This is a genomic window from Lacisediminihabitans sp. (assembly GCF_036404185.1).
GTDB lineage: Bacteria > Actinomycetota > Actinomycetes > Actinomycetales > Microbacteriaceae > Lacisediminihabitans.
In genome coordinates this window covers 1-56309 of the sequence record NZ_DASWPB010000207.1, presented here as the reverse complement: position 1 = coordinate 56309, position 56309 = coordinate 1, and the positions used below count along the sequence as shown (strand labels likewise).

The window sequence follows — 56309 nt, the reverse complement described above, 5'->3', positions numbered from 1 at the left end:
GTAGGAGGTCGCGGCGAGCGCGACGCCGAGCGCCAGCAGGTATCCGCTGACCACCCACTGCACGTTGTCGAGCGTGGCCTTGAGCTCGGTGGCGATGTCGGGCACCGCGACGTTCACGATGCTCGAGTCGATCATGCTGAGCAGGGGGCCGACGAGCAGCCCGTATCGGGCGACGGCGCCGAGTGGACTCGCCTGGACATTAGTGGTCATGGTCTGATGTTCCTGCTTTCTTGGTGAGGTCGCGAATCAGGCCGCGGTCGTGCTCGAGGCGATCGAGCAGTTGCTCCATCGCAAGGCTCCGCCATTCATGGGCCGGCGAGTGGGCGATCTCGGCGAGCAGGGTGCGCACCTGGGCGATCCCCGCGTCGAGGACCGCGGCGCGTGCGGCGAGGATCGCCCGGCGATTGGCCGGGGCGATCTCGTTGAAGAAGCTCAGCCGCACGAGGAATTCCTCGTCGTCGCCGGCGAGGTCGAGCGGGAGGGTGGAGATGAGCTCGGTGAACAGCCGCCTGCCCGCATCGGTGATCGCGTAGACCTTGCGGGCCGGCTTGCCCTCCTGCTGCTCGACGGTCTGGGTGACCGCCCCGGCCTGCTCGAATCGGCGCAGATGCGGGTAGAGCGAGTTGTTGCTGAGCGGCGTGAGGGTCGGCCGTTGCACCCGTCGCTTGAGCTCGTATCCGTGAGCGGGCGCGGCACGCAGCACGCTGAGGATGATGATGTCGAGTGCCACACCGTCCATCATGACATAGGTTACTGTGACCTATGCCGGGATCGCCCAATCGATCGGCGCGGCGCCCTGCTCGGCGAGCAGTGCGTTCACCCGGCTGAATGGCCGGGAACCGAAGAATCCGCCCGACGCGGAGAGCGGGCTCGGATGGACCGACTTCACCACGGGGACGGCGCCGAGCATCGGCTCGAGCGAGATCGCATCCCGTCCCCAGAGCAGGGCGACGAGCGGTCCGCCGCGCGCGACCAGTGCCCGGATCGCCGCCTCCGTCACCGCCTCCCAGCCCTTGCCCCGGTGGGAGCCGGAGGCACCCGGACGCACCGTGAGCACCCTGTTGAGCAGCAGGACCCCCTGATCGGACCACGGGCTGAGGTCGCCGTGCGGCGGAATCGGCAGCCCGAGGTCGTCGTGCAGCTCCTTGTAGATGTTCTGCAGGCTCCGCGGCACCGGACGCACATGACGCTCGACGGCGAAGGAGAGACCGATCGGATGCCCGGGGGTCGGATACGGATCCTGTCCCACGACGAGCACCCGCACCTTCTCGAGGGGCCGGGTGAAGGCCCGGAGCACGTTCCTGCCCTCCGGGAGGTATCCCCGACCGGCCGCCACCTCCGCGCGGAGGAAATCGCCCATGGCGGCGACCTGGCCGGCCACGGGCGCGAGCGCGTCCGCCCAGCCGGGATCGATGAGCTCGGAGAGCGGCTTCGGTGTCACCGGACCAGCCTAGGCAGTGACGGGAGGCAGCGACGACCAGGGGAAGGCGATCCACTTCGACGTCTTGCGCCAGACGTAGTCGGGCTCGAGGATGGTCGCCGGCTTGGAGTACAGGCAGGCGGTGCGCACCTCGGCACCCGTCCGGCCGAGCAGCCGGACCACCAGCGCGAGCGTGCGGCCGGAATCGGAGACGTCGTCGACGAGCAGCACGCGCTTGCCGGCGATGGCCGGCTCGTCGAGCATGGGCGGCAGGAGGATCGGCTCGTCCAGCCTCTCGTCGATGCCCGTGTAGAACTCGACGTTGAGGGCGCCGCAGCTCTTCACGTTGAGCGCGTAGGCGATCGCTCCGGCGAGCAGCAGTCCGCCCCTCGCGATGGCGACGACCACGTCGGGGGCGAAACCGCTCCCGTGTACGTTCGCCGCCAGCTCCCGCGCCGCCAATCCGAACTCGTCCCAGCCCAGAACCTCGCGTTTGTCGATGACCATGGACCAACGCTACCGACAAGACGGGGGACACTAGACACATGGACCTGCGTGCGCTGGCCGAGGAGGCCGCCGACTACCTCGAACCGCTGAGATCGATCCGCCGAGACATCCATCGCCGGCCGGAGACGGGACTCCGGCTGCCGAACACCCTTGCCAGGGTGCTCGCCTCCCTCGACGGCCTCGGACTCGAGACCCGCCTCTCGGAGAACATCTCCTCCGCCGTGGTCCGGATCCCCGGCGCGAGGCCGGGACCGACGGTCGTGCTGCGCGCCGACCTCGACGCCCTCGCCCTGCGGGAGGACTCCGGCGAGGAGTTCGCCTCGGAGATCGACGGACGGATGCACGCCTGCGGTCACGATCTGCACGCCGCGATCGGGGTCGGGGCGATCCACCTGCTGGCCACCCACAGCGACCGACTGGCCGGCGAGGTCCTCTTCCTCTTCCAGCCGGGAGAGGAGGGGGACAACGGCGCAGACGCCATGCTGGCCGAGGGAGCCCTCGGGCTCGCGAGGGGCGAGCTGGCTGGCGCATACGGCGTCCATGTCAAGACGGACTATCCCGTGGGTGTCTTCGCCACCCGCCCCGGCGCGCTCATGGCGGGCTCGGCGACCCTCGATGTGACGCTGAGGGGCGCGGGCGGCCACGGCTCGGCCCCGCAGCTGGCGCTCGACCCGAATCAGGCCCTTGCGGAGATCGTCACGGGCCTGCAGACGATGGTGACCCGCCGATTCGATGTCTTCGACCCGGTCATCGTCACCGTGGGCTGGATCCGCGGCGGGGAGCGCGGCACCAACAACGTCATCCCCGACACGGCGTCCTTCGGCGCGACCGTGCGCACCTTCTCCCCGCGCAGCCTCGACCTGGTGGAGCGCTACAGCCGGGAGCTCGTGCAGGGCATCGCGACCGCGCACGGACTCCGCGCGGACATCGACTTCCTCTCCGTGACCGATCCCGTCCTCAACGATCGGCACCACGCGGACCTGGCCGAACGGGTGGCGATCGAGATGTTCGGCGCCGAGCGGTACTCCCCCATGCAGTCCCCGATCGGCGGCGCGGAGGACTTCGCCGCGATCCTGCACGAGGTCCCCGGCGCGTTTGTGTTCGTCGGCGCCTGCCCGCCGGAGCTGGATCCTCAGACCGCGCCGTACAACCACTCGAACCTCGCCAGATTCGACGACAGCGTGCTGCCGGATGCCGCGGCCTACCTCGCCGCGCTGGCCTTCTCCCGGCTGGACGAGCTCGCCGGCTGAGCGCCGCCGCGCCGCACGGGGGTCATTCGGTCCGTCGCGGCACCAGTTCCCCACGCGCGACCTTGTGGGTGGCCGCCTGAGCGATCGGCTTGATCGTGATGAGGTCGAGGTTGACGTGACCGGGCAGTTCGATCGCGTGCACGATCGCCTCGGCGACGTCCTCGGCGGAGAGGGGGTCGACAACACCCTCGTAGACCGCATCGGCCTTCGACCGGTCCCCGGCGAACCGCACGAGGGAGAACTCCTCGGTCTTGACCATCCCGGGGGCGACCTCGAGAACGCGGATCGGCTCGCCGGCGAGCTCCAGGCGCAGCACGGAGACCACGGCATGCGCGGCGAACTTGGCGGCGTTGTATCCGCCGCCTCCCTCGTAGGCGACGTGGCCGGCGGTCGAGGTGACGGTGAGGATGTCGGCGACCCCGGCCTCCGCCGCCGCCCGCCGCAACAGCGGCAGCAGCGCGCTGGTGACCCGCTTGACCGCGATCACGTTCACCTCGTACATCCGCAGCCAGTCGTCGGCGGAGCCGTCCTCCACGGAGGCGAGGCCGAAGGCTCCCCCGGCGTTGTTGACGAGCGCGTGCACAGGGCCGAGCTCGAGCAGGTGATCGCGCAGGGCGTCCACCTGGGCCTGGTCGGTGAGGTCGGCGGTGAAGACGTCCGCCCCGGTCTCCGCCGCGAGCGCCTCGAGCCGGTCGGTGCGCCTGGCGACGCCGACCACGTCCCATCCGTGTGCCCGGAACAGGCGGACCGTGGCCGCTCCGATCCCCGAACTCGCACCGGTTACCACAACCCGTCGTGTGCCCACAAGGCCTCCCTCTCAACTGTCTGCCTCAACCGTAGCGCGGCTAGGGTTGAGCGATGACGACCGTGCCCGGTGCCGCGAACGCGGGGACGGCCGGCGAACGGAGGCGGCGGGTCCCGCTCTGGGACAACGCCCGGTTCCTGTGTGTCATGCTCGTCGTCATCGGCCACGGCGTGCAGCGCCTCACGGCGGAATCGGACCATGCCCTCATGGTCTACCTGTTCATCTACGGCTTCCACATGCCGGCGTTCGCGATGATCAGCGGCTACTTCTCCAAGGCCAGCCCGCCGACGACGAGGCAGATGAAGAAGGTTCTCACGGACATCCTCCTGCCGTACGCGATCATGCAGATCATCTGGACGGTGGTCCAGTATTTCGCGGAGGGATCGACGAGCCTCAACCCGACGACGCCGCACTGGACGCTGTGGTTCCTGCTCGCCCTCGGCGTGTTCCGGCTGGTGCTGCCGTACCTCGTGCTCGTCCGCTGGCCGCTGGCCTGGGCGGTCCTGTTCTCCGTGGGGGTCGGCTACCTCGACAACGTCGACAGCACCTTCTCGCTGTCGAGGGCGATCGGCATCCTGCCGTTCTTCGTGCTCGGCTGGCAGCTGCGCCAGTGGAAGATCATCGAGAAATGGCATGTCGTCGAGCGGCAGACCTGGGTCATCCGGTCGGCCGCGGTCACGGTGTTCGTCGCCTGGGCGGCCGCCATCGTCCTGTTCATCGGCTTCTGGAAGTCGATCGACGTGCACTGGCTGTTCTACGACGACTCCTACGACGGGCTGGGACAGAGCGCCTGGTGGGCCGGCCTCGTGCGATTGGCCTTCCTCGGGCTGGCCGCGCTCCTCAGCGCGGCGTTCTTCGCGCTCGTCCCCCGGTCGACGACCTGGATCACCGGCTTCGGCCAGGCGACCATGTACATCTACCTGCTGCACAGCTTCATCCTGTATCCGCTGAGGGAGACGGGAGTGCTCAAGGGGCAGCAACCGTCGGACTGGCTCCTCGTGGCGATCGTCCTCGCCGCCATGGCCATCTCGATCGCCCTCGCCAGTCCCCTGGTCCGACGCGTCTTCCGCCCGCTCATCGAGCCGAGGCCGCGCTGGCTGTTCAGGGAGACGGACGACGGGCCGGCCGGCCCCTCCAAGAGGGATCCGACCGGCTCGAGGCGCGGGTCCTGACCGACCGGGAGGTCAGTGCAGGCTGACCCGCTTGGGCAGCGCGAACACCAGAGCGACGGCGGCGAGGGCGAACAGGGCGCTGACCAGCATCGCCATGGTCGCCGCGTCCCCGAAGTGCGTGGCCAGCACGGTCTTCGAGATGGCCTCGGCGGCCGCGGAGGGCGAGTGGTAGCGGCCCTCCCGCATCGCGGCACCCACCCTGTCGGCGATCTCGCGGCTCACGCCCCCCAGGTTCGCGACGCCGAACAGCACGCTCGAGACCACGGCGATGCCGATGGCGCTGCCGATGCGCTGCATGGTGCCGATGACACCACTCGCGGCACCCGCCTCCGCGCGATCCACCGTCGCGACGATGAACCGGGCGTTCGGTGCGATGAAGAACCCGTTGCCGACACCGGCGACGGCCAGCGGCCCGAGCAGGATCCAGTTGTTCAGGTCGGTCGGGGCGATGGTGAGCAGGATGACCCAGAGGGCGATCAGACCGGCGGCGACCATCGCCGTGCCGATCAGGAGGACGCCCCTCCCCAGCCTCTGCGCGAGCCTGTCGCTCTGGGTCGCACCGACGATGTTGCCGATCGCGAACGGGATCGACACCAGGCCGGACTCCAGGGCGGTGTGGCCGAGGCCGGCCTGCCAGAGCAGCGAGATGACGAAGAAGATGCTGGTGAAGGCCGCGAAGTAGATGAGCGCGAGGATGGCGCCGCCGGTGAAGGCGGGGTGGGAGAACAGATGCGGCGGGACGAGCGGGGACGCCCCCCGCGCCGCGACGGCGCGCTCCCACAGGGCGAACAGCACGAGCAGCACAACACCGCCGGCCAGCGACAGATAGGTCCAGAGCGGCCAGCCCTGGTCCTGGCCCTGGATGAGCGGGACGAGGATGGCGACGAGGGCACCCGCGAGCAGGAGCAGCCCGAGATAGTCCATCGCCGCCTTGGCGCCGGCGATCACGGTCGGGAGCACGAAGGCCGCGCCCAGCAGGCCGACGACCCCGATCGGGATGTTCACGAAGAAGATGTAGCGCCATCCGGTCGTCTCGCCGAGGGCCTGGATGAGCAGGCCGCCCACGATCGGTCCGAGCGCCGTCGACACGCCGATGGTCGCCCCCATGATGGCGAACGCCTTACCGCGTTTCATGGGCGGGAAGAGCAGCTGGATGAAGGCGGTCACCGGCGGGAAGAAGATGCCGCCGCCGAGGCCCTGGATGACCCTCGCGACGATGAGCTGGGTCGGGTCTTGCGCGAGGCCTGCCGCCAGGCTGGCCGCGGTGAAGATCGCCAGCCCGGTGAAGAACACCCACTTGTGGCCGAACCGATCTCCGATGCGGCCGGCCGGGATGAGCACGAGCCCGAAGGCGAGCGCATATCCGGAGATGATCCAGGCGAGGGTCGCCTCGTCCGCCTTGATGCTGTCCCGGATGGTCGGGAGCGCGACGTTGACGATGGTCGTGTCGAGGAGCGACATGAACATGCCCACGAGGAGCACGATCAGCGATCCCCAGGCACGACGGCTGGTCACCCCGGCCGGCGCGACCCAGGCTGGCGGCCTGTTTCCCGAGGCCTCGGTCTGTTCGGTCATGAGTTGTCACCCTTCGTGGACTGTCGTCGTTTTTCGTCGGAGATGATGTCGGGGAGCGCGGCGAGAAGCTCTTCGTGCCAGGCGATCTCCGCCCGCAGGCGCGAGAGCTGGTGCCCCATGGACCAGCCCTCCGCCACGGTGAGATAGACCATGATCTGCTGCAGGCGGGACTCGTCGGCGGCCAGTGTCTCCCGCAGCCGCGTCAGGCGCGCCAGGAGGAGATCGCCCAGTTCGTCGAGCCGATCGGGGTCGAGCCGGGCGAGAGCGAGGTCCAGCGGGTCGGGTTTGATGACGATCTCCGTCAGGCCCTGCTCTCGCAGCTCGTGCAGGGCGCGTTCGCCCTCCACGCTGATGCGGTAGACCTGGCGCTCCGGATAGTTGCCGTGCCGCTCGACGTGGTCCTCCACGATCAGCCCCTCCGCGGCGAGACGCTTCATCGCGCCGTAGACCGCGCTCGAGGCGAAGTCGGTCCAGAGGTCGATGTGCTCCTGCTCGGCCAGCTGCAGCAGGGCATGGCCGTGCATGGGCCCCCGCTCGGCAAAGGACCCGAGGATGAACAGACGGATGGAAGACACGCGACTAGTCTCGCATGACTAGTCTTGTGAGTCAACCAGAGATTACGGGATGTGTCGGGGCCATTGCCCGGCGCGTCACGGCTGCCTAGGCTCGCTTCCGAGTGGGCGACCGACCCGCCCAGTCCCGACATTCTGCCAAGGAGACCCCTCATGAGCGACGCCGCCGCATCCTGGAAATTCGAAACCAAACAGATCCACTCGGGGGCCGCCCCCGATCCCGTCACCAACGCCCGCGCGACCCCGATCTACCAGACCACCTCCTACGTCTTCAACAACGCCCAGCACGCCAAGAACCTGTTTGCGCTCGCCGAGTTCGGCAACATCTACACGCGCATCCAGAACCCCACCCAGAACGTCGTCGAGGAGCGGCTCGCCGCGCTCGAGGGCGGCACCGCGGCGCTGCTGCTGTCCTCCGGGCAGGCGGCAGAGACCGTCGCGGTGCTCAACATCGCCCAGGCAGGCGACCACATCGTCTCCTCGTCCTCCATCTACGGCGGAACGTACAACCTGTTCAAGTACACGCTGGCGAAGCTCGGCATCGAGACCACCTTCGTCGAGAACCAGGACGACGCGGAGGAGTGGGCCAGGGCCGTGCGTCCGAACACGAAGCTCTTCTACGCCGAGACCATCGGCAACCCGAAGATCAACATCCTCGACATCAAGCTCGTCTCCGGCATCGCCCACGACAACGGCCTGCCGCTCATCGTCGACAACACGATCGCGACCCCGTACCTCATCCGTCCGTTCGAGCACGGCGCCGACATCATCGTGCACTCCGCCACCAAGTTCCTCGGCGGTCACGGAACGGTCATCGGTGGCATCATCGTCGACGGCGGGAAGTTCGAGTGGAGCAAAAACGCCGAGAAGTTCCCCGGACTGACCACACCGGACCCGTCGTATCACGGCGTCAACTACGTCGAGGCGCTCGGCGACGGCATCGCCTACATCATCAAGGCGCGTGTGCAGCTCCTGCGCGACCTCGGCTCGGCGATCGCCCCTGCGAGCGCCTGGCAGCTCATCCAGGGCATCGAGACGCTGAGCCTGCGGATCGAGCGGCACGTGCAGAACGCCCAGGCGGTCGCGGAGTGGCTGGACGGCAACGAGGACGTCGCCTCGGTGAACTACTCCGGCCTGCCGTCCAGCCCCTGGTACGCGAAGGCCAACGAGTACGCGCCGAAGGGCGTCGGAGCTGTGCTGTCCTTCGAGCTCAAGGGCGGGGTGGATGCCGGGGCAGCGCTCGTCGACAACGTGACCCTGTTCAGCCACCTCGCGAACATCGGCGACGTCCGCAGCCTGATCATCCACCCGGCCTCGACGACCCACTCCCAGCTCACGCCCGAGCAGCAGCTGACCTCCGGCGTCACCCCGGGTCTCGTGCGCCTGTCCGTCGGGCTGGAGAACATCGACGACATCCTCGCCGACCTCTCCGCCGGCCTCGCCGCCGCCCGTGAGGTCACGAAGGCCGCGCAGAACGCCTAGGCTCCACGGCGGCGGTGCCCTCCGTAACCGGTGTTGCCTTCCGTAACAATCGTCTCCAGTCGTCGGCTTGTTGAGATACTTGCGTAGACATGGATTGGCAAACACCAGAGGACACCGTCCCGTCGAGCTTCGTGACCGAGGCGAACGCCCGTGCCCTCGTCGGCAAGCCGCCGCTGACGGGGGCCTGGCGCGAGGGCGACAATCCGGGCCACCGGCTGTTCGCCGCGCTCGGCCATCAGGACCTCGAGCGCGGCGGTTCGCTGCCCTCCGTGCGCATCGCCTATGAGACCTGGGGAGAGCTGGATGCGGACGGCGGCAATGCCGTGCTCGTCCTGCACGCGCTGACCGGCGACAGCCATCTGATCGGACCGGCGGAGCCGGGACACCCGACGGCGGGTTGGTGGTCTGGCATCATCGGTCCTGGCCGCGCCGTCGACACCGATCGCTGGTTCGTCGTCGCACCGAACGTGCTCGGCGGCTGTCAGGGAAGCACGGGTCCGGCCTCCCTCGCCCCGGATGGCAGGGAATGGGGCGCGCGATTTCCCTATCTGACCATTCGCGACCAGGTGGCCGCGCAGGTGGCCATGACCGACCGGCTCGGAATCGTTCGCTGGGCCGCCGTGATCGGGGGCTCGATGGGCGGCATGCACGCCATCGAGTGGGCGATCGAGTACCCGGATCGCCTCGACCGGGTGGCGATCGTGGCGGCGCCGTCGATCAGCACCGCCGACCAGATCGCCCTCAATTCCGTGCAGATCGAGGCGATCCAGATGGACCCTCGGTTCTCCGACGGCGACTACTACGAGGCGGCAGACGGCGAGGGCCCGTATCGGGGACTCGCGCTGGCCCGACGGATGGCCCTGCTCAACTACCGCTCGCCGACCGAGCTGAACGATCGATTCCAGCGGAGCTGGCAGAGCAGCGTGAGCCCGCTCGGCGCCTCCGGGAGGTTCGCCGTCGAGAGCTACCTCGACTTCCACGGCAACAAGTTCACCCGCCGCTTCGACGCGAACAGCTACATCACGCTTCTGCAGGCGATGAACTCCCACGACGTCGGGCGGGACAGGGGCGGGGTCGCCGCGGCGCTGTCCCGGGTGACGGCGACCAGCCTGGTGCTCGGGATCGACAGCGACCGGCTCTTCCCCGTCGACGAACAGGTGGCGATCGCCGCCGCCCTGCCCAGCACCATCGACGGCAACGAGGCCGTCGTGATCCACTCCGAGTTCGGCCACGACGGCTTCCTCATCGAGGACGATCTCGTGGGGCCGCAGTTGTCGAGACTCCTCGGCGCGTCGAGGGACAGGCGAGTTCCTATCACTTAGCTATGCTGGGTGTACAGAGTGGTCTGCCCACACACCCGGTTTGGGCGCTGCTCGGGGGGAAGAAATTGACTCTCACTGCCAAAGCCACCCGACCCGGTGTCATCAGGGTTGCCATCGTGGACGAGCATCGCCTCGTCGTCGACGGGATCGTCGCCCACCTCGCCCAGCGTGACGACATCGAGGTCGTCATCGGCGAATCGACCTGGCCGGGACTGCTCTCCCACGAACAGTTCCCCGTCGACGTCGTGGTGCTCGACCTCAATCTGGAGGACAGCGTCGGGATCGGAGCGAAGGTGCGCACGCTGAGCGCGGCCGGCAGCCGCACCATCGTCATGAGCAGTCATGCCGACCCGTCCTCGGTGCAGAGCAGCTTCCTGGCCGGAGCCCTGGCCTTCGTCCCCAAGACGGAACCCGCCGACGAACTGGTCAGGGCCATCCGGGCCGCCGCGATCGGCGCTCCCTACCAGAACGGCCACTTCCTGGCCGCGAGGACCGCTCCGTCCGCGACCTCGCCGGATCCGGGCCTCGGCAAGCAGGAGTACCGCGCGCTCGTGCTCTATGCCTCGGGGCGCTCCATCAGGGAGGTCGCGATGGACATGGGGACCACCGAGGAGACCGTCAAGTCGTACATCAAACGGGGCCGTCGCAAATACCGCGAGATCGGCATCGACCTCGGCACGAAGAACCTGCTCCGCCGGCACGGGATCCGCGAGGGCTGGCTCGCCTCGGAGTGACGGCGAAACGGCACGACGACGATGTGTGACTATTACTAGCGTGGAAATCATCGCCAAAGAGCGCGATCGTCTCCTCCAGCGCTCTGCCCGCGCCATCGGTTTGGCCTCGACGATCGTGGCTCTCGTATGTCTCGGCCTCGTCGGTGCGTTGCACTGGGCGGCCTTTCTGGCGGCCCTTCCGCTGTTCGCCCTCCTCGCGGTGAGCCAGATCCGCCTCGGTGGCGGCACGAGCCGGCTGTGGCCGTACCTCGGACTCGCCGCGGGCCTCGGGATCCTCGTCGTCGTCCAGCTCCCCGGCGTGCCTGCGGATCCCGCCCTGCGTTATGCGCTCGTCCCGCTCGCCGCGGCGGCCATGGCGTCCTTCGCGATCGTTCTGACGGCGACCTGGGGCGACATCGGCCTGCTCGCCGTCGCCTTCATCGCCACGACGATCCTCACCGAGCTCGCGATCCCCGGACCCCGGCTCGTCTCCGCGCAGGGGGTGACGGTGGTCACCGGATGGGTGCTCGCCACCCTGTTCGGTCGGCTGCTCGCCACCAGCCTGCCCAGGGCGGCCAGACGCATCCACAGCATCGGAAGGGCGCACCGCGCCGAGCGCCAGGCGAGCGAGATCGAGGCGCAGCGCAGGCAGGGCGCGCGGCTGCTTCACGACACCGTGCTGGCGACACTGACCCTTCTCGCCCACTCCGGGGTCGGCGTGGCCACCGCGACCCTGCAGCAGCAGGCGGCGGAGGACGCGCGCCTGCTGCGCCAGCTGAGGCTCGGCGGCCCGGTGGTCCCCTCCTCGGACGAGCACCCCCCTGAGCCGGTCGAGGAGACGCGCCTGGGGACGACCCTCGAATCGGTCAAACAGCGCTTCGGGCGGATGGGCCTCGAGGTGAGCTGGCACGGGACCGGCCAGGTGCTGCTCCCGAGCGAGGTGCTTGACGCCTTCCTGCTCGCTCTCGCCGAGTGCCTGGAGAACGTTCGGCGCCATTCCGGCGTCACCGAGGCGCACGTCACGATCACCGACGACGCGACGAGCGTCCGTGCGATGGTGACGGATGCGGGGGTCGGCTTCGATCTCAAGAACGTCGACGAGGCGCGCCTCGGCTTCAAGGACTCCGTCGTCGCCCGCATCCAAGACGTTGGCGGCAAGGCGAGGCTGTTCTCCTCCCCGGGAGCCGGAACGACCGTCGTGATCGAGGTGCCGAAGTGAGCGACGACACCCGTCCGGACGAGAACACCCTCGGAGTCGTCGTCGGGCGGCGGCACAAGGCGGGTGTGCCGGCGACCTCGACGGCGGGCAAGGCCATGCGGCAGGCGAGCGCGAGGGGTGCGAGCCTCGGGACGGGCTACCTCGGCGCCGGGGTGACGCTGCTCGCGGGCATCCAGGGCCTCTACGGCCTCATGATGTTCGCTGGCCATGTCCGTGACTATCCGAACGTCGTCCCGGCGATCGCGGCCTGGGCGATCTACGCGGTCGCGCTCACCGGCATCGCCCTGATCATCGCCGCACGCGGAGAGCGGATGGCCACCTGGCTGTTCGCCGTCTACCTGGCCGCCCTCGCTGCCACCGTGGCCCTCGACCTCGCCGCCATCTGGCCGCTGCACGACATCGGACGCTACGCGACCTCCTCGGCGTCGGCGGGCTTCGGGCTCCTCGCGGTGCTCACCCTGCGCAGGGGGCGGGAGATCCTCACCGCCGCGCTCGTGCTCGGTCTCGGCCTCGTCGGTGCGGTGATCGCGACCACTCCGCTCGTCCCGGAGCTCCTTCCCGCCCAGATCACCCTCGTCGCCGTCGCGGTGATGCCCGCGACGTTCGGCTGGGTGGTGCTGCGCCGCTTCCGGCGCATCGTGCAGCTCGAACTCGATCGCGTGCTGGTGCAGAGCACCGTCTCCGCCCCGCGATTCGCCGTCGGCATGCTCGCCTCGGAGGAGCTGGCGCGCCTCGACCTCGCCGCGGAGGAGCTGCTCGACTCGGTCGCGAGCGGTCACACCCGACTCCCCCTCGCCCCGAAGACGGCGTCCGTCGCCGCCTCCCTGGCCACCGAGCTGAGGCTGCATCTCATCGAGGGCAAGCGGGAGACCTGGCTCTACCACGCGATCACGGAATCCGAGCAGCTCGGCAAGTCGGTGACCCTCGTCGACCGCGGCAGCCTGGCCGGGTTGCTCGCCGCCCCTCAGCGCGACGGTCTGCTCGCCGCCGTCTGGCTCCTCGTCAGCGACCAGAAACCGACCGCGACCGTCGAGATCGCCCTCGGCCCCGTGATGGCGCCCGCAGACCCCCTGTCGAGGAGCCTCACGGTGCCGATCGTCATCACCACGACCTCCGTCGCCCGCAATCGGATCGATCCAGCCACCTGGGATGCCATCGGCCGGGTCGGGCGGTTCGTCGATTCGACCCAGAACTCGACCCTGCGTGTCGAGATCGAGTGCCTCGTGGCCAATCCGGCCGACCAATAGCATGCTGAACAGATAGTTCAGAGAATGGGAATTCCAGTGCCAGCACCAGACGACCGTATCCGGCTCGCCATCGTCGACGATCACAAGATGCTCCTGGGGGCGTTGACGGAATGGATCAGGAACGCGGCGAGCGACATCACCATGGTGGCGGCGGTATCGACCTGGCCGGATCTCCTCATCCACCCGGAGTTCCCCGTCGACGTCGTGCTGCTCGATCTCGACCTCAAGGACAGCATCCCGGTCTCGCTGAAGATCTCGACCCTGAAGACCGCCGGGGTCAAGACCGTGCTCATGAGCACCTATTCGGAGCCGAACGTCGTGCGGGAGGCCCTCGCCGCCGGGGCATTCGGCTATCTGGTCAAGAGCGAGGACGCCGAGATGATCGTCGAGGCCATCCGCTCGGCGACGAAGGGCGAGTCGTACGTCTCCGCGGAGCTCGATCTCGCGCTCAACGCCGTGGACGTCGGCGGCGCACCCAAGCTCAGCGCCCAGGAGCGACGGGTCATGGCGCTCTACGGCGGCGGAGAACCGGTCAAGGCGGTCGCCTTCCAGCTCGGCATCTCCGAGGAGACCGCCAAGTCGTACCTCAAGCGGATCCGGGAGAAGTACCGGGTGGCCGGCATCGATGTCGGAACCAAGGTCGCCCTCCGCAAGCGCGCGATCCTGGACGGCATCCTCATCGCCACCAGCCCGCCGAGCGATTTCTGAGGCGGCCGCTCAGGCGCGGAACGAATCGACTCCCCCGCGGTGCTCGCCGTTCAGCGTGCCGCCGCGCCTGCGCTGCAGCAGCACACTCCAGAGCGCGAGCGCGATGCCCGGCGCGCAGAGCATGAGCCCGATCCAGACCGGCGAGACGTAGCCGAGTCCCGCGGCGATCGCCAGTCCCCCGAGGTAGGCGCCGAGGCTGTTCCCGATGTTGAGCGCCGAATGGTTCGCGGCGGCGGCGAGGGTCTGGCTGTCGCCTGCGACGTCCATGAGCCTCGTCTGGATGGCCGGTGAGATCCCGGACGCCGCCAGCCCGACCAGGAACACGAAGACGAAGAGCCCGGGGATGGTGTGCGCCGTGAAGGCGAGCCCGAACAGGGACACCGCGAAGAGGCCGAAGAAGCTGAAGATCGTGGCCACCACGCTGCGGTCGGCCATCCGTCCGCCGACGACGTTGCCGATGGTCATGCCGAGACCGATCACCACAAGCACGATGGGCACGAGAGCCGGCCTGAGCCCCGTGACGTCGGTCGCGAGCGGGGCGACATAGGTGTAGACCGCGAAGAAGCCGCCGAAGCCGACCGCTCCCGTGAGCAGGCTCAGCCACACCTGGGCCCTGCCGAAGGCGGCGAGCTCGCGTTTCATGGTCGCCTTGACATCGCCCTCCTGCTTCGGCAGCAGCAGGAGGAGCGCGACGAAGGTGACGGCGAAGATGGAGGCGACGGCGAGGTAGGCGACGCGCCAGCCCGCCTGCTGCCCGAGGAAGGTGATCGCCGGAACGCCGACGACGTTGGCGATCGTCAGCCCGGAGAGCACGTAGGCCACTCCGGCGCCACGCTTGCCGGGACCCATGAGGCTGGCGGCGACGAGCGAGGCGATGCCGAAGTAGGCGCCGTGGGGCAGGCCGGCGACGAACCGCGCGGCCAGGACAAAACCGAAGCTCGGCAGGACGGCGGAGGCCACCGTCGCCAGGGTGAAGGCCGCCGCGAGCACGACGAGCAGGTTCTTGCGCGGGAAGCGGGCGGAGAACGCCGCGATGGTCGGCGCGCCGACGACGACGCCGAGGGCGTAGGCCGAGACGAGCCATCCGGCCTGAGCGTTCGCGTCGGCGGGCGACTGCGCGTAGAGCGCCGGGAGGAGATCGTGGGCGATGTTCGGGAGCAGCCCGAGGGCGACGAACTCGGTCGAGCCGATGCCGAAGCCGCCGAGGGCGAGGGCGAGCAGCGCCAGCCGGGTTCGAGCGGGAGAGAGGGTTGTCACGAGGTGGTGGACCGTTCGGATCTCGAGGGGTGCGGTAGCTCCCCATCGAGCATCCTGCCGGCGTCGTCGGCGACGAGACCATCTCTACTGTAAAACGTCCTCCGGCGGCGATCACCATCGACCGTCACGGGATCCCGTTCCCCGGTCCGGGCGCGGTCGGGCCGTCGAACGGGCGCGGTTTCCTCAGATCGCCGACCAGCCCCCGTCCGAGGCGAGGATCACGCCGTTGACGTTGGTGCCGTCGTCGCTCAGCAGGAACGTGATCGAGGCGGCCAGCTGCGCCGCCTGGGCCGGGACGGGGATGACCGTCTGCATCAGCGGTCCGAGCCTGCCCTGGGCGAGCGTCGAGGCGAAGGAGGCCTCGATGTTGGTGATCGTGGCGCCGGGGGCGACGGCGTTGACCCGGATGCCCAGCGGCGCGTACATGACCGCGGAGCTCTTCGTGATGCCGACCACCGCGTGCTTCGACGCGGTGTACGCGACGCCTGCCGCGGATCCCCTCAGCCCCGCCTCGGAGGCGACGTTGACGATGGAACCGGATCCGGCGGCCAGCATGAGCGGCAGGACGGCGCGGCTCAGGCGCATGGTGCCGAGCACGTTGATCCGGAACACCCGATCCCAGACCGCGTCGCTCACCTCGTGAACGGGGGTGAAGTCGTCCATGATGCCCGCCACGTTGGCGAGGCCGTCGACGGTTCCTCCGGCCGCCGTCATGATCGCGGCGATGTCCTTCTCATCGCTCACGTCTCCGACGACGGTGAGAAGATCCAGGTCCGGATGCTCTGCCTTGAGCTCCTCGAGACGCGGGGCGCTGATGTCGCTGGCGACGACCCTGCCGCCCTCGCGGGCGACGCGGAGCGCCGTCGAGCGGCCGATGCCCGATCCGGCGCCGGTCACGATGACCGTCTTGCCCGCGAATCGACCGGGGGTGATGACCTCGTTCCACTCGGGAATCGGGGCCGGGGATGTGACGTCCGTGATGTTCGACACGGTGTCCTTCTTTCAGATTATCCAGACCGGTCACGCGGCCGGTCTCACCATCGACGGTAGCTCGGTATGGCCCGCCCGGCGCAGGAAAAGGACAGTTCAGACGGCGAATTCGCGCCGCCCGTCCCGAGGCGGGATCAGAGCTCCTCTATCGCGCGTTCCAGCCGCTCCAGCTTGCCGGTGAGTTCCCCGGTGAACCCGGGGCGGATGTCCGCCTTGAGCACGAGCGACACCCGCGATCCGTAGGCGCCGACCGCCTCCGTGGCACGCCTGACCACGTCGAAGACCTGGTCCCAGTCGCCCTCGATCGTGGTGAACATCGCATCCGTCCGGTTCGGCAGCCCGGACTCCCTGACGATCTTCACCGCGGCAGCGACCGCGTCGTGCACGGAATCGCTCCCGTCCGGTCCGCCGCTGGGTGCCACTGAAAACGCTACGAGCATGATCTCTCTTCTCTCTTCGTGATTCGTGTTTCGTGTTTCGTGTTTCTCAGGTTGGCTCTCGGAGCGCCGGCTCGTCCAGATCGGACCGGGCCGCCTCCGGCGACTCGCGGAGCCCGAGCGGCCAGACAACGGGCAGCCATCCGCGCTCCTCGCCCACCGCGTCCTCCCTGGGCGCCCGCGACAGCCGCCACAGGACGACGACGGCCCAGCCGAGCAGGACGAACAGCAGCACGTTGCGGGCGCTGAGCACGACCAGCATGAGCACGTTCAGGCTCAGCAGCCAGCCGTAGAGGTAGGGATACACCACCTGGGTCAGGCCGGCGAGCACGAGCACCAGGATCGCGGGCACCCGGAAGGAGATCCGCCGGCGGGTGGCAGAGGTGGCCAGGCCCAGGATGACGGGCGCCGCCAGCCAGGTCATGTACTGGGGGGAGCCGACCTTGTTGATCGCGATGCAGGCGGTGACGAAGGCGAGCGACAGGGTCGGCAGGAGATCGGCGGCGGCCACCCCGTTGCGCACGGCGAGGATCGCGATGACCAGGATGGCCAGGAGCACGAGGGCGAGCAGCGGCGTCATGAGCGCGCTCGCGACCTCCACGCCCGGACCCCTGACCTGCCAGGTCAGGATGGACTGGTCGTAGTAGACGAAGGTGTTCGGCACGCCAGCCACAGCCTGCCACAGCCAGGCGGTGGTGATGGGCGCCTCCACCTGAAGTCCCCTGCCCGTCTGCTGGGTGACGAAACTGAACACGTTCAGACCGCCGCCGATGGCCAGGACGATGGCGACGATCGCGGCGCTCACGAGCACGGCGACGGCGGCGACCCTGGCCCTCTCCCTGAGCGAGACGATCATCGCGCCGATGATCGCCGCGGGCCAGACCTTGATCCAGGTGGCCACGGCGAGCACGACAGTGGCGATCCTCGGCCTGCTTGCGATCATCGTGACGCCGACGATCGCGAGCGGCACGGTGACCGAGTCGATTCTGCCGAGCGCGATCGGCCCGAGCAGCGCGAGGAAGCCCAGCCACCACCAGCCGATGCCGAGATGGCGCCGTCCTCGTCCCCATCCGACGATCGCCGCCAGCGCCACCGCGTCGAGCAGCATGATCATGCTGAGCCACGTCCCCGAATACAGCCCCGGCCCGAAGGCCCTGGCCGCGAGCATGGGCAGGATGGCGACGATCGGGTAGACCCACGAGGAGTCGATGCCGACCCAGTAGTTGGCGACGATGGCCTGATCGGTCCAGAACTTATAGACGATGCTCACATCGCCGAGCGGCAGACCGGGGGCGTAGAGGTTCAGCAGGCCGAGCCAGAGGTGCACCAGGACGAAGGCCCCCCACAGCAGGATGGGGCTGCGCAGCACCGCGCCCGTCCGGGAGGCCAGTCGCGCTCGACGGTCCGGGGTGGGGCTCATGACTCCTCAGCGTATCGGCAGGACCGGGACATCAGCCCCGAAGCAGTCCCGCGACCACCGCGGGGATCTCGGCGGCGAGGTCGAGCACGGTGAATGGACCGCCACCGCTTGCCCGTTCCGCGGCCAGCCCGTGGATGACGGATGCGGTCGCGGCCAGCCGTGCGAGCGCGCCGGTCTCGGCGGCGACCTCGCGAGAATGGGTGGCGACGAGCGCACCGAGGATGCCGCCGAGCGCGTCACCCGCGCCCGCCGTGGCGAGCCAGGACGGAGCGGACCGGGTCACGATCCGGGTTCCGTCCGGTGCGGCGACATAGGTGCTGTTGCCCTTCAGCAGGACGGTGACGCCCAACTGCTCCGCCGCCTGCACCGCCCAGGCCGCGGGGTTCGAGCCGATCTGCTCCTTCGAGGCGTCGACGAGGCGTGCCAGCTCGCCGAAATGGGGCGTGACGACCACCGGTCCGACCGCGCCGGCGAGGAGGTCGAGGGCGCCGGCGTCGATGACCGTCGGCAACCCCTGGGCGAGGGCCGCCGTCAGGCGATCGCCGGTCTCCGCGTCTCTCGTCGCGGCATCCATCCCCGAACCGATGAGCCAGGCCTGCACCCGGCCGTCCGCGGTCACCGTCTCCGGACGGCGGTGAAGCACGAAGTCCGCGGCCCGCGGCGCGCCGAGGTAGCGGACCATGCCGAGCCCCGTCCGCAGCGCGGCCTCCACGCCGAGCACGGCGGCACCGGGGTACTCCGCGGATCCCGTGATCACTCCGAGCACCCCGCGGGAGTACTTGTCGTCCTCGGGTGTCGGCACCGCGATCTGCTCTGTGGCGTCCGCGGCGGTCCAGTCGGTGAAGGTGCTCATGGCTCTCACGATAGTTTGGTTGGGGAGAGGTGGACAGGATGGCGATCAGTATCCCGGATTCCGTGGTGGTCTTCGACTACGGGGAGGTCATCTCCCGTGGTCCGAGTCAGCGGGCGAGAGCGGAGCTCCTGGCCGTCGCGGGAGTGCCGGCCGAGGCGTTCTGGAGCAGCTACTGGGCCAATCGGGACGGTCTGGATGCCGGGACGACCAGCGTGACCGAGTACTGGAGGATCGTCGAGGCGGAGGTCGGCGCGCACTGGTCGGAGTCCACCATCCAGGAGCTCTGGGTCAACGACTTCACCGGCTGGATCAGCGTCGAGCCGGAGACCCTCGACGTGATCGCCGACCTGCACGAGGGCGGGACCCGCATCGCACTGCTCTCCAACGCCGGCTTCGACTTCGTCAGCCCCTTCCACTACTCGCCCATGGCGCGGTTCTTCGAGCGCATCTTCGTCAGCGCGGAACTGTCGATGGTGAAACCGGACGCCGCCATCTACCGGACCGTGATCGCCGAGCTCGGAATAACCGCCGCCCGGATGATCTTCATCGATAACAAGCAGGTCAATGTCGACGGCGCCGAGGCCCTCGGCATCACCGGTCACCTCTTCGTCGGCCCGTCCGAGCTGCGAACGTTCCTCCACTCCCTCGCAGACAGGTAACAAGCAGTGCCAGTACCGGCCGTGTTCACGTCCCTCACCATCCGTTCGCTCACCCTCCGCAATCGCCTCTGGGTCTCGCCGATGTGCGAGTACTCCGTCGAGAAGCGGGACGGCGTGCCCACCGACTGGCATCTCGTCCACCTCGGGGCGTTCGCCAGGGGCGGGGCCGGGCTGGTCATGACCGAGGCGACCGGGGTGAGCCCGGTCGCCCGCATCTCACCGCAGGACACCGGCATCTACACGGATGAGCAGCGGGAGGCGTGGGCGCGCATCGTGTCGTTCATCCATTCGCAGGGCGCTGCCGCGGGCATCCAACTCGCCCACGCCGGGCGCAAGGCCTCGACCTATCGACCCTGGGACTCCGGCCGCGGAACCGTGCCGGTCGAGGACGGTGGCTGGCAGCCGGTCGCCCCCTCCCCCATCGGATTCACCGGATACGCGACCCCCACGGAACTGGACCGGGCGGGGATCGCCGGCGTCGTCGCCGACTTCGTCTCGGCCGCCAGACGAGCCGTCGACGCCGGCTTCGACGTCCTCGAGCTGCACGCCGCGCACGGCTACCTCGTGCACCAGTTCCTGTCCCCCCTGTCGAACCAGCGCACGGACGGCTACGGCGGCAGCCTGGAGAACCGGGCCCGCCTTCTGCTGGAGATCGTCACCGCGATCAGAGCGGAGGTCGGGGAGACCGTGCCGCTGTTCGTCCGATTCTCCGCGACCGACTACGCCGACGGCGGCTGGGACAGGGAGCAGACCGCGATCGTCGCCGGCTGGGCCAGAGACGCCGGCGCCGACTTCTTCGACGTCTCCAGCGGCGGTCTCGTCACCGGCGTCAGCATCCCCGTCGGCCCCGGCTATCAGGTGCCGCTCGCCGATTTTGTCAAACACCAGGCCGGCGTCGAGGTGAACGCCGTCGGGCTCATCACCGAGGCGGAGCAGGCGGAGGAGATCGTCTCCTCCGGACGGGCCGATGCCGTCATGCTCGGCAGGCAGATCATGCGCGACCCGCACTTCCCGCTGCGCGCGGCGCACGAGCTGGGATACGAGCTGCCGTACTGGCCGCCGCAGTACCTGCGCGCGCAGTGGGCCTAGGGAGCCGGGCGGTCAGTCGCGCCTGGTGGCGTCCTGCACCTCGCCGACCAGCTCCTCGATGATGTCCTCGAGGAAGAGCACCCCGCTGGTGGCGCCCGCCTCGTTGAAGACCCGGGCGAGGTGGACGCCGGAACGGCGCATCGCCGCCAGCGCATCCTCGAGATCGGTCTCGCGGAAGATGGAGATCAGCTGACGGATGCGCTTCGGCGGCACCGGCTCGTCGAACTCCGCCGGGTCCTCGAGGTCGAGCACGTCCTTGAGGTGCAGGTAGCCGGTCGGCTCACCCTCGTCGTCCACGAGCACGTAGCGTGAGAACCCGCTCTGGGCGACCGCGCGCTCGACCTCCGCGGGGGTCGCCGCCTCGGACAGGCTCACCAGATCGGGCATCGCGACGGCGATATCCCGCACCTTCTTCGCGGTGAACTCGAAGGCGGCGTTGAGCGCGCCGATGTTGTCGGTGAGCACCCCCTCCCTGGTCGACTGAGCGACGATGTTGGCCACCTCGTCGACCGTGAACGCGCTGTTCGCCTCGTTCTTCGGCGTCACCCTGAACACCCGCAGGAACCCGTTCGCCGCGGCGTTGAGCACGATGATGATCGGCCGGAAGACCATCGACAGGAAGACGAGCGGCGGGGCGAGCAGGAGCGCCGCACGGTCCGGCAGGGAGAACGACAGGTTCTTCGGCACCATCTCGCCGAGGACGACGTGGAGGAAGGAGACGACGACCAGGGCGATGACGAAGCCGATCGTCCCGATCAGCTGCTCCGACCATCCGGTCAGCAGGAGCGGGATCTCCAGCAGGTCGTGGATGGCCGGCTCCGACACGTTGAGGATGAGCAGGGAGGCGACGGTGATGCCGAGCTGGCTGGTCGCGAGCATCATCGTGGCGTGCTCCATCGCGTAGAGCGTCGTCCTCGCCGCTCTGCTGCCCGCCTCCGCCCGCGGCTCGATCTGGGAGCGGCGCGCGGAGATGACCGCGAACTCCGCGCCGACGAAGAACGCGTTGACCAGAAGCAGTACGGCGAGCCAGGCGATGCCGGTCCAGTCGCTCATGCGCCCGTCCCTCCCCGATCGGCATCGGCCCTCGGCGTGAACCGCACGCGATCGATCCGACGCCCGTCGAGGCGCTCCACCCGGAACTCGCCGCCGTCGACGGCGACCGTGTCGCCGATGACGGGCAGCCTGCCGAGCTCGCTCATGATGAATCCGGCCACCGTCTCGTACGGGCCGTCCTCGGGGACCGTGACGTCGGCGCGCTCGAGCAGCTCGTCCGGTCTGAGCATGCCGGGGAAGGTCAGCCACCCCCGGGAGCGGACGACGCCCGCCCTCGTCCTGTCGTGCTCGTCGGCGACCTCGCCGACGAGCTCCTCGACGAGGTCCTCGAGGGTCACCACCCCGGCGGTTCCGCCGTACTCGTCCACCACGACGGCCATCTGGTACCCGCGCCCCCGCAGCTCGACGAGCAGCACGTCCAGGCGCATGGTCTCCGGGACCCGCAGCGCCTCCGTCTGGAGGGCGGAGACCGGGACGTCCTCGCGTTTGCCCCGGGGAACGGCGACCGCCTGCTTGACGTGCACCAGGCCGACGACGTCGTCGATGTCGTCGTCGATGACGGGAAAACGGGAGAAGCCGGTGCTCCTGGTCAGACCGAGCACGGCCTGCGCGGATGCGGTGCGCTCGACGCTCGAGACCCGCGGCCTCGGGGTCATCACGTCCGCCGCGGTGTGCTCGCTGAAGACGAGCGTGCGGGACAGCAGGGTCGCGGTGTCCCTGTCCAGGCTCCCCTCCGTCGCCGAGCGGCGCACGAGCGAGCGGAGCTCCTCCGCGGTCCTGGCGGAGGACAGCTCCTCCTTCGGCTCGATGCCAACCAGTCGGAGGATGACGTTGGCCGTGTTGTTGAGCAGGGCGACGAACGGCCGGAACACGGTCGTGAAGCCCACCTGAAACGGGATCACCAGCTTCGCGGTGGGCAGCGGAAGGGCGAGGGCGAAGTTCTTCGGCACCAGCTCACCGACGATCATGGAGATCAGGGTCGCGATGATCACCGCGACGATCGAGGCGACGGTGCCCACGACGCCCCGCGGCCAGCCGAGGACGCCGAGCGGCCCGGACAGCAGGCCGCCGATCGCGGGCTCCATGGTGTACCCGGTGAGCAGCGTCGTGAGGGTGATCCCGAGCTGCGCGCTGGACAGATGGGTGGAGGTGACCTTGAGCGCGTTGATCGTCAGGCCGAGGCTCTTCTCCCCCCTGGCGACCCTGGCCTCCAGGTCGGAGCGGTTGAGGTTGACGAGGGAGAACTCTGAGGCGACGAAGAATCCGGTGCCGACGGTCAGGACGAGCCCGACGCCCAACATGATCAGCTCATACATCGGCATGCCGGCCAGGGGAAAGCGCACCGCGATCGCGGAGGGAGACGCGACTAGGGGGGTCGTCCATTATTCGGTCGAGTCTATCGAAGGTTGAGGCGACCGGGCAGCGCTCACCAGGAGACGGGCAGCGCCTTGCCTTCCTCGTAACCGGCCGCGGACTGGATGCCGACGAGCGCCCGCCGGTGGAACTCCTCGAGGTTCGACGCCCCGGCGTAGGTGAGGGAGCTGCGCACCCCTGAGGTGATCATGTCGATGAGGTCCTCGATCGACGGGCGGAGCGGATCGAGGTAGATCTTCGAGGAGGAGATCCCCTCGGCGAACAGCTCCTTGCGGGCGAGCTCGTACGGGTCGAGCCGGTCGAAACGATCGTGCACCGCCTTGGTCGAGGCCATGCCCCAGTTCTCCTTGTAGAGGCGACCGGCGGCATCCGTCTCCAGCTGGCCCGGCGCCTCGATCGTTCCGGCGAACCACGAGCCGATCATGACGGAGGCGGCCCCGGCGGCGAGCGCCAGCGCGACGTCCCTCGGATAGCGAACGCCGCCATCCGCCCACACGTGAGCGCCCGCCTCGCGCGCCGCGGCCGCGGTCTCGAGCACGGCGGAGAACTGGGGGCGGCCGACGGCCGTCATCATCCTGGTCGTGCACATCGCGCCGGGGCCGACGCCGACCTTGATGATGCTCGCGCCCGCGTTCACGAGGTCGACGACCGCGGCGGTCGTCACGACGTTGCCCGCGACGATGGGGATGGGAAGCCCGAGGGCGGCGACGGTCCTGATCGCCCGGAGCATGCCGTCCTGATGTCCGTGGGCGGTGTCGAGCACGAGCACGTCGACGCCGGCTGCCGCGAGCGCCTTCGCCTTGCCCTCGACGTCGCCGTTGATCCCGATGGCCGCGGCGACCCTGAGCCGACCGTTCGCGTCGAGTGCGGGCTCGTACAGGGTGGAGCGCAGTGCGCTCGTGCGGCTGAGCGTCCCCACGACCGAGCCGTGGTGGAGCACCGGGGCGAACTCGAGATCCGCCGCGACCAGGAGATCGAAGGCCGCGCGGGCATCCGTCACGTCGTCTGCGTCGATCGACGCGAGCCGGCCGTGCAGCAGATCGCCCAGGCGGGCGTCGGGCAGGGCGGTCGCGAGCCGGGCGGCCGAGATGCAGCCGAGGAACTCGCCGTGCTCGTCGTTGATGACGATCCCGTGGCCCTCGATGGGCGGCACCTGTCGCAGCGCCTCGGCGACCTGCTGGTCGGGACCGAAGAGCAAGGGGGTGTCGAAGGCGACCGGCTGATCCTTGACCCAGCGGATGGCGGCATCCAGGTCCTGCAGGTGGAGGTCCTGCGGAAGAACCCCGAGCCCTCCGCGACGGGCGAGGGTCGCGGCCAGCCGCGGCCCGGTCACCGAGTTCATGTTCGCCGAGACGATGGGGATGGTCATCCCCGTCCCGTCCCTGGGCGCCAACGAGACCGACAACCGGCTGCCCACCTCGGAGTGACTCGGCACGAGGAACACGTCAGAATAGGTCAGATCGTGCCGCGGGGTCGTTTCGTAAAACTCCATGATTACCAACGTAATCCCTCGAGACACACTCCAAGGGGGCGGCGAAACCGATTAAGCTTGAAGGGTATGTGGCCAGTGAGGGTCACGAGCACCGATCCAATGACAGTGACAAAACAGTGACAACGGAGAGTGGGCGGTCGGCTGTGTCTAGCCAAGTGACCGGGCTTGCACCGGAGGACGGGTCCTCTGGCGAGTTCGGAGCCAACGAATGGCTCGTAGACGAGATGTACGAGCGGTTCGTCGCCGACAAGGATTCGGTCGACAGATCCTGGTGGCCCATCCTGGAGAGCTACCACCAGACGGCGAGCGAGGCGGCGAGGCTGCAGGCGGCCGACGGTGCATCCGCCCCCGCCCCGGAGGCCGTGGCGGGTCAACCGCAGATCCCGGAGACCGTCGAAGCCGCCGCAAGCGCCCCGGAGCCGACAGCAGCGCCTCCCGCCCAGGCTCCTCCGGCCGCCGAGCCCGCCGCGCCGGCCGCCGAGACCTCGCCGGCCGCAGCGGCAGCGCCGACCACCGGCACCCAGCCCATCGCCCGCACCACCTCCGTGCAGCCGAAGCCCCAGCCCATCCCCGCTCAGGCGCCATCGACACCGAGGGTCTCGCAGACGGAGGCCGAGCCGCAGGACGTCGTGGCCACCCTCAAGGGCATGTCGAAGTCCCTCGCGGCGAACATGGACGCCAGCCTCACGGTTCCGACGGCCACGAGCGTGCGCACCATCCCCGCGAAGCTCATGATCGACAACCGCATCGTGATCAACAACCATCTCAACCGGGCGCGCGGCGGAAAGGTGTCCTTCACCCACATCCTCGCCTGGGCGCTGGTCAAGACGCTGGAGGAGTTCCCCAGCCAGAACGTCTACTACGAGGAGATCGACGGCAAGCCGTCCGTGGTCTCTCCCGCGCACATCAACCTCGGCATCGCCATCGACCTCCCCAAGCCGGACGGGACCCGCGCCCTCCTCGTTCCCGGCATCAAGCACGCGGAGACGATGAGCTTCAGCGACTTCCTCTCCTCCTATGAGGACGTGGTGCGACGCGCCAGGGCGAACAAGCTGACCACCGCGGACTTCCAGGGCAATACCATCTCGCTCACCAACCCGGGCGGGATCGGCACCGAGCACTCGGTGCCGCGCCTCATGCGCGGCTCGGGGAGCATCATCGGGGCAGGGGCGCTCGAATATCCGGCCGAGTTCCAGGGGATGTCGCTCGAGACCCTGGCAGAGCTCGGCATCGGCAAGACGATCACCCTCACCTCGACCTACGACCACCGCGTGATCCAGGGGGCCGGCTCCGGCGAGTTCCTCAAGAAGGTGCACGAGCTGCTCATCGGGCAGCGCGACTTCTACGAGGGGATCTTCGCCGATCTGCGCATTCCGTACAGCCCGATCCGCTGGGCCTCGGACATCCATGTCGATCTCGCCAACGAGGTGGGCAAGACCGCCAGGGTGCAGGAGCTGATCAACTCGTTCCGGGTTCGCGGCCACCTCATGGCGGACATCGACCCGCTGGAGTACCGCCAACGTTCGCACCCCGACCTCGACATCGCCAGCCACGGCCTGAGCTTTTGGGACCTCGACCGCGAGTTCGTGACCGGCGGGTTCGGCGGCAAGCGCTCCGCGCTGCTGCGCGACATCCTCGGGGTGCTCCGCGACTCCTACTGCCGCACCATCGGCATCGAGTACATGCACATCCAGGACCCGGAACAGCGGCGCTGGATCCAGGAGCACGTGGAGAAGCCGTACACCAAGCCGACCAAGGACGAGCAGCTGCGGGTGCTCGGCAAGCTCAACGAGGCGGAGGCCTTCGAGACCTTCCTGCAGACCAAGTACGTCGGGCAGAAGCGATTCAGCCTCGAGGGCGGCGAGTCGACGATCGCGCTGCTCGACGCGCTGCTGCAGGGCTCCGCGGAGGAGAAGCTGGACGAGGTGGCCATCGGGATGGCTCACCGGGGCCGGCTGAACGTGCTCACCAACATCGCGGGCAAGACCTACGGGCAGATCTTCCGCGAGTTCGAGGGCACGCAGGACCCCCGCACCGTGCAGGGCTCCGGCGACGTGAAGTATCACCTCGGCACCGAAGGCACCTTCACCAGCGCGACCGGGGAGCAGATCCCGGTCTACATCGCGGCCAATCCGTCCCACCTCGAGGCGGTCGACGGCGTCCTCGAGGGGATCGTGCGCGCCAAGCAGGACCGCAAGCCGATCGGCAGCTTCCGGGTCCTTCCCGTCATGGTCCACGGCGACGCGGCGATGGCGGGACAGGGCATCATCGCCGAGATCCTGCAGATGTCGCAGCTGCGTGCCTACCGCACCGGCGGCACGGTGCACGTCAACATCAACAACCAGGTCGGGTTCACCACGCCTCCGGGCGAGGGACGCACCTCGGTCTACTCGACGGACGTCGCCAAGACGATCCAGGCTCCGATCTTCCACGTCAACGGCGACGACCCCGAGGCGGTCATCCGCGTCGCCGAGCTCGCCTTCGCCTATCGCCAGCGGTTCCACCGCGACGTCGTCATCGACCTCATCTGCTACCGGCGCCGCGGCCACAACGAGGGCGACGACCCCTCGATGACGCAGCCGCTCATGTACAACCTCATCGAGGCGAAGCGGTCGGTGCGCACCCTGTACGTCGAGGCGCTCGTCGGTCGCGGCGACATCACGCAGGAGGAGTACGAGGCGGCCCACGCCGATTTCCAAGATCGGCTGGAACGTGCCTTCGCGGAGACCCACGCCGCCCAGACCGGATCGATCCCGATCGTCGTCCAGGACGGCAACGCGGTCGCCGACCTGGAGCGCCCCGAATCCCAGCAGGACGACGCGACGGGCCAGCCGGCATCGACCGGGGTGAGTGAGAACGTCATCCACCTCATCGGCGACGCCCACGACAACCCGCCCGCCGGGTTCACCGTGCATCCGAAGCTTCAGCAGCTGCTCAAGAAGCGTGCCGAGATGAGCCGCAGCGGCTCGATCGACTGGGGGTTCGGCGAACTGCTCGCCCTCGGCTCCCTGCTCCTGGAGGGCACCCCCGTCCGCATGGCCGGTCAGGACACCAGGCGAGGGACCTTCGTCCAGCGTCATGCCGTACTGCACGACCGGATCAACGGTCAGGAATGGCTGCCGCTCGGCAACCTCAGCGACAAGCAGGCCAGGTTCTGGATCTACGACTCCCTGCTCAGCGAGTACGCCGCGATGGGCTTCGAGTACGGCTACTCGATCGAGCGCGCCGATGCCCTCGTGCTCTGGGAGGCTCAGTTCGGCGACTTCGCCAACGGCGGGCAGGTCATCATCGACGAGTTCATCTCCAGCGCGGAGCAGAAGTGGGGGCAGCGCTCCAGCGTCGTGCTGCTGCTGCCGCACGGGTACGAGGGACAGGGTCCCGACCACTCCTCCGCGCGCATCGAGCGCTACCTGCAGCTCTGCGCGGAGAACAACATGACCGTCGCCCGTCCGTCCACTCCCGCCTCCTATTTCCACCTGCTGAGGCGTCAGGCCTACGCCCGCCCCCGTCGGCCGCTCATCGTGTTCACCCCGAAGGCGATGCTGAGGCTGCGCGGAGCGACGAGCAGCGTCGCCGACTTCACCCAGGGCAGGTTCGAGCCGGTGCTCGACGACGCGACGGTGTCCGACAGGGCGGCGATCAGGCGCGTGGTGCTGCACTCCGGCAAGATCCACTACGACCTCCTGGCCGAGCGGGACAAGAGGGACCAGAAGGATCTCGCGTTGGTCCGCCTCGAGCAGTTCTATCCACTGCCCCAGGCGGAACTCGACCGCGTCCTCGCCCAGTATCCCGGCGCCGACCTCGTCTGGGCGCAGGACGAGCCGGAGAACATGGGCGCCTGGCCGTTCGTCGGCCTGGAGCTGGCGAAGCACCTGCAGGGCCGCACGATCTCGGTCGCCTCCCGACCGGCATCCGCGTCGCCGGCCACCGGCTCGGGCAAGCGCAGCGCCCAGGAGCAGGTCGACCTCATCGACAGAGCGCTGACCATCCGATAGGTTCTCGAAGGGGGCGGCCGTGGTGGACTATCGCGATCCGGGCCGGTTGGAGTTCGACGCCGTCATCCGACGTTCGGACGTGTCGGGGTCGTCGGCCTTCGTCGAGTTCCCCTTCGACGTGTCCGAGCGGTTCGGGGCCAAAGGCCGGGTGCCGGTGCGCGTCTCCTACGACGGTGTTCCCTATCGCGGCTCGATCGTGACGATGGGCGGTTCCGCACTCGTGCTGGTGCTCACGAGCATCCAGCAGCAGCTGGGCAAGGGGCCGGGAGACAAGCTGCACGTGGTGCTGGAGCTCGACTCCGGCGAGCGGCTGGTGGAACTCGACGAGGACGCGGAGGCGAGCTGGACCCAGGCGGGGGTGCTGGATGCCTACCGGGCGATGTCGTACTCGCATCAGCGCGAGTACGCCCAGTGGATCGCCGACGCGAAGCGGCCGGAGACCCGTCGGCGCCGGATCGATCAGAGCATCGAGCTCATCACGCTCGGCAAGCGACTCAAGTAGTCGCTCGGCCGTCTCGACAGACGGCCGGTCTGCTAGTGGCTCGCCTGCATCTCGCGCAGGCGGAGCAGCACCTGATGGCGCAGATCGGCCGGCGCCGTCTCGCGGCAGGCCTTCTGCACCCGTTTCGTCAGGGTGATGCCGACGAGGTGTTCCGCCGTGCAGTCCTCACAGGTGGCCAGATGCTCGCTGATGTCGGTGAAGTCCTGCGCGCTCAGCTCCTTGTGCAGGTACTCCTCGAGCTCTGACTTGGCTTTCTCGCATCCGCAGTCGGTCATTTCTTCTTACTCCCAGCAGTGGCGGGTTGTGGCACTCGCCGATTCTCCGCGACAGACAACCCGCGCTCTGCCGCATACTCGGCCAATAGGTCTCGAAGCATCCGCCTGCCACGGTGCAGACGGCTCATCACCGTTCCCACGGGGGTCTTCATGATGTCGGCGATCTCCTGGTAGGAGAACCCTTCGACGTCGGCGAAGTAGACCGCCATGCGGAAGTCCTCTGGGATCGACTGCAGGGCATCCTTCACCGCGCTGTCCGGCAGGTGGTCGATCGCCTCCACCTCGGCCGACCGGGTCGATCGACCCTGGGTGACCGACTCCGCTCCGCCGAGCTGCCAGTCCTCGAGGTCGTCGATCGTGCCCTGGTACGGGTCACGCTGCTTCTTGCGGTAGTTGTTGATGAAGGTGTTGGTGAGGATGCGGTACAGCCAGGCCTTGAGGTTCGTGCCCTGCTGGAACTGACCGAAGGCGGCGAACGCCTTCACGAAGGTCTCCTGCACGAGATCGGCGGCATCGGAGGGGTTGCGGGTCATCCGCAGCCCGGCGGCGTACAGCTGGTCCATGAACGGTATGGCCTGGCTCTCGAAGAGCGCACGGACATCCTGGACCTCCGCAGCCTTCGATTCCGTGGCCGCTGGCTCCTGAGGGGTCGTCTCATCCATCGAATTGGTCATCGCGGCCAAGCTTACTTCGCTCGCCGGACGCCCCGCCGAGAGCCCCAGAGGAGCGCGTTCGAGGAGAAGGGTCACTGGTCTTTTCGCTTCCTGCTGTGTGGTGCCGATACCCTTAGTAACCGATGCAGGTATTCAAGTATTCCGGGCCGGAGTTCAACCCCTTCGGCGACGACGTGGCGACGCCTCCCGACCTCCGGTCGGGTCCGTGGCCCGCCCCGATCGCGAACGGACCGCTGAGCGGACGGATGACCGTCCCCGGCTCCAAGTCCCTCACCAACCGCGAGCTGGTGCTCTCCGCCCTCGCCGCGGCGCCGTCCACGCTGCGTCACCCGCTGCATTCCCGCGACACCGCCCTCATGGTCCAGGCCCTGCGCTCCCTCGGCGCCGGGATCGACGAGGTGCGCGGCGACGGTGAGTACGGCCCCGACCTCATCGTGACGCCGGGAGAACTCAGCGGAGGCACCCAGATCGACTGCGGCCTGGCGGGGACGGTCATGCGATTCCTTCCCCCCGTCGCCGCGCTCGCCCTCGGGCCGGTCGCCTTCGACGGCGACGAGTCCGCCAGGCGCCGGCCCATGCGCACCACCGTCGATTCGCTGCGCGCGCTCGGTGTGGATGTCAACGACGACGGACGGGGTGCGCTGCCGTTCAGCCTCTACGGGACCGGCTCTGTCCGCGGAGGAGAGCTGTCCATCGACGCCTCCGGCTCGAGCCAGTTCGTGTCCGGCCTCCTGCTGGCCGCCGCGCGCTTCGAGGACGGGCTGACCCTGCACCACACGGGCGACCGTCTCCCGAGCCTCGCCCACATCGAGATGACGATCGCCACCCTCGCCGCGCGCGGCGTGGTCGTCGACAACCCCACGCCGGGCGTGTGGGTCGTCCCCGCGGGTCCCATCGCCGGGATCAACGTCGACATCGAGCCCGACCTGTCCAACGCCGGCCCGTTCCTCGCCGCCGCCGCGGTCGCCGGCGGCTCGATGACGATCACCGGCTGGCCCGCCGAGACGACCCAGGTGGGTGCGCAGCTGATCGACATCCTCGCCGACATGGGTGCGGAGGTGGCCTTCGTGCCCACGACCGACGGGCTCGGCGATCTCACGGTGACCGGGACGGGAACGATCCGCGGCATCCGGCTCGACAACGCGAGCGAGCTCGCGCCGACGGTCGCCGCCCTGGCCGCCCTCGCGGACGGCGAGACCGTGCTCACCGGCATCGGCCACCTGCGCGGGCACGAGACCGATCGCCTCGCCGCCCTCGCCGCGGAGATCAACGGCCTCGGCGGGGACGTCGAGGAGACCGACGACGGGCTCATCATCCGCCCGCGCCAGCTGCACGGCGGCCTCTGGCGCAGCTACGAGGACCATCGGATGGCCACAGCGGGGGCGATCATCGGCCTGGCCGTCCCCGGCGTGGAGATCGACGACATCGCGACGACCGCGAAGACGCTGCCGGAGTTTCCGCAGCTCTGGCTCGGGCAGGTCGGCGGCCTCGGCGCCGCACGGCCCGTCGGGCGCGACCCGCTCGATCTGATCTGACCATGAGCTGGCTGACCGACGACGATGGCGACGACGACGACAAGTACGCCGACTACGAGGCCAGGACGAGACCGAACCCGAAGGGCAACCGCGCGAGGACGAAGATCCGCCCAGAACACAGCGATGCCGTGACCGGCCGGGTGTTCACGGTCGACCGCGGACGATACTCCGTGCTGGTCGCGGAGGGAACGCCGCAGGAGCACGAGGCGACGGCGTCGCGAGCGAGCGAGCTGCGCAAGCAGGCGATCGTCACCGGCGATCTCGTCGACCTGGTCGGGGACACCTCCGGCGAGGAGGGAAGCCTGTCGCGGATCGTACGCATCCAGCCGCGCACGACCATCCTCCGGCGCAGCGCGGACGACTCCGACGAAGTCGAGCGCATCATCGTCGCCAACGCGGACCAGATGCTCATCGTCGTCGCCGCGGCCAATCCGGAGCCGAGGCCGCGACTCGTCGACCGATACCTCGTCGCCGCCTTCGATGCCGGGCTCGCTCCCATCCTCTGCATCACCAAGACCGATCTGGCCGACCCGAGCGATTTCCTCGCGAACTTCGCCGGGCTCGACGTGACGGTCGTGACCAGCGGCGCAGGGGCCGACGGGGGCGCCGTCCTGCCGACGGCGCGCCTCAGGGAGCTGCTGGCCGGCCATACCACGGTGGCCGTCGGGCACTCGGGCGTCGGCAAGTCGACCCTGGTCAATGCGCTGGTGCCGGAGGCCAACCGCGCCATCGGCCGGGTCAACACCGTGACCGGCCGAGGCCGCCACACCTCCTCGTCGACGATCTCCTACCGGATCGGCGACGGCTGGATCATCGACACACCCGGCGTCCGGTCGTTCGGCCTCGGGCACGTCGACCCTGACAACATCCTCAGATCGTTCACCGATCTCGCCCGTCTCGCCGAGGACTGCCCCAGGGGCTGCACCCACCTGCCCGATGCCCCGGACTGCGCCATCATCGAGGGGGTCGCGGCCGGCGAACTGGGCGAGAACGGCAAACAACGCCTCGACTCATTCCAACGGCTGCTGGCCTCGCTGGCCTAGCCTGAGGTGTGACCACTTACACCCTCCAGTCGGATCTCCAACTCGCCAGACAGCTGGCCGACATGGCCGATGTCATCTCCATGGACCGCTTCCGCGCCGCCGACCTCGACGTCTCGATGAAGCCGGACATGACCCATGTGACGGATGCGGACAAGGCCGTCGAGGCCGCCATCCGCGGCGCCCTGCACGACAGCCGCCCCGACGACTCGGTGCTCGGCGAGGAGGCCGGAGAGGAGGCGGGCAGCGACGGATCGCACCGCCAGTGGATCGTCGATCCCATCGACGGCACCGCGAACTACGTGCGCGGGGTGCCGGTCTGGGCGAGCCTCATCTCGCTCGCCATCGACGGGGTGCCCGCCGTCGGCGTGGTGAGTGCGCCGGCCCTCGGCAAGCGTTGGTGGGGTGCGACGGGGCTCGGCGCCTTCGTCGACGAATCGCTCGGCTCCCCCACCACGACGAGCGAGCGTCGTATTCACGTCTCCCGGGTGGCGGACATCGCCGACGCCTCGATGAGCTGCAGCGGGCTGATCCGCTGGGAGCAGGCGGGCAAGCTCAAGGAGTTCCTGTCGCTGGCGCGCCGCGTCTGGCGCACCCGCGACTACGGAGACATGTGGCCGTACATGATGGTCGCGGAGGGTCTCGTTGACATCGCCGGAGAATTCGACCTGAAGCCGTGGGACATGGCCGCCCTCGTGCCGATCGTCCAGGAGGCGGGTGGTCGGTTCAGCTCGGTGGCCGGTGAGCCCGGCCCCTGGCACGGTTCCGCGATCGCGACCAATGGCCTCCTCCACGACGCGGTGCTCGACGCCGTGCGCTGAGACCGCGCGCTGACCGGGCCCGTCCGCTAGAGCAGGGACAGCCGCTTGACGATCCTGTCCACGGCCTTCCTCGGCCCGACGATGCTGATCCCGGTGATGGCGAGGGACTCCTCGGCGGTGGCGGCGAGCTCCGCGAGATAGCCGTCGTAGACCCGGTTGGTCTGGGCGCTGGCCGGCATGTCGACGACGAACACACCCTCGTCCTCGTCGGCCCGCCTGGCCGCAGCGGTCAGCTGCTCCGACGAGGCGACGAGCACGGAGCATCCCGCCCACGGCAGCCCCGGATGGATCCTGCCGGAGGCGTCCGCTCCTCCCTGGCCGATGAGTCCCTCGATGGTCGCTCCGGTGGCGGCCGCGACGCAGGCGACGGCGTTGGCCAGGAGCCCTGGCGGCAGCGACCCGTCGACCAGCACGACCCACTTGAGGCGGGCGGACCTCGTCGACTCGCCGGTGAGGATCTCCTCCGGCGCGAATCCGATCCGCACGGTATCGGGTCCATCTGCCAGGTTGTCCTCATCCATACGCTTCATGCGGGCAATACTAGAGAGAGATAGGGTTAGCACTCAAACTGTCCGTACTAAGTTCGGAAAGGTAGTGAGCATGGCGTCTCTCGACCAACTTGATAAGGCGATCCTCCGCGAACTGCAGGCGGATGCACGGCGCACCAATCGCGACGTCGCGGCGGCCGTCGGCGTCTCGCCGACCACGGCACTGGACCGCACGAGAGCTCTTCGCGAGCGCGGACTCATCCGCGGAGCGATTCTCGACGTCGATCTGGCGGGTCTCGGCCGGCCGGTGCAGGCGCTGATCGCCGTCCGCATCCGCCCCCCGTCGAGACGGAACATCGAGTCCTTCCGCGACTGGGTCAGCACACTGCCGGACACGCTCGGCGTGTTCGTCACCTCCGGGACCGAGGACTTCCTCGTCCATGTCGCCGTCGCCGACAACGAGAGCCTCTACGCGTTTGTCATCGACCGGCTCACGGAGCGGGCCGAGGTCGCCGATGTGCGCACCTCCGTCGTCTACGAGCACCTCCGCAACGATCGGATCGCGCCCATCACCTAACGCCGCGGCCACCCGTCGCCGCGCGCGTCATCTGCCGTACCCGGCGCGACGAGGGGGCACAGGCCGGGCGCGCACTAGGATCTTGTCAGGTCGACCGTTCACCACACCGAGGAGCAGACGTGGCAACTGGTAACAACGAACTCTCGAAGCCGATCGCCGGCGCCGTCTTCGTGCTGGGCTGGGCGATCGCAATCACCCTGTGGTCGCTCACCCACCTTGCCCCCGACTTCGCGACCAGGGGCTTCATCGCCGATGTCGGCATCCTCTGTGCCGCGGTGGGATTCGCGGCACCGTTCCTCGCCACCCGATCGGGGCTCGTCGCATCCCTGGTCCTCGGGCTGATCGGTGTCGCGCTCTTCGCCTTCTCCGGTTACCTCCACATCACGGTGATCGTGTACCTGCTGCGGATCCTGGCTCCGCTGCTCGCGCTGCTCACGCCGCTGTACAAGCTCACCAGCTTCCGCATCTTCGCCTAAACACCCGCCCGAACGTGCCGCCCGCGATGAAGGATCGACTCGCGGAAGAACTGCGGTCCGTTCCGGCTACGGAGCTGAAGGACTACCTGATCGCCCGGTCCGGGCTGCCCGGTCCCAGGGCCAATCTGGAGCTCGCTGACGCCTTCTCCTCCGTAGCCGATCGCGCGACGATCCTCGGCTTCGCCGCGCTCGACGAGGAATACCTGCGATTCTGCGACACGGAGGCGATCGGACGCCTCCTCGTCGACGACCCGGATGACACGTCGCTGCCCGAGCTCGCCCGAATACGGGCGGCGGACGAATCGTGGCGCGTTCGGGAGGGTGCTGCGCGGGCGCTGCAGATCCTCGGCGACCACGACCGGACGCGGCTGAGAGCCATCGTCGGCGACTGGGTGGTGGACGACGACCCGTACGTCCGCCGTGCCGCCATCGCCGCCATCTGCGAACCGCGCCTGCTGGCCGATCCGGAGACCCGGAGCGCCGCGATCTCGGCGTGCAGGACGGCGTCGACATCGATCCTTGAGATTCCGACCGCACAACGCTCCGCGGCCGCCGTCCGCAACCTGCGTCAGGCGCTCGGCTACTGCTGGAGTGTCGCCGCCGCCGCCGACCCGCGCCTGGGGATGGCCGCCTTCGAATGGCTGCGGACCTTCGACGACCCCGACATGCGCTGGATCGTCACCTCCAACCTGGGCAAGGCCCGGCTTCGTCGGCTCCTGGAGCGCTGACCCGCTCCACCGGATTGATGCCTTCTCCTTCTGAACGGTAGGGATACCTGCTGTTGGACTCCCGGCGGCGGCGATCCTAAAGTCGAATCGGGCCCGACGCCCGGTGGCCTTCCGCCCCGCCGCGGGCACCGAGGATCAAGGGATTGGATCGAATCGTGGAATACAGACAGCTGGGACGATCGGGACTACGGGTCTCGACGATCACCCTGGGAACGATGGGCTTCGGCGGCGACGGATGGGCCAGCGTCGTCGGCAGGATCGATGTCGAAGGCGCCAGGCGGCAGATCGGCATCGCGCGGGACGCGGGCGTGAACCTCATCGACACCGCGGACGTCTATTCCGATGGTCGTTCCGAGGAGATCGTCGGCCAGGCGCTGGGAAAGAGCCGGGACGACGTCCTGATCGCGACGAAGGTGCGGATGCCGATGGGCGACGGGATCAACGACACCGGCCTCTCCAGACACCACATCATCCGCGCGGCCGAGGACAGCCTGAGGCGACTGGGCACCGACCACATCGACCTCTACCAGGTCCACGAGTGGGACGGGCAGACCCCGCTCGAGGAGACCCTCAACGCCCTCGACCACCTCGTCTCCTCCGGCAAGGTGCGGTACATCGGGGCGTCGAACTACACCGCCTGGCAGCTGATGAAGGCGCTCTGGGTCGCGGACCGCACCGGAACCCAGCACTTCGTCAGCCAGCAGATCCACTACTCGCTGCAGGCGCGGGAGGCCGAGAACGAGCTCGTCCCCCTCAGCCTCGACCAGGGTCTCGGCATCCTCGTCTGGAGTCCCCTGGCCGGTGGCCTGCTGTCGGGCAAGTACCGACGCGGTGCCGCGGCGCCCGAGGGCAGCAGGAGATTCGAGGGGTGGACGGAGCCGCCCATTCACGATGAGGACAAGCTCTACAACACCATCGAGGAGGTGGTGGCGATCGCGGATTCCCGCGGTGTCCCCGCCGCCCGGGTCGCTCTCGCCTATACGATCTCGAAGCCGGGTGTCACCTCGGTCATCGTGGGTGCGCGCACCGAAGAGCAGCTGACCGACAACCTCGGCGCCGCCGAACTGAGACTCACCGAGGAGGAGACCGCCCGGCTGGACGCGGTGAGCGCCCAGCCCCTGCCGTACCCGTACTGGCACCAGGCGAACACGGCGAGCGACCGCCTGGGGGCGGCGGAGCTCAGCCTGCTCGCCCGGCATCTCGGCTGATCGGCAGACACGACCGCCCGGCCGCTCCCACGGGAGAGCGGCCGGGCGGTTGTGTGCGGCCTGCCGGTCCTACGGGTAGGCGACCAGATCGACGGGGATGGTCGCCGTGCCGCCCGCCACCGGCCCGGTGTTGTTGACGATGTGGCTGATCGTCCCGTTGCCGCCGAGAGACACCGTCAGGATGTCGTGCAGCTTCACCCCCGGGGTGTCCGGCACCTCGAAGCCCCGCGTCGCGTTGACGGAAGGGTTCACATTGAAGTAGCAGTAGCTGCCGAGACCCCAGGCCTCATGAGTGGTGACGTTCGCCGCCACCTTGTATGCGGCGTACCCGTTGGTGGTCCCGTTCATCCACGAGGCCTGGTCGGGCACGTCGTACGGCATCTCGTTCTGGAAGAAGATCGTTTTGCCGTTCTGGCCGTTCCAGAGCACCTCGTACTTCTGGTAATGCTCGACGAACAGTCCCGTCGCCTCGACATTGTTGCCGTTGACGATGAGACCGGTCTCGGCCGGATTGGTGGTCCAGCCGACGCCGGCGCCGTGGTCCGCACGCCAGGCCCAGATGTGGTCGATGACGGTGTCATTGCTGTTGACCACCAGGCTGTCGGTCGCACTCCCGGCACCGGCACCGCCGATGCGGAAGAAGACATCCTGGATCGTCGTCGGGTTGCTCGCGTGGCTCGCGGTGGAACCGGTCGCGCCGACCGTGAGCAACACGGGCGAGTTGACCGTGCCCGCGTCGAAGAGCATGCCGGCGAGCCGCACCCCGTCGACGTCCGACACCGTCATCGCGTTCACCCCGTTGTCCGGGATGAGCGTCGGGAACCCGATTCCGAGCACAACCGTGTTCGCGTGGGTGACCCGGAGGGTCTCGCTGAGGTGATAGACACCGGGGGTGAGGAACAGGTTGTACCCCTGATCGAGGGCGGCGTTGAGGGTCGCGGTCGAATCGCCCGGCTTGGCCACGTAGAACGTGCTCATCGGAACGGAGGTTCCCGGCGTGGACCCGTTCGCCCAACTCACCCCGGAGGCGTTCGTCCGCAGCGAGGGCTCGAACACCCGGTACTTGCCGCTCGCGTCGATGTAGAGGTACGGCTTGTCCCGCGACACCGGAGTGGTGGCCAGGGTCGTGATCGCCGGGCTCGGGAAGCTCTGGGCCGGTGCCCCGGAGACGCCGGAGAACACCATGTTCCAGTTCGAGCCGTTCCAGCTGCCGAAGCTGCTGTCCCGCGAATAGAACTGCTGCTGGGACGCGGATGCGACCTGTCCGGTCACCTTGGTGTCGGCGATGTATCCTCCGCTCGCCCAGCCGTAGCTGGCCGGGAAGAGGTTGAGCCCGCCGTGCACGTCGATGCGCCGGAACGGCGCCGCCTGGGCGACCGCCCAGCGGTCGGTCCCTGCGGAGGGGTTGATCGCGAGGTTCTCGGCGGAGCGCCAGAAGTTCTGCGTCGCGTTTCCAGTGCCGTCGAAGGCGTCGACGGTCACGTCACCGTTGATGGTGACGTCGTCCGGATTCTGACCGAGTCCGGCGATCGACGTGTAGTAGCCGATGTTGGCTTCCGCGCTGTAGGTGCCGGGCTTGAACAGCAGGGCGTCCCTGCGGGTGCCGAACTGGTTGAGCTTCTGCGCGGTGAAGACCTCGTCGAGCTTCGCCTGGATGGTCGCGGCCGACATCGACGGGTCGAAGATCGCAACGTTCGGCCCGAAGTCCGGGGTGTCCGAGGTCGGGATCGTCGGACCGGTCGAACCACCGCCGGAGCCCGAGGTGAAGACGCCGAACTCCCAGAGCGAGTAGCCGTAGCCGGTCCCGCGAACCGTGCCGTACATCCGCACGTACCGACCCGTGCCGGAGACCGTGAGGTTCTGCACCCCGCCGGTGCCGGTGGTCGTCGTGTAGATGGGCGTCCAGTTCGTGCCGTCCGGAGAGGTCTGGATCTGGAAGGACTTCCCGTACGCCGCCTCCCAGGTGAGGGTGACACCGCAGATCGTCTGCGAGCTGCCGAGGTCGACCTGCAGCCACTGCGGATCGCTCGCGGCACTCGACCAGCGGGTGCCCGCGTTCCCGTCGACCGCGCTGGCCGCCGGCGTTCCGGCGTTCTCCGTCGAGGAGGCCGTCGCGGCCTTGCCCTGGGCCGCATTGGTGGTGGAACACCCTCCGGTGCCGCCCGTCGTCGCGCTCCCGTAGACCTGGAACTCCCAGAGCGAGTAGCCGTACTGCGTGCCACGAACCGTGCCGTACATCCGCACGTACCGTCCGGTTCCCGAGACCGTCAGGTTCTGGGTGCCGCCCGTCCCTGTCGTCGTGGTGTAGATGGGCGTCCAGGTCGTGCCGTCCGGAGAGGTCTGGATCTGGAAGGACTTCCCGTACGCCGCCTCCCAGTTGAGGGTCACCTGACTGATGGTGGCGGAGGCGCCGAGGTCGACCTGCAGCCACTGCGGGTCGCTCGCGGCACTCGACCAGCGGGTGCCAGCGTTCCCGTCGACCGCGAGCGCTGCCGCCGTCCCGCCGTTCTCCGTCGAGGACGCCGTCGCGGTCTTGCCCTGGGAGAGCAGTGTCCCGTCGGCGTGTGCCGCGCCAGCCGGCGCCAACAGGCCGACCAGGGAGGCCGCCATGGCCGTTGCGAGGAGCATGGCCGACAAGACCCTGCCCCTCCTGCGGAAGGGGAGGGTGTTTCGCCCGCCCTGTGAGAGAGATAACTGTTTCATCGGCCTGCCCGTCTTTGGGAGTTGGAAATGAACACACACGTTCAGCGTGCCGACGATCCCCACGAGGCCCACGAGCTACCCCGTCGACGATGACGGCTTGCTACACGACTTTGAACATAACGTGGAGAAAGTGAGGAGACAAGGGTTTTTATACCGTTTTGTCTGCCCCCATTTCGGGGCAGACAACCGGGTCGGAGCGCGATCAGCGCCGCGCCGAGGGCCTCGCGGCTCCCGCGTTCAGCGCCAGGGCGATCGGCAGAGTGGCCGCCCCGAGGGCGACGGCGTCGGAGCCCAACTGCGCCGGCACGATGTCCACGTGCCCGAAGGCGAAATGCAGGGCGGCACGGGACGCCGACTCCCGGATCCGCGGCATCCGGCCGTCCCCGAGCGCGTGTCCGAGCCATCCCCCCACCACGATGCGCTCGGGGTTGAGGAGGTTGATCAGCGTCGAGAGGCCGGCGCCGAGATAGGCGATCGTCTCCTCGACGACCCGGCCGGCGGCGAGATCGGTGGTCTCCGACGAGAAGATCTCCGCGATCCGTCGTTCCAGCGCTCGGGGATCGCTGTCGCCGGGCGCCCCCCTGAGCTCGTCGTACCTGTCCACGATGGAGGCCGCCCCGATATAGGCCTCCAGACATCCGGATGCGCCGCAGCGGCAGGTCCGTCCTCCGACGACGACGGTCGTATGTCCCCATTCGCTCGCGCTGCCCGTCGCACCGCGATAGGGAGCGTCATCGGTGACGATGCTCGCCCCGACACCGATGCCCAGGAGGACGACGACGACGTTGAGGCAGTCGCGAGCCGCCCCGAACCACCTCTCTGCCTGACCGAGGGTCTTGGCCCCGTTGTCGAGCAGCACGGGCAGGTCGGTGCGGGCCCGCATCAGCCGCTCGAATGGCACGGCGTCCCATCCGACGCTCTGCCCATGGACGACGGCGTCCGCGCCCTGCTCGACCAGCCCGGGGACGCCGACGCCGACGCCGAGGATCCGTTCCCTGTCGACCCCCGATTCGGCGATGACGGCGTCGATCCCCGCGAGCACGTGTCCGATCGCGTCCTCAGGATCCAGGCGGATCAGCTCCGTCGACGACCGATGGGAGGCGCGGACCTCCATCCCGAAGTCGAAGAGCTCAACGAGGAAGGCGGTCTCGCCGATGTCGACGCCGATCACGTAGCCGTACTCCGCATTGATCCGGAGCAGCCCGCGTGGACGGCCGCCCGTGCTGTCCTCGACACCGCCCTCGACGACGGCACCCAGCTGGATCAGCTCGGCCACCAGGTTGCTGACGGTCGCCATGCTGACGCCGATCGCCGATCCGACCTCCTGTCGCGACAGCGGCCCGCGGAGGTGCAACTGCCACAGGGCACGAGAACGGTTGCCTCTCCTCAGGTCCCTCACCGTTGTCGTCTTCGGTGTCATCGGGGTCCCTGCCGGTATGGTCGCTCAGCTGTGAACTGGAAATGTTACCGCACCCGGCATGCGGTCGTTCCCGTGGGTCGAAAATGGAGACCATGACCTCAAACGACACGAACGCGCAGCACCCACCGGTCGGAACCTTCGGCATCTGGGCGAGGGGGAACGATGTCTCGCCGGCCATGGCCGGCCGCATCGAGGAGCTCGGATACGGCGCCCTGTGGATCGGCGGATCCCCCTCCGACGATCTGATGCACGTGGAACGGCTTCTCGACGCCACCTCGACGATCACCGTCGCCACGGGCATCGTCAACATCTGGAACACCGACCCGGTGAGGCTCGCCGCGTCGTATCACCGCGTCGCCGAGCGACACCCGCATCGCCTGCTGCTGGGCATCGGCGCCGGGCATCCGGAGAGTTCCGGTCCTCCCGCCACGAAACCGGTCACGGCGACCGTCCGCTACCTCGACGAGCTCGATCGGGCCGGCGTGCCGGGTCACGACATGGTGCTGGCGGCCCTCGGACCGCGGATGCTCGCGCTCGCGCGAGAGCGCACCGCGGGGGCGCACCCGTACCTGGTCACACCGCGGCACACGAAGACCGCGAGGGACATTCTCGGCCCGCTGCCGCTGCTCGCGCCGGAGCAACGGGTCGTCCTTCGCGCCGATCCCGAAGAGGCCAGGGCGATCGGTCGCCCGACCATCGCTCGACCGTACTTGGGGCTCGTCAACTACCGCCACAATCTCGAGCGCCTCGGCTTCACCGAGGAAGACCTCAGACCGGACGGCAGCGACCGGCTCATCGACGAGCTCGTGGTCTACGGCGACGGACGCCGGATCGCCGAGCGGCTGCACGATCACCTCGAGGCGGGCGCGGATCACGTCGCGATACAGCTCCTGCACGGCGAGGGGGACGACCCAGAGGCGGACTATGAGGCTCTTGCCGCGCTGCTGGCGCTGTGACGAGCTCAACAACGCGCGATAGCGGCCGGTGGTGGAGATGGGGGGAATTGAACCCCCGTCCACTGCTGTGGTCATGTGCCTTCTACGGGTGTAGCCAGTGAAAGCGTTCTGCTCGGCTCCGGAATTTGCCACTGGCATCCAATCCGACAAGCCCAGCCTTAGTTAAAGTCCCGCTGTGCCCTAAGGCGTGTGTTCGAAGAACACGTCACAGCAGCAATCTCTCTGGATAACGCCAGAACCCGGGTAGAGAGCATTCCCGGACTGACGGTCTCTATAAGTTGCTGAGGAAGAACTTACGCCGCGAGGGCGAAGTCTGCCTTGGCAGAGACAGTGCTATGTGAATTGGCACTTATAGTTTGCAGAGATCGTTTACGAGATAACCCTGCATCCTCGACCCGCTTCTCACATTTGCGCAGGCAGTGTCGAAACCGATCATCCCCATGCGCACCCCGATCGACGGGGTGAGTCGCTATCGCGCGCTATTGAGTTGTCAAATGCCGCCCCCTCCCGGAGGCAGCCCTCTAGTTTACGCCGGATGAGCGCGTCACGCCAGCCGGTCAGTCGCCGAGGTGGCGACGGGCCGACATGGCGCGGGCGGCCTCGCGATTGTCCTGACGTTCCCGAAGGGCCTGACGCTTGTCGTACTCGCGCTTGCCCTTGGCCACCGCGATCTCGACCTTCGCCCTGCCATCGCTGAAGTAGATGGAGAGGGGGACGATCGTGTAACCGCCCTCCTTGGTCTTGTTATGGATCTTGAGGATCTGGGCCTTGTGCAGCAGCAGCTTGCGCTTGCGGCGAGGGGGATGGTTGTTCCAGGTGCCCTCGTTGTACTCGGGGATGTGCACCGCATCCAGCCACGCCTCGCCGAACTCGACGTAGGCGTAACCGTCCACCAGGGATGCACGACCGGCCCGCAACGACTTCACCTCGGTCCCGGTGAGGACCAGCCCGGCCTCATAGGTGTCTTCGATGGTGTAGTCGTGACGGGCTTTGCGATTGGTGGCCACAACCTTCTGACCACGTTCCCTGGGCACGATGCACTCCTGTTTGATCCGACCGCGTCTGCCGCGGCGAGCCCATCAGTTTAGCCCGGGCCGGCGGGCGGGCACCAGCGGAGCTAGACCTTCAGATATCTGCTGATGGCGAAACTGGCGGATGCCGCGGCCAACGCCGCGCCGACGACCAGCAGGATCGGGACGACGATGAGCGCATCCGTCATCCCGATGAACGGAGTATCCTGCGCCTGGGCTCCCAGGTAGCCCTGGACGAAGAATTTGACGATCGCCACCACCGCCGCGCTGGCCAGCACGGACCCGATGAGGGCAGAGATCACCCCTTCGAGCACAAACGGCGTCTGGATGAACCGGTTGGAGGCGCCCACCAACCGCATGATGCCGAGCTCCCGTCTCCTCGAGAAGGCGGAGAGCCGGATGGTCGTCGCGATGAGCAGCACCGCCGCGACGAGCATGAGCACGGCGACCCCGACGGCGGTGAAACTCGCCGCGTTGAGCGCGGAGAAGATCGGGTCCAGATACTTGCGCTGGTCCTTGACCTGCTCGACACCGGCGAGCGTCGAGACGCTCTCCGCGATCACGTCGGACTGATCCGGGTTCTTCAGGTTGAGCCAGAAGGTCTCCGGCAGGAACTCCGGCGTGACGAAGTCGGAGCCGGTCGTGTCGCCGAACTGGGCCTTGTACTGCTTGTAGACCTGGTTGTGGTTCTGGAAGGTGACGCTCTTGATCAGTCCGGCGAGCGCCGGCGATTTGAGCTGGGCCTCGACAGCATCCTTCTGGGCCTTGGTGGCCTCCACCAGGTCACAGTTGCCGTCCGTCGAGAGGTCGGTGCACATGTAGATGGCGACCTGCGCGCGGTCGTACCAGTACCCCTTCATCTGCCCGATCTGGAACTGCAGGAGGATTGCGGCCCCGACGAAGGTGAGCGAGATGAAGGTGACGAGCACGACGGAGATCACCATGGAGACGTTGCGCCGCAGGCCGTTGCCGACCTCGGACATGATCAGTCCGAATCTCATCGGGTCTGGCCCTCCGATTGGCCGGCGAACCCGAGGTTCTGGCGGGAGATCGGCGCCGAGGCGACATGCTGCACGGGGACGGCCTGGGTCTGATATCCGCCGTGGCGCTCGTCGCGCACCACCTGGCCGCCGACCAGCTCGATGACCCGGCGCTTCATCTGGTCGACGATTCCCGCATCGTGGGTCGCCATGATCACGGTGGTGCCGCTCTGGCTGATGCGCTCGAGCAGGGTCATGATGCCGGCGCTGGTGGATGGGTCGAGGTTTCCGGTCGGCTCGTCGGCGAGCAGGATGGCCGGCTTGTTGACGATGGCGCGGGCGATGGCCACGCGCTGCTGCTCGCCGCCGGAGAGCTCGTGCGGCAGCCGGTTGGTCTTGCCCGCGAGGCCGACCATCTTGAGCACGTCGGGCACGGCCTCCTGGATGAACCCCTTGGACTTGCCGATCACCTGCAGGGTGAAGGCGACGTTGTCGAAGACGTTCTTCTGCGGGAGGAGACGGAAGTCCTGGAAGACGACGCCGAGGTTGCGCCGGAAGAAGGGCACCTTGCGGCTGCTGAGGCTGCCGAGATTCTGGCCGAGCACGTGGATCTGCCCCTTGCTGGGGTTCTCCTCCTTGAGCACGAGGCGCAGGAAGCTCGACTTGCCGCTCCCCGAGGCGCCCACCAGAAAGACAAACTCCCCCCGGAGGATCTCAAGCGTCACCGCATTGAGCGCAGGCCGAGCGTTGCCCTTGTAGAGCTTGGTTACCTGATCAAACCGAATCATGACTGTTCGACTCTAGGTTGACCTCCGCCTCCTGCCCAGAACGACAGGCCGAAGGTCCACACTCTCAGAAACCGTTAACTTTGCGAAGGAATCGCCGGTCGGGGTCAGGCATCCGTCCTGTCGCGCTTGCGCCATTTGATGCCCGCGCTGATGAATCCGTCGAGGTCGCCGTCGAACACCGCGGAGGGGTTGTTGACCTCGTAATCGGTGCGGAGGTCCTTGACCATCTGATAGGGCGCGAGCACGTAGCTGCGCATCTGGTCGCCCCAGCTCGCGGTGATGACGCCGGCGAGCTCCTTCTTCTGGGCGGCCTCGCGCTCGCGCTCGAGCAGCAGCAGCCGCGACTGCAGCACGCGCATGGCGGCGGCACGGTTCTGGATCTGGCTCTTCTCGTTCTGCATGGAGACGACGGTGCCGGTCGGGATGTGAGTGATGCGCACCGCGGAGTCAGTGGTGTTGACCGACTGGCCGCCCGGACCGCTGGAACGGAAGACGTCAACGCGGATGTCGCTCTCCGGCACCTCGATGACGTCCGTCTGCTCGATGAGCGGGATGACCTCGACCGCGGCGAAGCTGGTCTGGCGCTTGCCCGCCGAGTTGAAGGGGCTCATGCGCACGAGCCGGTGGGTGCCCGCCTCAACGCTCAGGGTGCCGAAGGCGTACGGCGCATCCACCTCGATCGTCGTCGACTTGATGCCCGCCTCCTCCGCATAGCTCGTGTCGAGCACGGTCGTCGAGTAGTTGTGCTGCTCCGCCCAGCGCAGGTACATCCGCATCAGCATCTCGGCGAAGTCCGAGGCATCCACTCCCCCGGCGCCCGCGCGGATCGTGATGACGGCGGCGCGCGAGTCGAACTCCCCGTTCAGCAGGGTCTGCACCTCGAGCTCACCGAGCAGCTTCTGGATGCTCGCAAGCTCGGTGCGCGCCTCGGCGGCGGCGGTCGCGTCGGATTCCTCGTTCGCGAGCTCGACCATGATCTCGAGGTCGTCGAGCCGGGACTGGATGCTGACGATCTTCGCGAGGTCCGCCTGCTTGTGGCTGAGCGCCGAGGTCACCCGCTGCGCCTTCTCGGTGTCGTCCCAGAGGTCAGGCACCCCGGCCTGCTCGCTCAGGTCGGCGATCTCCGCCGTGAGCTTGTCGACGCCGACGACGGCACGGATGTCCGCGAAGGTGGCGCGCAGGGCGGCTATCTGTTCCGAGAAATCGAGGTCGTCCATATCGCCTCCCAGACTACCGGGGTTGCCGGATCTCCCGGGTTCCTCGGCTAGCATCGAAGGGATGTCACTCGGCGAACCCAGCTTCAGCTTTCGTTCGATAGCTCTACCCGCGCTGCTGCCGACCCTCCTCTTCTCAATCGGCGAGGGCGCGATCATCCCGATCATCCCCGTCGCCGCCGACAACCTCGGGGCGTCGCTGGCCATCTCCGGCCTCATCGCCTCGATGATCATGCTCGGCGAGCTGTTCGGGGACATCCCGAGCGGGTGGATCGTCGCCCGCATCGGCGAGCGCACCGCGATGATCTACGCCGCGTTCATCGCCGTGATCGGCCTGGCCATGGCGATCGTCGCGCCGAACCCGCTGGTGCTCGGCGCCGGCATCCTCCTCGTCGGCCTCGCGACCGCGGTCTTCGCGCTCGCCAGGCACGCCTTCATGACCAGCTTCGTGCCCAGGCAGTACCGGGCCCGCGCGCTCTCCACCCTCGGCGGCACCTTCCGGCTCGGATACTTCGTCGGGCCGTTCATCGCCGCCGCCGTCATCCACCTGACCGGGAGCACCCAGTCGGTGTTCTGGGTGCAGATCATCGGATGCCTGGGCGCCGCCGTCCTGCTCATCGTGCTCAAGGACCCGACGGAGGTGCTCGTGGCCAACCGGGCGCCCGCGGCCCTCAAGGAGGGCGAGCGGTTCGTCGAGGACGAGGCCACCGGGCTCTTCCGCACCATCTGGAACAACCGGGCGGTGCTCGCCAGGCTGGGGATGGGCGCCGCGCTCGTCGGCGCGCTGCGCTCCAGCCGTCAGGTGATCCTCCCGCTCTGGGCGGTGAGCCTGCACATCCCGGACGCGCAGACGGCGCTCATCATCGGCATCGCGGGCGCCATCGACTTCGGCCTGTTCTACGCGAGCGGTCAGATCATGGATCGTTTCGGCCGGCTCTGGAGCGCGGTCCCGTCCATGATCGGGCTGGGGCTCGGCCACCTCGCCCTCGCCTTCACCCACGACGTCAGGGGCGCCGTCATCTGGTTCATCGCGGCGGCGATGTTCATGTCGGTCGCGAACGGCATCGGCAGCGGCATCCTCATGACGCTCGGGGCGGATCTGGCCGATCCGCGCAACCCTGCACCCTTCCTCGGTGCGTGGCGATTCACCGGGGATGCGGGCAGCGCCGCGGCACCGCTCGCCCTGTCCGGGCTCACGGCGGTGATCTCAGTGTCGTTCGCCAGCGGGGTGCTCGGAGTCGTGGGCCTCATCGGTGCGGGCGTGCTGCTGCGCTACGTCCCCCGCTACGCGCCGCACCGGCCCAAGTCGGTGGCAGGTACGGCCTGAGCGCCGCGCCTAATGCCCTGAGGCGGACGTCGCGCTGACCTTCGGAAGCACGGGAGCGAGCTTGACCCGCAGTGCCGGGGCAAGAGCTCGGGAAAACGTCGCGGTCAGGTGGTGCGAGTCGCGGTAGACCATGTATCCGCCGATGACCGACGGGCACGTGGTCGTGCAGAGGTAGTCGGTCATGTCGACCACATGGATTCGTCCGTCGACGGGGGTGGCGGCGATGGGCTTCTGACCGGGGCCGGCCAGCGCGGACGCCGTCGGCTTTGCGCAGGCCGCCGTGTCGTCCAGATGCGCCGACAGGCACCCGACGGGGTTCGCGCCGACGTCCGGGGTGCCCATGAACAGGGCGACCTTCGAAGTCTTGGGCAGGGCCGCGATCGTCGCGTCGATTCCGGTACGCCACTGCCTGGAGGGGCTCGTCCCCGATGGCAGCTCCTCCTTGCTGTAGTTGGCGAGGATCACCAGCGCGGGCGGGTCGGCGGCGAGCTGATTCAACACGTTCTGACGCCACTGGTCGCAGGCGAGATACGCGACGCCGTCCCGGCTGTGGGCGACGAGCGTCGAGGCGCATCCGCTCTTGGTGTGCGTGACGAGCTGGTAGCCCTCCTGCTCGGCCATCGCCCGGAGACCGGGTGCCCACTGGGCGGCCTGGGAGTCGCCGAACAGCATGATCCGCGGCGCACCCGCCTGGCCGAAAGTGCAGGGGTGCGGAACCGACGCGGCGAAGCCCAGCTCGCAACCGTCGTTGAAGATCGCCGGGTTGTCGTCCGCGGCATCCTTCAGCGGGGGCATCAGATCGGACGGCACGAATGAGGTCACGAGCGGCGGCGACTGCGGCGCGACCTGCGCGACGGTACGGCCGACATCCATGGGAGTCGACTGGACCACGACGAGCCCGAGGACGGCGGCGACCACCAGGGCACCGCTCACGATGCCTGCGCCGGCGAGGCTCCTCCAGGGCAGTGCGGTCCCGAGCCATCGAGACCGACGCACCGGGTGCTCGACGAGCCGGTACAGCAGCCACGCCACGGGAACGGATGCCGCGGTGAGGGCCTCCGTGGCCCACAGCGCCAGGGGGTGCTCGTAGCCGACTCCGGCCTGGACCAGCTGCAGGATCGGCCAGTGGACGAGATAGAGCGAGTAGGAGATGAGCCCGAGGAACTGGAACGGACGGAGCCGGAGAAGCATCGCGGGCCCGCCGGCCGCCTCGCGCACGCCTCCGCCGATGACGAGGGCGGTCGCGACGGCCGGCACCACCGCCACCCAGCCGGGGAACGGGGTGTCGGCCGTGAAACCAATGCACGCCGCCACGATCCCGGCCAACCCCGCCCAGGCGAGCACCGCGCCCAGCGCCGCGGGCAGGAGGCGGCGGATCATCGGCACGCCCACGGCAACGAGGCCGCCGAGGCCGAACTCCCATGCCCGAGTCCAGACCGAGAAGAAGGCCCACGGCTGCGAGCGCTCGGTCTCGGAGAGCTCGGCCAGGAGCGATAGGACGACGACAAGACCGAGCACGGCCGCGAGAAGCCTCGTGCGGCTCCGATCCTCACGCAGCTTTCGCAGGACGAACCAGACGGCCACGAGCAGAACGGGCCACAGCAGATAGAACTGCTCCTCGACGCCGAGCGACCAGTAGTGCTGGAACACGGAGGGGGTCGTATCGGCGAGGTAGTCCGTTCCCCGGAACGCCAGCACGTAATTGGGGAAGTAGGCGGCGACCGCGACCGCATCCCACAGGGACTGGGGCCTGAGCGCCGGCGGGACCCACAGCATCACCCCGGCGATCGTGAGCCCCAGGACGGTGAACGATGCCGGCAGGATGCGCCGAGCGCGCCGGGCATAGAACCGGGCGAAGCTGAATCCGTTCCGGCTCATCGCCTCGATCAGGTGCCCCGTGATCAGGAAGCCGGAGATCACGAAGAACACGTCGACTCCGACGTACCCGCCGCCGACGCCCGGCACCCGCGCGTGATTCAGGACGACGGCGGCGACCGCCACCGCGCGCAGTCCCTGGATGTCGGCACGGAACTCCCGGGTCGGCGCGAGCGATCGCGGCCGGGCTCGGGACAGCACCACCATTCGTGCTCCCTCCGTCCGCGACCCGCCCACCCGCCGGTCGGCGCGACCCTAGCATCCCCGGTCAACGAGGAGGTTAACGACGGCCGTGGCGGACGCCGCCGATCAGTGTCCGACCACGCGCAGGGCGCCGCGCACCACACGATGCCGGAGCACCCCCGCCAGGGTGGTGGTGCCGCGGCAGACATCCATGAACAGACGCGAGCCGATTCCCGAGTAGCCGAGCACCGCGTGCACGATGCCGGGGTGATGTTCGAAGAGGCGCAGCATCCGCTCCCCCGCGACGATCTCCGGGGCCAGCTCCGATTCCACCCGGCGCAGGTAGCCGTCGAGGGCATCCGACTGGCCGAGCGCCGCGAGGGCGGCGGCCTCCCCCGCCCAGGTGCCGGAGCGCAGGGCGAAGGAGATGCCCTCCCTGGTCCACGGCTCGAGCAGCCCCGCGGCATCCCCGGCCACGACCACGGAACCGCGACGCAGCGGTGAGCCCGCCGTACGCCACTGGGTGAGGTGTCCCGACGACCGCTCGACGGCGACGCCTGCCAGCCCCAGCCGAGCGATCCAGGTCTGCAGGTACTCTCGAGTCGCCTCCGGCTCGCCCCTGGCCTGGATCACGCCGACGGTGAGCACCTCCCGCTTGGGGAACATCCAGCCGTAGCTGCCCGCGGCCCCGCCCCAGTCGAACAGCAGCGTGCCGTCGTAGGCCGCGGAGTCCGCCGGACGGAGGATCTCGGTCTCGAGCGCCAGGTCGACCCCACCGGGGATGATGCCGACGTATCGGCCGCAGCGCCCGCTGGTGCCGTCCGCACCGACGACTGTCCTGGCGCTGATGATGCCCTCGCTCGTCTCGAGCCGCACCAGGTCGTCCTCGGCGATCGACGTGACCTTCACTCCGTCGACGAACGCGGCCCCGGCGGCGACGGCGGCCGCGGCGAGCGCGTCGTCGAAGGACTGCCGGCGGACGAGAGAGAGGAAAGGTGCCGCGGAGCGATGGGTCGACGGGAGCCTGCCGCGGAGCGAGAAGGTCGCCGTGACGACCTCCTGTTCGACGACCTCGAGCACGGATGCCGGCACGTGCTCGATCGAGATGCCGATCAGGCCTCCGCCACAGGTCTTGTACCGGGGGAAGCGCGCCCGGTCGATGAGCAGCACGGATGCGCCACGCTCGGCCGCCACGCGGGCCGCGGACGAGCCGGCGGGACCCGCCCCCACCACGACCACGTCCCAGACGTCCCGATCCGTCACCGCAGCCATGGGAATCACGTTACCGCCGCCGGACCTGTCCATCGCTCAGGAGAACACCGAGCGGGCGAGCGCGGTCACCTCGATGCGGAACCCGTGCGGGACGAGCAGTGAGAGCACCGGCGGCCGCCAGTAGGAGGAGAGCTGGACGGTCGCGCTCCGCCCGTCCACGGTCTCGGCGCGATCGAGGGCGAGCGACTCGAACTCGTCGGTCGGGGCGACTGTCAGGTAGCCGCGGACCGTCTCCGCGACCTCCGCCGAGGTCAGCTCGGGGCGGAGGCCGGCCGCCGTCGGGCGGACGTCCGCGAGGTCGAAGGCCTCGGCGCCGGCGAGCGCCGCACCGTCCGCAAGGGTGAACAGCCTCTTGCGTTCGAGATAGAGCGAGCTGGCAGCGACGACCAGCAGGATGAGCACCAGCGAGAGCACCCCGTAGAAGATGGTCAGCGGCAGGATCGAGCCGTCGTCGTCGCGGAGCCGTCTCATCCGGCGCCCCAGAATCGCGAGACGCGCTCCGTTGCCGATGCCTCGAGCGGCACGCTGAGCGGAACGCTCAGTCTCAGGACCGGCGGAACGAGCGGCAGCGGCACGGACAGACCGACGGTCACCGTGACGGTACCGAGCCGGTGCAGGCAGTCGTCCGGTCGCGGGGCGCAGACCACCGAGACCGTCGCCGCGTCCCCGTCGAGTCCGTAGTCGGCCAGGGCGAAGGCGACCGCGCGGTTCGCCCTCGCCTCGGCCTCGGGCGCCGCGGTCGCCTGCACGAACACCCGTGCCGCCTGCCGCGCGGCCCCCTCGACCGCGAAGGCGCCGGCCTGCAGCGCCGCCATCGTCAGCACGAGGTACACCATCGGCAACAGCAGGACGAACCCCGCCGTGACGAACTCGAGGGAGGCCGTCCCGGTCTCGTCAGTCGTCCAGGTTCTCCACCGCCGCATGGCCGGACACCTCCAAACCACCGTCGATGCCGACCAGGCCGATGAGCGGAAGCGGCGCACGCACGGTGACGGCGGCCGACGGATGTCCGAGATACGTTCCATAGGCAGCCGTTACGTCCCTCGCATAACCGGGGCCGAGGGCGACCCGGATGAGGTCGCGTGTCCGGCCCACCCCGTCGCCGAGGCCGTTGTCGGCCAGCGCCGCGAAGCGCGCGCCCTCCGCCGCGGCGTCGAGCACGGTGTTCCGGATGTGCAGCGCGAGCCCCAGCTGGATCACCGAGAGGGTGAGAACCGTCAGCAGGGCACCGACCATGACGAACTCGGCGGGAGCCGAGCCGTCGTCGCGGCGCATCCGCGCGAACCTGCTCACGAGGATCAGAATCCGGTGACCCGGTCGATGGCCTGCTGGAAGACGTTGCTGAGTGCGGGACCCGCGAGACCCCAGATGATGACCACCAACCCTGCCGTCATTAAAGTGATGAGCACCCAGCCGGGGACGTCGCCCCGGTCGTCCCGGCTCAGCAGAAGAGCCCTGCGGAATCTGGTCATGGTTGTTGTCCTTTCCGATCGGGGCGTCACAGCCCGAACTGCAGTACGACGATTCCCGGGTAGATGGCGAACACGACGGTCACCGGCAGGATGAGGAAGACGAGCGGGATGAGCATCCCCACCTCCTTTTTGCCCGCCGTCTCGAGCAGCCGGGTCTTGGCGTCGTCTCTCGCGTCCTGCGCCTGGGCGCGGAGCACCTCGGCGAGCGGGGTGCCCCGCTCCAGCGCCCCCACGATCTGATCGACGCAGCGCGTGAGCGGGGCCAGCTGCAGGCTCGTCGCCAGCGTCGTCAGGGAGTCAGCCAGCGGCAGCCCGAGGCTCACCGAGGTCACGACCCCGGCGAACTCCTTGGCGAGTTCGCCGTGGCTCACCCGGGACACCCGGCGGATCGCGTCGAGCACCCCCTCGCCGGCGGAGAGACTCAGCGTCAGGAACTCGAGCACGGTCGGCAACTCCGCCGAGATGCGGACCACCCTCGACCGCGCCGAACGGACGAGCAGCCGATCGCGCGCCACGACCCCGCAGCAGGCGAAGATCACCACGATCGCGACGAGGATGAGAAAGGGAACCTGCTGCAACCGCGAGACCGCGACGGCGGCCACGATCCCCAGAGCCGCTCCGCCCATCCCCCAGACCAGCTGCTGAGATCGGAAGGCCTCCGGACCGAGCCGGCTCGCCGACTGTCGCAGACGCAGTTCGACGATCGTCGTTCCGCCGAGGGCGCGACCGAGCACCGCACGCAGTCGGTCGAGGAGCGGTGCGAACAGCGAGCCGACGACGGGAATGGGCTCGATGCTGCGGCGGGCGAGCAGTTCCCTCGCACCGGCGGACACGTCCACCAGGTATGGCGCCACCCGATTCGCCAGCCTCGGCCGGCTCAGCCGCGGGACCAGGCCGACCAGCGACCACAGCCCGAGGCCGATCCCGAGGCCGCAGAGCACTCCCCATCCCGACAGGGCGTCTAGCCGAACCATCGGCGCTCCCCGGGGATGCGTCCGATGGCGAGCATGAGGCGGTAGGCGATCACCGTGACGAACAGGCCGCCGACGATGACGGTCACCCCACCGGGGCTGTTGTAGGCGGCCGCGGCCTCCGGCCGCGACGCGAGGAGCACGAGAATGATCCAGGGCGCGGCGACACCCAGTTTCGCCGCATTCGTCACCCAGGACTGCCTCGCCTCGACCTCCGCCCGGATCGCCGCCTCCTGTCGGAGGTAGGAGGCCAGGTTGCGGAGCACCGTCGTCAGCTCGCTGCCTCCCACCTCCCGCGACATCCGCAGGGTCTCGAGGATGCGATCGGCGATCGGATCGGCGAGACGCTCCTTGAGACGGTCCACGGCGAGGCCGAAATTGCCGGTCGCGCGATAGTCCCGCTCGAAACCCGCGAAGGCCTCGCGCGCGGGTGCCGGGCCGGCCTGGGCGAGCGTGACCACGCTGTCCGGGAGGGCGAGACCCGACCGCACGGCGGACACGAGGTGGTCCACCGCGTACGGCCAGAGCATTCTCGCCGCCAGCCGCCGGCCCCTGGCGCGCCAGACCACAACGAGAAGGGGGGCCGCGAGTCCGGCGAGACCGGCGACGACGGCGATGGCAACCACGGGGACGAGCGCGAAGACCAGCGCGGCGGACGCGGCGGCCGCGAGCCCGGCCATCACCAGGAGTGCGGCGGGCGGGACGGAGTGCATCCCCGCCTGGGCCAGCAGGGCGGCGAGCCTCGTCGTGATCCGTGGGCGCCGGGGCCCGGCCGGGAGCGGCCAGAGGAACGGTGACAGCGCGAGCACCGAGCCGATCCCCAACACGAGTCCGAGAGCGAGAGTCATGCGCTCTCCCCGGCGAGCACGGTGGACAGGTCGAAGCCTGCGGCGGCGAACTTGGCCGTCTTGCTCGGATAGCCTCCCGTCGCCTCGAGAACTCCGCGTCGGGCCACGAAGATCGGGCTCGCCTCGATGAGACCGCCGGTGACCCGACCGCTCGGCGCGAGGATCTCCGCGATCCGGCGTTGGCCGTTCCTGGTCAGTTCGCAGTGCACCACCAGGTCGACCGACATCGCGACGGCGGGCACCACGAACGACGCGTCGATGTTGCGCCCGGCGAGCAAGGGCAGCGTGCACAGCTTGGAGAGCGCCTCCCTCGCGCTGTTGGCATGGATCGAGCACATGCCGGGCAGCCCGGAGTTCAGGGCGATCAGGAGGTCGAGCGCCTCCGCCTCACGCACCTCGCCGACGACGAGGCGGTCGGGACGCATCCGCAAGGCCTCCTTGATCAACCGGCGCAGCGTGATCTCACCCGTGCCCTCCAGGCTCGGCGCCCGGCACTGCATCGCGACCGTGTCCCGCGCCGCGAGATCCAGTTCGAAGGTCTCCTCCACGGTGACGATGCGCTCGTGCGGCCTCGCCGCCGAGAGCAGGGCACCCAACATGGTCGTCTTGCCACTCTGCGTCGCACCGGAGACGAGGATGTTCTGCCCGCTCAAGACGCACATCCGGAGGAACTCCGACGCCTGGCGGGTCACGGAACCGAGGACCACGAGCCGGTGCAGGTCACGGATGCGCGTGGTGAACTTGCGGACGTTGACCGCCCAGTGTCGCTGGGTGACGTCCGGGATGACGACGTGCAGACGCGACCCGTCTGGCAGCGAGGCGTCGACAAACGGGCTGCTGAGGTCCACGCGCCTGCCCGACTGCTGCAGCATCCGCTCCACGAGGTCGCGGATCTCGCCATCGGTCAGGACGACGTCGGTGAGCTCCAGCAGTCCGTTGCGGGCGACGAAGACCCTCTCCGGCCCGTTGATCCAGATCTCCTCGACCTCGTCGTCGTCGAAGAACGGCTGCAGAGCCCCGAACCCGGTGATCGTCGCGACGATCTCCCTGGTCGCCTGATGCTCGTCGGCCAGCATTGGCAGGGAGCCGCCGAGTGCCCGCTCGCTGTACCGCCGCACCTCGTCCCGCACGTAGCGGTCGGCGATCGAGCTGTCGCTGCCGAGGTCGACCCCGTCGCGGCGCACCCGTTCCCGCACCTGCTGGGCGATGATCGAGACGGCCTGCGACATGCCACCATGATGCGACGAAGCATCACGATCGGGTGATCGTTATCCACAGGCCTCGGCGCGACTGCTCGACGAGCTCCGAGATGTCCTCCTGCTCCACAGTGAGCACGCGTCGTCCACACAAAGATCGGGAAAACTCCGGTTGGAGCACCACTGATGGGTTCATAATAATCCTATAGGAAATCAGATGAACCTCCAGATGTGGCGAATTGAGGAGCCTCGACTGGACTCTCAAGGGCAGGAGTGCGATGCGAGCGGAACAACTGACGGATCCCGTGTGTCTGCATGCGGAGGGACCCGTTTATTCGCCCCGATGGCGCGGCGTGCGCTGGGTGGACATGCTGGCCGGCGACATCCTGGAGTTGCTCCCCGACGGCTCGATCGACAGGGCCCACGTCGGCGACGTCGCGGCGGTGCTGCGCGCCCGCGTCGGTGGAGGGCTCATCATCGCCGTGCGTCGTGGCCTGGCGATCACCGACGACGATTCCCTCCACTCACCGGTCCATGCCCTTCCCGAACTCTGGAGTGACGAAAATCTCCGCATGAACGAGGGCGGATGCGATCCGTCCGGCGCCTTCTACGCCGGCTCCGTCACCTATGACCACACCCCCGGTGCGGCCGAGCTGTGGCGGGTTGGCCCCGACCTGCGGCCTCAACGGGTGCTCGGGGATGTCACCGTCTCGAATGGACTCGAGTGGAGTCCGGATGGCGGTCTCGCCTACTACGTCGACAGCGTGACCCATCGCATCGATGTCTTCGATTGGGATGCCGTCGCCGGCTTCACCGACCGCCGCGCCTTCGTGACCATCGAGACGGAGGCCGAGCCCGACGGCATCACCGTCGATGCCGACGGCGGGATCTGGGTGGCTTTGCACGGGGGGTCGTCGGTACGACGCTACACGTCCGACGGTCGCCTCGACGAGGTGATCGAGGTCCCCGTGCGCCAGGTCACCGCCGTCACCTTCGCCGGACCGGCGCTGGATCAACTGGTCATCACGACCTCACGCAAAGGGCTCGGCGCACAAGCCGAACCCCTCGCCGGCGCGCTCTTCGCGGTCATGCCCGGCGTCCACGGACGAGCAGCGAAGGAGTTCGCAGCATGAGCATC

At 68.7% G+C, this 56309-nt stretch carries 55 protein-coding genes and 1 other RNA gene (1 of these 56 running past the window's edge); 22 read left to right on the top strand and 34 right to left on the bottom strand.

The annotated features are described in order from the left end of the window. The 4 genes in view from VGC18_RS14790 to VGC18_RS14775 are tightly spaced (at most 18 nt apart) and all read right to left on the bottom strand, a layout consistent with a single transcriptional unit that may run on beyond the window. Positions 1-210, bottom strand: the start of a protein-coding gene (locus VGC18_RS14790) for a DHA2 family efflux MFS transporter permease subunit (RefSeq protein ID WP_331098749.1). Its footprint begins 1197 nt before the window's first position; 210 of the gene's 1407 nt are visible here — the first part of the coding sequence; it begins with the start codon at positions 208-210; its stop codon lies beyond the left edge, outside the window. Further along, positions 200-742 (bottom strand): PadR family transcriptional regulator, encoded by a 543-nt coding sequence (locus VGC18_RS14785; protein ID WP_331098747.1) that lies wholly within the window; start codon positions 740-742, stop codon positions 200-202. Before VGC18_RS14785 ends, VGC18_RS14790 begins: the two co-directional genes overlap by 11 nt. Before the next feature lie 18 nt (positions 743-760). Further along, positions 761-1441 (bottom strand): uracil-DNA glycosylase, encoded by a 681-nt coding sequence (locus VGC18_RS14780; protein ID WP_331098746.1) that lies wholly within the window; start codon positions 1439-1441, stop codon positions 761-763. A gap of 9 nt (positions 1442-1450) precedes the next feature. Continuing rightward, positions 1451-1927, bottom strand: coding sequence for a phosphoribosyltransferase (locus tag VGC18_RS14775; RefSeq protein WP_331098744.1), 477 nt, complete (start codon positions 1925-1927; stop codon positions 1451-1453). Between the two features lie 38 nt (positions 1928-1965). On the opposite strand from VGC18_RS14775, the gene VGC18_RS14770 reads away from it, so the two are divergent. Then, positions 1966-3177 carry a M20 family metallopeptidase gene (locus tag VGC18_RS14770; protein ID WP_331098742.1) on the top strand — a complete coding sequence of 404 codons (1212 nt, stop codon included), beginning with the start codon at positions 1966-1968 and terminating at the stop codon, positions 3175-3177. Positions 3178-3199: 22 nt separating this feature from the next. Here the strand turns inward: VGC18_RS14770 and VGC18_RS14765 are convergent, their stop codons facing one another. After that, positions 3200-3964: an SDR family oxidoreductase gene (locus VGC18_RS14765; protein ID WP_331098740.1), complete on the bottom strand. Its 765-nt coding sequence runs from the start codon at positions 3962-3964 to the stop codon at positions 3200-3202. 71 nt (positions 3965-4035) lie between these two features. Between VGC18_RS14765 and VGC18_RS14760 the strand changes: the two genes are divergently transcribed. Continuing rightward, positions 4036-5154 (top strand): acyltransferase family protein, encoded by a 1119-nt coding sequence (locus tag VGC18_RS14760; RefSeq protein ID WP_331098738.1) that lies wholly within the window; start codon positions 4036-4038, stop codon positions 5152-5154. A gap of 12 nt (positions 5155-5166) precedes the next feature. Here the strand turns inward: VGC18_RS14760 and VGC18_RS14755 are convergent, their stop codons facing one another. Together VGC18_RS14755 and VGC18_RS14750 are read right to left on the bottom strand one after the other, a co-directional pair. Continuing rightward, positions 5167-6729: an MFS transporter gene (locus VGC18_RS14755; RefSeq protein ID WP_331098736.1), complete on the bottom strand. Its 1563-nt coding sequence runs from the start codon at positions 6727-6729 to the stop codon at positions 5167-5169. Next, positions 6726-7304: a PadR family transcriptional regulator gene (locus tag VGC18_RS14750; RefSeq protein ID WP_331098735.1), complete on the bottom strand. Its 579-nt coding sequence runs from the start codon at positions 7302-7304 to the stop codon at positions 6726-6728. Before VGC18_RS14750 ends, VGC18_RS14755 begins: the two co-directional genes overlap by 4 nt. Before the next feature lie 150 nt (positions 7305-7454). Here VGC18_RS14750 and VGC18_RS14745 point away from each other — a divergent pair, with 150 nt between their 5' ends. From VGC18_RS14745 to VGC18_RS14720, 6 genes are all read left to right on the top strand, one after another. Beyond that, on the top strand, positions 7455-8783 hold the full coding sequence (locus VGC18_RS14745) for a bifunctional o-acetylhomoserine/o-acetylserine sulfhydrylase (protein WP_331098733.1): 1329 nt from the start codon (positions 7455-7457) through the stop codon (positions 8781-8783). Between the two features lie 89 nt (positions 8784-8872). Continuing rightward, on the top strand, positions 8873-10105 hold the full coding sequence (gene metX, locus VGC18_RS14740) for a homoserine O-acetyltransferase MetX (protein ID WP_331098731.1): 1233 nt from the start codon (positions 8873-8875) through the stop codon (positions 10103-10105). 116 nt (positions 10106-10221) lie between these two features. Then, the gene (locus VGC18_RS14735; protein ID WP_331098729.1) at positions 10222-10839 is read left to right on the top strand and encodes a DNA-binding response regulator; all 618 of its coding nucleotides are present in this window, start codon (positions 10222-10224) and stop codon (positions 10837-10839) included. Between the two features lie 115 nt (positions 10840-10954). Further along, positions 10955-12037, top strand: a complete 1083-nt coding sequence (locus VGC18_RS14730; protein WP_331098727.1) for a sensor histidine kinase — start codon at positions 10955-10957, stop codon at positions 12035-12037. Further along, positions 12034-13284: a hypothetical protein gene (locus VGC18_RS14725; RefSeq protein ID WP_331098725.1), complete on the top strand. Its 1251-nt coding sequence runs from the start codon at positions 12034-12036 to the stop codon at positions 13282-13284. The genes VGC18_RS14730 and VGC18_RS14725 overlap by 4 nt, the downstream gene beginning before the upstream one ends. A 36-nt stretch (positions 13285-13320) precedes the next feature. After that, positions 13321-13992 (top strand): response regulator transcription factor, encoded by a 672-nt coding sequence (locus tag VGC18_RS14720; RefSeq protein WP_331098723.1) that lies wholly within the window; start codon positions 13321-13323, stop codon positions 13990-13992. Positions 13993-14001: 9 nt separating this feature from the next. On the opposite strand, the gene VGC18_RS14715 is transcribed toward VGC18_RS14720, so the two are convergent. The 5 genes from VGC18_RS14715 to VGC18_RS14695 form a co-directional block, all read right to left on the bottom strand. Then, entirely contained in the window at positions 14002-15249 is a 1248-nt protein-coding gene (locus tag VGC18_RS14715) for an MFS transporter (RefSeq protein WP_331098721.1), read from the bottom strand. A 183-nt stretch (positions 15250-15432) separates the two neighbouring features. Continuing rightward, complete coding sequence (locus tag VGC18_RS14710; protein ID WP_331098793.1) at positions 15433-16230, bottom strand: SDR family NAD(P)-dependent oxidoreductase; 798 nt, start codon at positions 16228-16230, stop codon at positions 15433-15435. Between the two features lie 143 nt (positions 16231-16373). Next, on the bottom strand, positions 16374-16679 hold the full coding sequence (locus VGC18_RS14705; protein ID WP_331098719.1) for a thiamine-binding protein: 306 nt from the start codon (positions 16677-16679) through the stop codon (positions 16374-16376). 46 nt (positions 16680-16725) lie between these two features. Continuing rightward, the gene (locus VGC18_RS14700) at positions 16726-18096 is read right to left on the bottom strand and encodes a hypothetical protein (protein ID WP_331098716.1); all 1371 of its coding nucleotides are present in this window, start codon (positions 18094-18096) and stop codon (positions 16726-16728) included. A gap of 31 nt (positions 18097-18127) precedes the next feature. Beyond that, entirely contained in the window at positions 18128-18949 is an 822-nt protein-coding gene (locus tag VGC18_RS14695) for an ADP/ATP-dependent (S)-NAD(P)H-hydrate dehydratase (RefSeq protein WP_331098714.1), read from the bottom strand. Positions 18950-18987: 38 nt separating this feature from the next. Here VGC18_RS14695 and VGC18_RS14690 point away from each other — a divergent pair, with 38 nt between their 5' ends. Next, positions 18988-19608, top strand: a complete 621-nt coding sequence (locus tag VGC18_RS14690; RefSeq protein WP_331098712.1) for an HAD family phosphatase — start codon at positions 18988-18990, stop codon at positions 19606-19608. Positions 19609-19614: 6 nt separating this feature from the next. Next, the gene (locus VGC18_RS14685) at positions 19615-20697 is read left to right on the top strand and encodes an NADH:flavin oxidoreductase/NADH oxidase (RefSeq protein ID WP_331098710.1); all 1083 of its coding nucleotides are present in this window, start codon (positions 19615-19617) and stop codon (positions 20695-20697) included. Positions 20698-20709: 12 nt separating this feature from the next. On the opposite strand, the gene VGC18_RS14680 is transcribed toward VGC18_RS14685, so the two are convergent. From VGC18_RS14680 to VGC18_RS14670, 3 genes are all read right to left on the bottom strand, one after another. Beyond that, positions 20710-21750, bottom strand: coding sequence for a hemolysin family protein (locus tag VGC18_RS14680; protein WP_331098708.1), 1041 nt, complete (start codon positions 21748-21750; stop codon positions 20710-20712). Continuing rightward, the gene (locus VGC18_RS14675; RefSeq protein WP_414672898.1) at positions 21747-23072 is read right to left on the bottom strand and encodes a hemolysin family protein; all 1326 of its coding nucleotides are present in this window, start codon (positions 23070-23072) and stop codon (positions 21747-21749) included. The genes VGC18_RS14680 and VGC18_RS14675 overlap by 4 nt, the downstream gene beginning before the upstream one ends. 104 nt (positions 23073-23176) lie before the next feature. Continuing rightward, positions 23177-24616, bottom strand: a complete 1440-nt coding sequence (locus tag VGC18_RS14670) for a GuaB1 family IMP dehydrogenase-related protein (protein ID WP_331098706.1) — start codon at positions 24614-24616, stop codon at positions 23177-23179. 143 nt (positions 24617-24759) lie between these two features. Between VGC18_RS14670 and VGC18_RS14665 the strand changes: the two genes are divergently transcribed. Together VGC18_RS14665 and VGC18_RS14660 are read left to right on the top strand one after the other, a co-directional pair. After that, complete coding sequence (locus VGC18_RS14665; RefSeq protein WP_331098704.1) at positions 24760-28611, top strand: multifunctional oxoglutarate decarboxylase/oxoglutarate dehydrogenase thiamine pyrophosphate-binding subunit/dihydrolipoyllysine-residue succinyltransferase subunit; 3852 nt, start codon at positions 24760-24762, stop codon at positions 28609-28611. Between the two features lie 19 nt (positions 28612-28630). Beyond that, the gene (locus VGC18_RS14660; protein ID WP_331098702.1) at positions 28631-29113 is read left to right on the top strand and encodes a YdeI/OmpD-associated family protein; all 483 of its coding nucleotides are present in this window, start codon (positions 28631-28633) and stop codon (positions 29111-29113) included. A gap of 32 nt (positions 29114-29145) precedes the next feature. Here VGC18_RS14660 and VGC18_RS14655 read toward each other — a convergent pair whose 3' ends face one another. Further along, complete coding sequence (locus tag VGC18_RS14655) at positions 29146-29388, bottom strand: zf-HC2 domain-containing protein (protein WP_331098700.1); 243 nt, start codon at positions 29386-29388, stop codon at positions 29146-29148. Further along, positions 29385-30050 (bottom strand): sigma-70 family RNA polymerase sigma factor, encoded by a 666-nt coding sequence (locus VGC18_RS14650; protein ID WP_331098788.1) that lies wholly within the window; start codon positions 30048-30050, stop codon positions 29385-29387. The genes VGC18_RS14655 and VGC18_RS14650 overlap by 4 nt, the downstream gene beginning before the upstream one ends. Positions 30051-30184: 134 nt before the next feature. Here VGC18_RS14650 and aroA point away from each other — a divergent pair, with 134 nt between their 5' ends. The 3 genes from aroA to VGC18_RS14635 are packed head-to-tail and all read left to right on the top strand — an operon-like array spanning position 30185 to position 33458. Continuing rightward, a complete protein-coding gene (gene aroA / locus VGC18_RS14645; RefSeq protein ID WP_331098698.1) occupies positions 30185-31597 on the top strand; it encodes a 3-phosphoshikimate 1-carboxyvinyltransferase in 1413 nt (470 codons plus the stop codon). Between the two features lie 2 nt (positions 31598-31599). Beyond that, on the top strand, positions 31600-32640 hold the full coding sequence (gene rsgA, locus VGC18_RS14640) for a ribosome small subunit-dependent GTPase A (RefSeq protein ID WP_331098696.1): 1041 nt from the start codon (positions 31600-31602) through the stop codon (positions 32638-32640). A gap of 8 nt (positions 32641-32648) precedes the next feature. Beyond that, positions 32649-33458 (top strand): inositol monophosphatase family protein, encoded by an 810-nt coding sequence (locus VGC18_RS14635; protein WP_331098694.1) that lies wholly within the window; start codon positions 32649-32651, stop codon positions 33456-33458. A gap of 26 nt (positions 33459-33484) precedes the next feature. On the opposite strand, the gene VGC18_RS14630 is transcribed toward VGC18_RS14635, so the two are convergent. Then, positions 33485-33988: a DUF2000 domain-containing protein gene (locus VGC18_RS14630; RefSeq protein ID WP_331098692.1), complete on the bottom strand. Its 504-nt coding sequence runs from the start codon at positions 33986-33988 to the stop codon at positions 33485-33487. Positions 33989-34058: 70 nt separating this feature from the next. Between VGC18_RS14630 and VGC18_RS14625 the strand changes: the two genes are divergently transcribed. From VGC18_RS14625 to VGC18_RS14610, 4 genes are all read left to right on the top strand, one after another. Then, complete coding sequence (locus VGC18_RS14625; protein ID WP_331098690.1) at positions 34059-34523, top strand: Lrp/AsnC family transcriptional regulator; 465 nt, start codon at positions 34059-34061, stop codon at positions 34521-34523. 119 nt (positions 34524-34642) lie between these two features. Further along, complete coding sequence (locus VGC18_RS14620) at positions 34643-34999, top strand: hypothetical protein (protein ID WP_331098687.1); 357 nt, start codon at positions 34643-34645, stop codon at positions 34997-34999. 26 nt (positions 35000-35025) lie between these two features. Continuing rightward, positions 35026-35727 carry a HEAT repeat domain-containing protein gene (locus tag VGC18_RS14615; protein WP_331098684.1) on the top strand — a complete coding sequence of 234 codons (702 nt, stop codon included), beginning with the start codon at positions 35026-35028 and terminating at the stop codon, positions 35725-35727. Between the two features lie 155 nt (positions 35728-35882). Further along, positions 35883-36935, top strand: coding sequence for an aldo/keto reductase (locus VGC18_RS14610; protein ID WP_331098682.1), 1053 nt, complete (start codon positions 35883-35885; stop codon positions 36933-36935). A gap of 69 nt (positions 36936-37004) precedes the next feature. Here the strand turns inward: VGC18_RS14610 and VGC18_RS14605 are convergent, their stop codons facing one another. Together VGC18_RS14605 and VGC18_RS14600 are read right to left on the bottom strand one after the other, a co-directional pair. Then, positions 37005-39563, bottom strand: a complete 2559-nt coding sequence (locus VGC18_RS14605; protein ID WP_331098680.1) for a discoidin domain-containing protein — start codon at positions 39561-39563, stop codon at positions 37005-37007. 277 nt (positions 39564-39840) lie between these two features. Further along, a complete protein-coding gene (locus VGC18_RS14600) occupies positions 39841-41058 on the bottom strand; it encodes an ROK family protein (protein WP_331098678.1) in 1218 nt (405 codons plus the stop codon). A 92-nt stretch (positions 41059-41150) separates the two neighbouring features. On the opposite strand from VGC18_RS14600, the gene VGC18_RS14595 reads away from it, so the two are divergent. Then, the gene (locus VGC18_RS14595) at positions 41151-42014 is read left to right on the top strand and encodes an LLM class F420-dependent oxidoreductase (RefSeq protein ID WP_331098676.1); all 864 of its coding nucleotides are present in this window, start codon (positions 41151-41153) and stop codon (positions 42012-42014) included. Positions 42015-42043: 29 nt separating this feature from the next. Here VGC18_RS14595 and ssrA read toward each other — a convergent pair. The 5 genes from ssrA to prfB form a co-directional block, all read right to left on the bottom strand. Further along, positions 42044-42454, bottom strand: a transfer-messenger RNA (tmRNA) gene (gene ssrA / locus VGC18_RS14590). Between the two features lie 117 nt (positions 42455-42571). Further along, entirely contained in the window at positions 42572-43048 is a 477-nt protein-coding gene (gene smpB, locus VGC18_RS14585; protein WP_331098674.1) for an SsrA-binding protein SmpB, read from the bottom strand. 83 nt (positions 43049-43131) lie between these two features. Further along, entirely contained in the window at positions 43132-44046 is a 915-nt protein-coding gene (ftsX, locus tag VGC18_RS14580; RefSeq protein WP_331098673.1) for a permease-like cell division protein FtsX, read from the bottom strand. Next, positions 44043-44813: a cell division ATP-binding protein FtsE gene (gene ftsE / locus VGC18_RS14575; protein WP_331098671.1), complete on the bottom strand. Its 771-nt coding sequence runs from the start codon at positions 44811-44813 to the stop codon at positions 44043-44045. The genes ftsX and ftsE overlap by 4 nt, the downstream gene beginning before the upstream one ends. A gap of 104 nt (positions 44814-44917) precedes the next feature. Continuing rightward, positions 44918-46030, bottom strand: a complete 1113-nt coding sequence (prfB, locus tag VGC18_RS14570; RefSeq protein ID WP_331098669.1) for a peptide chain release factor 2 — start codon at positions 46028-46030, stop codon at positions 44918-44920. A gap of 61 nt (positions 46031-46091) precedes the next feature. Between prfB and VGC18_RS14565 the strand changes: the two genes are divergently transcribed. Next, entirely contained in the window at positions 46092-47354 is a 1263-nt protein-coding gene (locus VGC18_RS14565) for an MFS transporter (protein ID WP_331098667.1), read from the top strand. 9 nt (positions 47355-47363) lie between these two features. Here the strand turns inward: VGC18_RS14565 and VGC18_RS14560 are convergent, their stop codons facing one another. From VGC18_RS14560 to VGC18_RS14520, 9 genes are all read right to left on the bottom strand, one after another. Next, complete coding sequence (locus VGC18_RS14560) at positions 47364-49436, bottom strand: acyltransferase family protein (RefSeq protein WP_331098665.1); 2073 nt, start codon at positions 49434-49436, stop codon at positions 47364-47366. A 102-nt stretch (positions 49437-49538) separates the two neighbouring features. Then, positions 49539-50684, bottom strand: a complete 1146-nt coding sequence (locus VGC18_RS14555) for a geranylgeranyl reductase family protein (RefSeq protein WP_331098663.1) — start codon at positions 50682-50684, stop codon at positions 49539-49541. A 36-nt stretch (positions 50685-50720) separates the two neighbouring features. Beyond that, positions 50721-51155 carry a pilus assembly protein TadG-related protein gene (locus VGC18_RS14550; RefSeq protein WP_331098660.1) on the bottom strand — a complete coding sequence of 145 codons (435 nt, stop codon included), beginning with the start codon at positions 51153-51155 and terminating at the stop codon, positions 50721-50723. Then, a complete protein-coding gene (locus VGC18_RS14545; RefSeq protein WP_331098658.1) occupies positions 51152-51607 on the bottom strand; it encodes a hypothetical protein in 456 nt (151 codons plus the stop codon). The genes VGC18_RS14550 and VGC18_RS14545 overlap by 4 nt, the downstream gene beginning before the upstream one ends. Further along, positions 51579-51977 (bottom strand): TadE/TadG family type IV pilus assembly protein, encoded by a 399-nt coding sequence (locus tag VGC18_RS14540; RefSeq protein WP_331098656.1) that lies wholly within the window; start codon positions 51975-51977, stop codon positions 51579-51581. Before VGC18_RS14540 ends, VGC18_RS14545 begins: the two co-directional genes overlap by 29 nt. Positions 51978-51982: 5 nt before the next feature. Continuing rightward, positions 51983-52156 (bottom strand): hypothetical protein, encoded by a 174-nt coding sequence (locus VGC18_RS14535; protein WP_331098654.1) that lies wholly within the window; start codon positions 52154-52156, stop codon positions 51983-51985. A gap of 26 nt (positions 52157-52182) precedes the next feature. After that, positions 52183-53130, bottom strand: a complete 948-nt coding sequence (locus tag VGC18_RS14530; protein ID WP_331098651.1) for a type II secretion system F family protein — start codon at positions 53128-53130, stop codon at positions 52183-52185. After that, the gene (locus VGC18_RS14525; RefSeq protein WP_331098649.1) at positions 53118-53975 is read right to left on the bottom strand and encodes a type II secretion system F family protein; all 858 of its coding nucleotides are present in this window, start codon (positions 53973-53975) and stop codon (positions 53118-53120) included. Before VGC18_RS14525 ends, VGC18_RS14530 begins: the two co-directional genes overlap by 13 nt. Beyond that, entirely contained in the window at positions 53972-55204 is a 1233-nt protein-coding gene (locus tag VGC18_RS14520) for a CpaF family protein (RefSeq protein ID WP_331098647.1), read from the bottom strand. Before VGC18_RS14520 ends, VGC18_RS14525 begins: the two co-directional genes overlap by 4 nt. Before the next feature lie 245 nt (positions 55205-55449). Between VGC18_RS14520 and VGC18_RS14515 the strand changes: the two genes are divergently transcribed. Next, a complete protein-coding gene (locus VGC18_RS14515; RefSeq protein WP_331098645.1) occupies positions 55450-56304 on the top strand; it encodes an SMP-30/gluconolactonase/LRE family protein in 855 nt (284 codons plus the stop codon). Positions 56305-56309: the final 5 nt, after the last annotated feature.

What these genes read in the sequence shown, in the direction of transcription:
- VGC18_RS14530 (WP_331098651.1), bottom strand. Translation starts at nt 53,130, where the DNA reads ATGGTTCGGCTAGACGCCCTGTCGGGATGGGGAGTGCTCTGCGGCCTC.
- ftsX (WP_331098673.1), bottom strand. Translation starts at nt 44,046, where the DNA reads ATGAGATTCGGACTGATCATGTCCGAGGTCGGCAACGGCCTGCGGCGC.
- VGC18_RS14615 (WP_331098684.1), top strand. Translation starts at nt 35,026, where the DNA reads ATGAAGGATCGACTCGCGGAAGAACTGCGGTCCGTTCCGGCTACGGAG.
- VGC18_RS14525 (WP_331098649.1), bottom strand. Translation starts at nt 53,975, where the DNA reads ATGACTCTCGCTCTCGGACTCGTGTTGGGGATCGGCTCGGTGCTCGCG.
- VGC18_RS14705 (WP_331098719.1), bottom strand. Translation starts at nt 16,679, where the DNA reads ATGCTCGTAGCGTTTTCAGTGGCACCCAGCGGCGGACCGGACGGGAGC.
- VGC18_RS14700 (WP_331098716.1), bottom strand. Translation starts at nt 18,096, where the DNA reads ATGAGCCCCACCCCGGACCGTCGAGCGCGACTGGCCTCCCGGACGGGC.
- VGC18_RS14755 (WP_331098736.1), bottom strand. Translation starts at nt 6,729, where the DNA reads ATGACCGAACAGACCGAGGCCTCGGGAAACAGGCCGCCAGCCTGGGTC.
- prfB (WP_331098669.1), bottom strand. Translation starts at nt 46,030, where the DNA reads ATGGACGACCTCGATTTCTCGGAACAGATAGCCGCCCTGCGCGCCACC.
- ftsE (WP_331098671.1), bottom strand. Translation starts at nt 44,813, where the DNA reads ATGATTCGGTTTGATCAGGTAACCAAGCTCTACAAGGGCAACGCTCGG.
- VGC18_RS14670 (WP_331098706.1), bottom strand. Translation starts at nt 24,616, where the DNA reads ATGGAGTTTTACGAAACGACCCCGCGGCACGATCTGACCTATTCTGAC.
- VGC18_RS14785 (WP_331098747.1), bottom strand. Translation starts at nt 742, where the DNA reads ATGATGGACGGTGTGGCACTCGACATCATCATCCTCAGCGTGCTGCGT.
- VGC18_RS14595 (WP_331098676.1), top strand. Translation starts at nt 41,151, where the DNA reads ATGACCTCAAACGACACGAACGCGCAGCACCCACCGGTCGGAACCTTC.
- VGC18_RS14690 (WP_331098712.1), top strand. Translation starts at nt 18,988, where the DNA reads ATGGCGATCAGTATCCCGGATTCCGTGGTGGTCTTCGACTACGGGGAG.
- VGC18_RS14545 (WP_331098658.1), bottom strand. Translation starts at nt 51,607, where the DNA reads ATGCGGCGGTGGAGAACCTGGACGACTGACGAGACCGGGACGGCCTCC.
- VGC18_RS14650 (WP_331098788.1), bottom strand. Translation starts at nt 30,050, where the DNA reads ATGGATGAGACGACCCCTCAGGAGCCAGCGGCCACGGAATCGAAGGCT.
- VGC18_RS14745 (WP_331098733.1), top strand. Translation starts at nt 7,455, where the DNA reads ATGAGCGACGCCGCCGCATCCTGGAAATTCGAAACCAAACAGATCCAC.
- VGC18_RS14695 (WP_331098714.1), bottom strand. Translation starts at nt 18,949, where the DNA reads ATGAGCACCTTCACCGACTGGACCGCCGCGGACGCCACAGAGCAGATC.
- VGC18_RS14655 (WP_331098700.1), bottom strand. Translation starts at nt 29,388, where the DNA reads ATGACCGACTGCGGATGCGAGAAAGCCAAGTCAGAGCTCGAGGAGTAC.
- VGC18_RS14675 (WP_414672898.1), bottom strand. Translation starts at nt 23,072, where the DNA reads ATGCCGATGTATGAGCTGATCATGTTGGGCGTCGGGCTCGTCCTGACC.
- VGC18_RS14565 (WP_331098667.1), top strand. Translation starts at nt 46,092, where the DNA reads ATGTCACTCGGCGAACCCAGCTTCAGCTTTCGTTCGATAGCTCTACCC.
- VGC18_RS14515 (WP_331098645.1), top strand. Translation starts at nt 55,450, where the DNA reads ATGCGAGCGGAACAACTGACGGATCCCGTGTGTCTGCATGCGGAGGGA.
- VGC18_RS14630 (WP_331098692.1), bottom strand. Translation starts at nt 33,988, where the DNA reads ATGAAGCGTATGGATGAGGACAACCTGGCAGATGGACCCGATACCGTG.
- VGC18_RS14535 (WP_331098654.1), bottom strand. Translation starts at nt 52,156, where the DNA reads ATGACCAGATTCCGCAGGGCTCTTCTGCTGAGCCGGGACGACCGGGGC.
- VGC18_RS14550 (WP_331098660.1), bottom strand. Translation starts at nt 51,155, where the DNA reads ATGAGACGGCTCCGCGACGACGACGGCTCGATCCTGCCGCTGACCATC.
- VGC18_RS14775 (WP_331098744.1), bottom strand. Translation starts at nt 1,927, where the DNA reads ATGGTCATCGACAAACGCGAGGTTCTGGGCTGGGACGAGTTCGGATTG.
- VGC18_RS14625 (WP_331098690.1), top strand. Translation starts at nt 34,059, where the DNA reads ATGGCGTCTCTCGACCAACTTGATAAGGCGATCCTCCGCGAACTGCAG.
- VGC18_RS14555 (WP_331098663.1), bottom strand. Translation starts at nt 50,684, where the DNA reads ATGGCTGCGGTGACGGATCGGGACGTCTGGGACGTGGTCGTGGTGGGG.
- VGC18_RS14770 (WP_331098742.1), top strand. Translation starts at nt 1,966, where the DNA reads ATGGACCTGCGTGCGCTGGCCGAGGAGGCCGCCGACTACCTCGAACCG.
- VGC18_RS14520 (WP_331098647.1), bottom strand. Translation starts at nt 55,204, where the DNA reads ATGTCGCAGGCCGTCTCGATCATCGCCCAGCAGGTGCGGGAACGGGTG.
- rsgA (WP_331098696.1), top strand. Translation starts at nt 31,600, where the DNA reads ATGAGCTGGCTGACCGACGACGATGGCGACGACGACGACAAGTACGCC.
- aroA (WP_331098698.1), top strand. Translation starts at nt 30,185, where the DNA reads ATGCAGGTATTCAAGTATTCCGGGCCGGAGTTCAACCCCTTCGGCGAC.
- metX (WP_331098731.1), top strand. Translation starts at nt 8,873, where the DNA reads ATGGATTGGCAAACACCAGAGGACACCGTCCCGTCGAGCTTCGTGACC.
- VGC18_RS14760 (WP_331098738.1), top strand. Translation starts at nt 4,036, where the DNA reads ATGACGACCGTGCCCGGTGCCGCGAACGCGGGGACGGCCGGCGAACGG.
- VGC18_RS14605 (WP_331098680.1), bottom strand. Translation starts at nt 39,563, where the DNA reads ATGCTCCTCGCAACGGCCATGGCGGCCTCCCTGGTCGGCCTGTTGGCG.
- VGC18_RS14600 (WP_331098678.1), bottom strand. Translation starts at nt 41,058, where the DNA reads ATGACACCGAAGACGACAACGGTGAGGGACCTGAGGAGAGGCAACCGT.
- VGC18_RS14680 (WP_331098708.1), bottom strand. Translation starts at nt 21,750, where the DNA reads ATGAGCGACTGGACCGGCATCGCCTGGCTCGCCGTACTGCTTCTGGTC.
- VGC18_RS14560 (WP_331098665.1), bottom strand. Translation starts at nt 49,436, where the DNA reads ATGGTGGTGCTGTCCCGAGCCCGGCCGCGATCGCTCGCGCCGACCCGG.